This is a genomic window from Aurantivibrio plasticivorans (genome assembly GCF_055392955.1).
The window spans coordinates 980,418-1,038,088 of sequence record NZ_AP036020.1 but is presented as its reverse complement, the minus strand read 5'-3'; the positions used below and the strand labels follow the sequence as shown (position 1 = coordinate 1,038,088).

The window sequence follows — 57,671 nt, the reverse complement described above, 5'->3', positions numbered from 1 at the left end:
GTCGCTATTGTAGGAAATCCCCAACTCCCAACCTCGACTAGCAAATGCGTATGTTTTACGACTCACATAACCAAGATCTATAAACGTTGTATCGTTGTACAACGAAGCAGTAACGGCAAGTCCAGCATCCGCGCCATGTCCTTCCCAACTGTAGGCCTGACTCAATGGCACGATGAAACCCAACCCGACAAAACCATCGAAGTCATCGGCATAACCCGCTTTGAACGTTAAGGCGTAATAGTCACAGGCTCCTAACACAGTGACATCTTCTGGCTTATGTTCATCGGGATAACCCATTGGCTCACATCGCGCAAATAGGTTTGCGCAAAAAAACACTAGGATTAAGAAAAAGCTTATATTCGATAACCGAGAAATAACTAAAAGGCGTGAACGATACTGCCTTACATATATGGTTCGCGCTCTTCGAGAGTCTCGATGGGAAAATTTAAAGTGCACGGGACATCATCACCATATCAGCATTAGCTCTATAGCCACGCCTAAGGTAAAAATTAAACGCTGGCACCCGCTGAGATGTTAGTAGAACTGAATGACTATAACCATTGTTACCGGCTTGTTCTTCGATTGCCGACAACAGCGCTTTACCAACACCATCTGATTGACAGCGCTTAGAAACAAAAAGCTCGACTATTTCTAATTCACGTCTGCCTTTAAAGCTATTCGATCTCCCTGCAATTACCCCAACAATTTTTCCATTCACTTCGTACACATGACCTAAAAAACCTGGGGACTGAAAAATCATTGTCAGTCTATCGAGAGCCCAGTCAATCGTCCAGCGTTCGTTCCACGGTGGGCCAGCAAAGACATCGACATATAACCGCGAGGTGGCTTTTAGATCAGCACTAGTAAACATTCTTATCATGAACAACAATCCCGTAAAATATAGATGTGCGCTAGGGAGCGGTAACGTACATGCTAAGCTTCTTCAGCCTGATAACCTCGGTGATATAGTAAACAATGGTCAAACATCACCACTTAGACAGCCCTAATCTTCGGGCAAAGGTATAAACTCAGTTTCGTCACCGGGAACCTTAGGGAACTGGCCATTTTTCCAATTATTTTTAGCGCTTTTGATACGCTCCTGGTTACTAGATACAAAATTCCACCACAGATGACGCGGGGATAAAGGCTCACCACCGATGATAACTAGTTTCGTGTCTATCTCCGCAGTCACAGTTGCCGCTTGTCCCGGATGAAATATCGTCATGGAATACGCTTCCAATTCAGTGCCGTTGGTATTTAACCTCCCGTCGACGATATAAAGTCCGCGCTGCTCCGCAGATTCTGGAAGACTAAGACTCTGACCCTGCTTCAAATGCGCTTCAACGTACAGTGTTTCTGCAAAAGCTTTGACCGGTGACGTAACACCATAAGCCGAACCAATCAGAACCTTTACCGGCACTCCGTCAACAGTGGTTTCCGGTAGATCCGATGCGTTGTAGTGATGAAACTCTGGCTCCATTTCTTCGTCTGACTCTGGTAGCGCCAGCCACAACTGTAATCCCTCGATATGATGGTTAGCGCGTTTTACTTCGTCCCTCTGTCGTTCCGAATGCACAATGCCTTTTCCAGCAATCATCAAATTAATGTCCCCAGGACAAATAGCCAATGCGTTACCGAGCGAATCTCGATGAAACATTTCACCTTCAAACAAATAAGTAACGGTAGCAAGATTGATATGCGGATGAGGTCGAACATTAATACCCTCACCAGGTGGAAAGTCTGCCGGCCCCATATGATCAAAGAAGATCCACGGCCCAATCATTTTTCGCTTTGCGGCGGGCAACACCCGACGAACAGAAAACCCGCCGAGGTCTCGCTCCTTAGGCAGTATGCTCAGCTCGACAGCGTCACATTTCCCTGACTGTTCTAAACAGTTTGATTCATTACCACTTTCAATACTCATCGTTAATTATCTCTACCCTTCAATTTGTCCTACGACAGCACAAGGCTATCCGGAGAACACCATTGCCGTATATATTGCGACACTCTTTTATAATACAAAGCAGCTGAATGGATTCATTTACAAAACAAACACTTGTAACACTGTTCTCGAAAAGCGGCCCTTAGTCGACATGTGGAGTGAGGCCGAGCTCTTTTTGTTTTTTCTTTGTTAATCCTTTTGACACAATATGATAGGACTGCATCAAATAATACGTCAATTCCTCATCTATTTTCGTATGGTTATCATATTTCTGAATCCATTTCATACCGCGCGAGGCTAGATAAGGCGCAGGCCGGTAGCCCTCTTCATGCTCTAAAATGTTGTAATTTAACTCGGATACTTTAAAGCTATAAGCTGGCTTATTCGATTTTTCCCAGCCACCAATAGCAAACACTTTATCACCAATCTTCCAAACATCAGAACCGCCCCACTGAACAACATGTGTTGTTTGGGGTAGCGAGGCGCAAAACTGATTAAACTCATCATATGTCATGACAACCTTCTATGGCTTTCTCTTTTTCATTGACAGCAGAATAACGTAGCAAAATCCCAAACCCATAATATTTGTGGTTACTGGGTTAAAAGCAGCAATCAGATATTGGGGAGCCGAAAAACCGACATAAACGAGCAACATAGCCAGCACGAGCGCCGCCAAATAAACTGGAAAAACGGATTTTCTCAACACGATAATCGCCACACCCAGAACTAGTTCAGCACCCCCTGCCAGCGGAGAGATAAGGTCTGCGGAAACATCTAAACCACTCGCAGAGACCAGCTCGACTTCAATAGAGTTGAGCCACACTATTTTGGGGACTAACCCGTGGTAAATGAATAGAAAACCTAAAAACAAACGACTAACGACGTCAATCTGAGTGAAATCACTTTTTTGCATCAATAAAACGTCTCTGGTGATCTGCCAAAGGTAAATGACAATACGTGTATCGACCAAACAAACGATATCGATTGAGAGCAATACGATCATACAGCCAATTTCGTATCAATCTTGGAAACAACCTAAATACGCAGAGCGTTTTCCAGGGGTAACCTAAGGTTGCCATTATTTGAAAAAAGGCTTCGCTTTTCTGAAAGCACTCACTGCCCTCTACATAAAGCATTGTGTCATAGAAACATGTCGGCATTCCAAAATAGCGTAATATATCCTTCCCTTCATCAGACTGGACACTGCACAACTTAAAACACCTTTTATGATCATGATTAATAATAAACTGGCTCCATGCATTACATAACTTACAAACGCCGTCAAAGAGAATGACTTTATCCGAGCCCTCGATATGAGGAGGTAGCTTATCACTTTTCATAATGCGCTCTTTCACTCTACAGCAACATCAATGGAATACACGTTGAATACAATCTCACTTTTCTCAAGGTTTCACAATGCGTTGTGTCGTTTCAGATCAACTTATGTTTGGTCTATTTTATTGATTACAGCGAGCCGCCAGTTTGCATATACAAAAAAGCCCTTGGGTCTCTCCAAGGGCTTTAAATGACTCACTGTACTGGGAGCGATTTTAGCGAGTACGCTTTCCTGCGACTTTTCGCTTAAAGAAGCGGAATGCTTTTCTCGCGATTTTGTGGCCAATATCTTGGCCCGCAGGGATCGATGGATAAAAGTGTACACCCGCCCAGAAACGGCTATCCCCACAACGCTGCTCTAGATCAGTCCACGTTGGAAAGTAAAGTGTCATGTCGGTCGCTGGGGTTATCCCTGGTTCAACTCTAGACGACCCTGCTGGCGCAGGAACCCGGTAACCCAACTCATCGGACCCAAAATACAAACGACTCGTTTCCGCATGTGCGGCACAAAAGCTCGCCGTCGCCGATGGATATTCTGGGTGATCCGCAACGCCTAGATAGCTATCCCATTGATCCGCAGGTATATCTGTCACCGTACCTTCACCAGGACCGCCCCACGCGGTAACAGGTGAATCGCCGTATATGTGGGCTATCGCAGAGAAAGGACGGACTGCGTTGAATCGCTCCTTTTCTTTCCAAATGGCAATCGACGTATCAAACGCTGCCATATTGGTTAAGAAGTCATATTGCATAGTTTCGATCAGCCCCAAACCCTTGCTTTGTGCCGCGAACAGCGCAGAAAAACCCAAGCTAAAAATTTTGTTATCAAACAGCTCCGCAATCATTTTTTGCTCGTCTGTCATATTCGCAGACGCGTCAAGAACTGCATTTGCTTGAGCAACATAGGCACCGTAATTTTCGACCTGGCTTGCGCTTGGATATGGCGCTCGGAAACGGCGTGGGTTACGGTAACTATAAGGCGTTACATTGCGCAATTGCGGTGTTACAAACTGTTGCACACGAAAAATGCCAGTGCGATCGCTGACAATACGCGGCTGCCATTTCGAAGGATCCGTCAATTCATACGCCGTATTCGCTGGCTCGAAATCGGTATAATCCGCATAGGGCGTTTGATGATAAATTTTGTCGCCTTCATTTCCAAGCTGGTTCATGCCGTCATTTTCACGGGCAGCCACCAACTCCCAACCAGCGACATTGCCAATCCCAGCAGGTGTAGACAAGTCTGTGCTGGCATCGTCAGGATCTAAACCTTCATTGACTAGCAAAGCACGCCACTCACCCGAGCGAGCCGGGAACAAGCTATTTAGCACACGAAAGGATGCATACATAACCGCCGTATTGATATTGCGAGGAGTTGCCTCTTCCGCTGGTCTTCGTCCCAAATTCGAGTACACACCGACTGCAGTCGGATGATAAGGAGCAGACGCATCAAACCAGGCGTTTGTGATCATCGTGGTAAAACGCAGCACTAAAGTGGCATCACCACCAGTTGGTGACACCTCAAAAATAGCGCCCACTGCATTGGGTATCACAACTTCGGTTGCAGCATTCCCAGTATCTAAATCGATAGCCGATGCCTGTATCGAAGTGACAACTGCTGCTGCCCCCAACAAGATTTTGTTAAACACTTTCCTCATTGTCATCATATTCCTCTTCCTGTTTTGTAGAATCAAACGCCAACGTTTTTTAGTCAGCGGAGATGAAGTGTAACGCCTTGTCGCGCCACAAATCAGCAGGTGATGTGTAATTATTCGAAATAGAAGAGAAAGAATTAACTTCAAAGAGAATTAAGGCGACAATCAACGATGAAAATTAAAATATATGCGCTATGAACGGGGAAAAAGATGCGATAAAAATTGGAAAGTATCGGAAAACGTATCTTTAGTATAGAGTTTGACGCCGTACAACGTTGCGAATCCTGCCAGCAGTGCCGCTAAAAAACCCTGCCAAGCACCGGTCAAAACCATTAAAAAAGCTGCGAGTAAACACCCCAATGCATAGGTATAACCACTAAATAACAACTTCCTTCTTGGGACAGTAATGGCCGTCGTCAAAACCACAAAGACTGCGCATAGCGCCGCATCAGAAAGCATCAACCAACTTGGCCACGCCTCCCAGCCACTAGCGTAGCATTCGGCACCGTCTCGGAATTCGGGCGGACAAAACAGCGCCACCCTGGCCACTTCAACTTGAATGCCTGCAAATACAGCAAGCAACCAGCTAGTAAGCACAGCGGGAACGACCAAAATATAACGAGCAATATCGAGACGAGAATCTTCCCTATTTGTGTCACTCGATTGTGATTCAGCCATAGCATTAACCTACAAGTTCAAAGCACGGCTGATAATCTTCCTCTTTTAATTTCATCCGACCTTGTTTCACAAAACTTGTAAGCAGTTCATCCAGTGCGGACATTAACTCTGGGGCTGCATTAATTTTGTATGGGCCGCGTTCCTTTATCTGCTGTATGCCGTATGCTTTTACATTACCTGCAACAATACCTGAAAAAGCACAACGAAGTTGACCTGCAAGTTCATGACTTTGCAATTGTTTACTTAAATTGAGATTCGCCATGTTCTCGTGTGTCGGAACAAAAGGCTCTTGTAAATTTTTTGGAATAAACGTGTTCCAATTGTACGCATAAGACTCTTGAGTTTGTCGTCGGTAGCGTATTACGCGGTCAACACTCTGCCGTACTTTTTGCGCCACTAGTTCAGCGTCGCCTATAACGATGTCATAGTAGCGGGCAGCCTCATTACCCAAGGTCTCTCTAATAAAACGATCCAAGGTTTGAAAGTATTCTTCTCGGCCACTTGGCGCGGTAAATATTAGCGGTAAGGGAATGTGATTATTATTGGGATGCATTAATGCACCAAGGAGATAGAGCACTTCTTCCGCTGTGCCTGCACCACCGGGAAAAACCACAATAGAATGCGCAAGACGAACAAACGCCTCAAGGCGTTTTTCAATGTCGGGCAGTATGACTAACTCATTGACCGTAGGATTAGGAGACTCGGACGCAATTATGCCGGGCTCTGTAATGCCCACATAACGGCCATCTTTGATTTGTTGCTTTGAATGACCAATCAACGCGCCTTTCATTGGGCCCTTCATGGCACCGATGCCACAGCCCGTCGCAATATCAAATCCTCTCAAACCCAAATGATACCCCACCTCTTTTGAGTATTCATACTCGAGACGATCGATGCTGTGACCACCCCAACAAACAATCAAATTAGGCGTTCGATTCGCTTGAACAATACCGGCGTTGCGCAGGATTCTAAATACTGTGTCAGTCAACCCTTCACCACTGGAGAGGTCAAAGCGACGGTCCCTGTTGATTTTATGTTCTGTGTAAACAACATCGCGCAACACTGCAAATAAATGATCCTGTATCCCTCGAATCATTTTTCCATCTACAAAGGCAGAAGCAGGACAATTCACTAGCTCAAGCTTGATTCCGCGAGATTCAGGAATCACATTAACGGCAAAATCCGAATAGTCCGCTAATACCTGCTCAACATCGTCTTCCTCGCTGCCCGTATTGAGTACGGCGAGGGCACACAGTTTAAAGGTTTCAAAAATTGTATCGTTTGCTTCCATTACGCCCTGTACTTCGCGGTGTGACAATAAATCCAAGCTGCGGAGAGGGCGCACGGTTGCGCGGGAGATTTTCTTCATCGATGACTCTGTATTAGCGACGGCTTTTAGCGTGCTTTAAGGAAATTATTATCTAATCTTTGGCATTCAAGCATTAATACATTAACGTGAATACTTTTCGTTGGAACTCTACTGCAAGTGGATCGCCTTTTCCAAGACTTGCCAACACATCCATCATAGTCTTCTTAACCGCGCCATCGTCAAAGTTCAGGTCGCGCTGCAAAATAGAAAATAACAGTTCTAATGCTTCCCTATGATGGCCATCTTGACTGAACTGGATAGCCAACTGATAAGCGACAGATAGATTATCAGAGTCCTCATTAAGTTTAGCTTCTAATGCCGCAATTTCTGGACTTTTCGCAGCCTCTTGTTTTAGCTCGACCTGAGCCTTGACCTGATCATAGACGGCGTCTTGATCTACCATAGGGACCTCATCAACCAAGCGCCGCGCTTCCTCAACCCGATTAAGCTGTAGATAGGTTTGTGCCAACAGCAGAGCGATATCGCTGCGGGTAACGCCTTGCTGCTCTGCTTGCTGTAAAGCATCCCTCAGCAATGGCAGAGCGCCGCTAACATCTTCTTGAGTGAGCAGTTCTTGGGCTTGCGCGACGGCAGTATCCCAAGGCTTGGGCAGATGCTTATCAAGCATTTCTCGAATTGCTGTTTCTGGTTGCGCCCCCATGAAACCATCTAACGGTTGCCCGTCCCTCATGAGCACCACCGTTGGCAAACTGCGCACGCCAAATTGGCTCGCTATTGCAGCTTGCTCATCGGCGTTTACCTTGGCGAGCAAAAACTGTCCAGCATACTGACTCGCCAAATTTTCAAGAATCGGCATGAGCGATTTACAGGGGCCACACCAATCCGCCCAAAAATCCACCACAACAAGGCGGGCTTGCGACTCTTCAATTAAATAGCGCTGCGCGTTGGACTCATCGATATTGACTACGAATTCACTCATTGCTCTTTCCTACAGACTAAATACGTTTTGCAGTATACCTTTGGTCCACAGTGCTGCCCATTAGTTTTGCTGACAGAGTACGACGTCCGATTCGCGTGACCGCCGACTCGTAAGCACGTTATACTGCGCAACCGGATTAGTGTTTACTCTACTGAGAATTATGATTGAGCTCTGCGAGCCACCTCTCGATCTTGGCACCGCCTGCAAACTAACTGCTTGCCGCTACGACCGTGACGGTGATGTCACTCAACTAGCCAAGCAGACCCAAATCACACTACCTAAACGCTTAGCGAACGCGGTCAACAAGCGAAAAGTCGAATACCTCAGTGGGCGCTATTGCGTCGCAGAAAGCTTGAGCCAACTCACCAGCGATTTTTCTCCCTATGCACTTGCAAATTCAATTGATAACGCCGAAGATCGCTCACCGGTTTGGCCTGTCGGCTATGTCGGCGCGATCACACACTCCCACTCATTTGCCGCAGCGGCTGTCGCACAAAACAAATACACTCGCAGCGTTGGTATCGATAGTGAACAACTAATCAAAGAAAAAACGGCCGAGGCTATACATAGCCAGATAATAACGAATGACGAAACCTATTCGCCTGACATATCTCAAGGACTGAGCGAACGAGAGTATTTAACTGTGCTGTTTTCAGCCAAAGAAAGTATATATAAGTGTCTCCACCCACTGGTGAAACAATTTTTCGGATTTGATGCCGCGTCTGTGACTCTTGTACCGTGTAACGCGACAGACCAACAACATATTTTTCACTTCACCCTACTGAAACAATTAAATGACGAATTTTGCCTATCCTATAAAGGAGAAGGACACTGGAGGTTCCACGCAGGATTCGCGCACACTGCCGTTGTATTAAGCACTGACCTCTCATAATCAAGGCCCTATTTACGAATGCGAGTACTGATACATTGTCTAATTATTGTAGTGAGCTCTATTAGCTGTTGCTTTGCAGATAATGGAAGCGTAGGAAATGATCTACAGACCCGTTTTGAACGACTTGATTTTGAACAGGACTACGAGGGCCTGCGCTCGCTTGCAGAACAGCAGCTAACTTTTTCACCAAACAATCCCGAACTAGAACGATGGCTGGCCATTGCCTATTTTCGTAGTGGCGAAACAATGCGTGCTATTGAACTACTTTCGCAATCGCTGTCACGCGCACCTGACGTTATCGACAACCACTACGCGATAGGTGTTTTTGCGGTGCGTCGAGCAGGCGAGGTAGGAATTACCCATATCCGTAAATATTTATCCCTGGCCCAAACACATTTTAATCACTGTATCGAGTTAGCTCCCGACCATGCTCTCGCGCGATTCTATTTAATTCGCATCTACCAAAATGCCCCCGAACTCATGGGTGACGAGCGCGACCTTGTCAACACATTGCAAAATCAACTGCGCCCGCTGGACAATACGCTTTTTCAGATTTCTAAGGCATATGAGCACATCGAGGCAAAGGACTACACCCAAGCGTCACGACTTCTTGACCACCTCAGCCCGTTACAGAGTGGCGATACCGAAGCGCCCTACCGTTCTCTGATTGCATATACCAACGCTGAACTTGCTCTGAAACAAAAAGATACCGATAAAGTTGTAGTGAATGCCACTATATTCATCGACAACAATAGCCGCTGGAGTGATATGCCCGATGTCGATGGGCATATATTCATTGGTCAAGCGCACGCCTTAGCCGGGGATAAAAAAGCAGCTGCCGAGTCCTACCAGCAAGCCAAACACCTCGCTCAGAATAAGCGGTTAATTAACCGCATAGAGCGCTTAGAACGTAAACTCCAACCGCCGAAAATAAAAAAGTAGCCCACCCGACCGCATTCTGTTTAACAGCGGGCACACGTCCCCTAGCGGTTTATTGCCTCAGCCAATCCAGTTACAATGCGCGCCCATCTCATTCGAGACCGTCGAACGCGAAACATCTAAGGAGCAGCCCTCTTGTCTGACCACGCATTTAAACTTGGCCAACGTTGGATTAGCAATACAGAACCAGAATTAGGGCTGGGGATCGTCACTGACAACGAAAATCGACGGGTCACTATTCAGTTTCCTGCAGTAGGCGAACGTCGCACTTATGCGAACGACAATGCCCCGCTCACTCGCGTGCAATATCAAGTAGGCGATGAAATTAGCAATACCCAGCGCGAGTCAATGACTATCTCAGACATTGAAGAAGAGCAGGGATACATCGTTTATGCTGGCGTCGACACTGACGGCCAACCTGCCATCATTCCAGAATTAGAACTCAACAGCTTTGTTCAATTCCGACGGCCACAAGACCGGCTATTCGCAGGACAGATAGACAAACTCAATAAATATACGCTTCGTTATCAAACGCTAATGCAACAGCACGCGCTGAATAGCAATAGCAACGATGATACTCAAGGGGCTAATGCGACCGATGTAAAAGGAATACTCGGTGCTCGCGTGCAACTGCTCCCTCATCAATTACACATCGCTCACGAAGTCGCGCACCGGTATGCGCCACGCGTACTACTCGCCGATGAAGTTGGTTTGGGTAAAACCATTGAAGCAGGCTTAATTGCACACCACCAATTACAAACTGGCCGAGCAGAACGCGTATTGGTTGTTGTGCCCCCCTCATTGGTCCACCAGTGGCTGGTAGAAATGCTGCGCCGTTTTAACCTAGCCTTCACCGTACTAGACGAAACCCGCTGCGAAGCCCTTGAGACAAACGATGACAACCCGTTTGAAACCACACAACTAGCCATTTGTAGCATCGATTTTCTCGCCAACAACAGTGAACGCCACCAACAAGCGGTGGATGCGACGTGGGATTTATTGATTGTTGATGAAGCTCATCACCTAGAGTGGAGCGACGACCTGCAACAACCGGCTGCGCAAAACTACCGATGCGTAGAAGCACTTGCAAAGGTGTGCGACGGTTTATTATTGATTACCGCCACACCAGAACAACTCGGTGAATTAAGCCACTTTGCACGATTGCGCCTACTTGACCCTGATCGCTATTTTGATTTTGAGAAATACCAACAAGAAGAATTAGGCTATCGCCCCGCTAATGAACTAGTACAGCACCTGACTAAAGATAACGCTCGACAAGATTTCTTTAACGATAAAGATCAGGTAAAACAACTACATTCACTAGTGGGCAAAGAGCTTAGCCAAACGCTAGAAGCATCGATAGCTGATGATTCATCTTGGACAAAAGCCGTTAAGGACTGCACGCAATTTTTATTGGATCACCACGGGACTGGGAGGGTTTTATTTCGGAACACCCGAAATGCAGTCGAAGGCTTTCCAAAACGCACTCTAAACCCACACCCTATTCAACCACCCGCCGAACTAAAAAGTGACAGCACGGATGTAACAAGCTTACTGCAACCTGAGATTCTTCTAGGGAAAAACTGGCTTGAAACAGACACGCGCATTCCTTGGTTAGTCAATTGGTTAAAGCAACACCGCAGTGACAAAGTGTTACTCATTTGTCATAGCCTGGAAACCACACTAGAGCTAGAAGACTATTTACGTTTACGTAAAGGCATACGTGCTGCTGCCTTCCACGAGGAGCTTAGCTTAATCGAACGAGATCGCGCCGCCGCATACTTTGCCGATGAAATTGATGGTGCGCAATTATTGGTATGTTCTGAAATCGGCAGTGAAGGTAGAAACTTCCAATTTTCTCACCATTTAGTACTTTTTGATCTACCGTTCAACCCTGATTTATTAGAACAACGAATCGGACGTCTCGCACGAATCGGGCAAAAGCATACAGTGCAAATCCATGTACCTTTTTACCAGCAACCAGAAACCGGACCCATCGAAAAGCTATTGCAGTGGTATCACCAGGGACTCAATGCCATTGAAAAATCCTGCGCACCCGCGCAAATGATCTTCCAGCAATTCCATGAACGTCTTAGCCGCACACTGGTAAATGATAAGCAAGAGAATTGGGAAGAGTTATTAAGAGAAACACAAACCAAAACCGACGAAATACTCTCCGAACTTGCAGCGGGCCGAGATCGTCTATTGGAAATGAACTCCTGCAACACAGACAGCGCGCAACAAATTATCGACTCCATTGAATCCATTGATGGTAGCGAAGACTTAGCTGAGTATCTCTCATTGGTATTTGATGAATTTGGTGTTGAAGAAGACCACCACAGTGAAAACGCTATCGTTTTGCACCCTACCGAGCACATGCATAATCAAAGCTTCCCAGGCTTAACTGATGAAGGTTTAACAGCCACATACAATCGGAACCTCGCGTTAAGTCGCGAAGACATGGAGTTTCTCACTTGGGAGCATCCCATGGTGCAAGGCGCCATGGATATGATTTTGGGTGGCGAGCTAGGTAACACCGCACTCGGCACGATCAAATTGCCGCCGCTCAAGGCAGGAACATTATTACTGGAAGCTGTTTACTCTGTTCATTGTCCTGCGCCCAAATCCCTTCAACTGGATCGATATTTCGTTGACCATTCCTTGCGTCTTTTGCTCAACAATACCAGTGATTTATCGAAAGTGATTAGTTTTGAACAACTCAATAAAATTCATCAACCTGCACCCAATAAAAAAACGGCACAAAATATCGTAAAACATGCCAAAGCCGATCTTCAAGAATTGCTTCTTCGCTGCCAACAAACCGCAGACAAAAAGAAAATCGAATTGATAAGCAGTGCAACGGAACAGCTCGCGCGCTCACAAGGCAATGAATTATTGCGGCTTAAAACGCTGGCCGAAATCAATCCGAACATCCGCCAACAAGAAATTAGCCAATTAGAAGCCGTGATCGATGAGCAACATGCTCTCATTCAACAAACACAATACAGTCTGGAGATGCTGCGAGTCATTGTTTGCACCTAGCGGTTTGCCGCGGAAACAAACCCTTAATTCAGTTTACAAAACTTTCAAATTTACAGTTGACCCTTAAGCAGCCGTGGATTTGAATGCACGGTTATTAGAGCGAACCAGTTGCTGTAGTTTTGACAACACGCAAAAGGAAAGCGGTCACCTACTTTCGTTTTCCTTTCTATACTGAAAAGCGAGCTATTACCTATTTTAAAATGTCAGTTTTATAACGCGAGGCAATAATGCGATTTCTATCCAGCTGGAAAGCTACGACTCTCTCTCTTGGCCTGTTAGCCATCTATAGCGCCCACGGCTTAAGCGCCGAACTTAGTGGCGAAGACCTCTATCAGCAGCGCTGTGCAGCGTGCCACAACAACCCAGCCAATTCACGTGCGCCAGCGCTCGAGGCTGTGAAGCAAATGAGCCCACAAGCGCTTCGCTATACGCTGACACAAGGCATTATGCAGCAGCAGGCAGCATCATTAGATGCGGAGCAGTTGAACACACTGGTCGACCATCTCACTGCCGATCAGAGCGGCGGCGATGACTGGGTAGCTGGCATGATGTGCAGTAGTAGCAAGCGCGCTATCGACCTAGGCGCTAGCGTCAGTCTACCGATGGTAGGCGTCGACCATAGCAGTAGTCGCCATTTTTCAGCGGAGGAGCTGGGCCTAAGCAACGCAGATTTAGCGAACCTCGAACTGGCCTGGGCAATCGGTTTCCCTAAAACCCAAGGCTTGCGTTCATCCCCCGTCATCATTGGGTCAACAATGTTTTACACACCAGACCCAACCGGAAAGCTGTTGGCGATGGACACCGAAAGCGGCTGCGTAAAATGGTCTTTTGATTCCGGCGCCCCTTTGCGCTCATCAATTACCTATGGTCACGCAGGGAAAGACAAAACGCCGGCAGTATTTCTAGCAGGTCGTACCGGACAACTGCACGCGGTAGCCATAGAAACGGGTGAACTGTTATGGAAAGTTGATCCACGCCATAGTAAGCGCGCGGGAATCACCGGCTCACCAATCTTCTTTGAAGACAGAATTATCGTACCACTGTCTGCGTCTGGCGTCGGCTCTGCTGCGAACCCAAAGTATGAATGCTGTAAAGAACACGGCGCCGTTGCTGCAGTCAGCGCGGTTGATGGCACAGTGTTATGGACTTTTCATACCATGGAAGAGGCCAAATATACCGGCGAAGTGAATAAGCTAGGCGTGAAATTACGCGGGCCTTCAGGCGCACCTATTTGGTCTACACCAACCATTGATGCAAAACGTCGCCTTGTCTACGCCACTACCGGCCAGAATACATCGCTGCCCGCCACCGAAACGAGCGACGCCATCCTCGCCATCGATCTGGACTCAGGTGAGCTAAAATGGGGCTTCCAAGCGCTTGCCAACGATGTTTGGAATCTCGCCTGCCGAGAGCCCTGGGAAACATCTGGCCCTAACTGCCCGCATCCTGACACCAGCGTTTTAAAAGATTACGACTTTGGCGGCGCTGCGGTGCTAGCGAAGGACAATAAAGGGAATGACATCCTAGTTGCCGGCCAAAAATCTGGTGATGTTTGGGCGTTAAACCCTGATACCGGCAAAGTCATCTGGAATCAACGCTTTGGAACGGGCACTCCACTGGGTGGCGTCCACTGGGGTATCGCCGTCGACGATAAACGTGTCTACGCGCCTATTAATGATCCAATGCCAAAAACGGCCAATTTCACCCCTGAGCCAGGAATGAATGCATTGGATATTACAACAGGCGAAGTACTATGGCGCACCCCGGTGACCGCCGATTGCTCTCCAGAGCGCAAAGAGCGCTATGCGCTGTGTAATGTTAAGTTCGGCTTATCAGCAATCCCTCTCGCTATCGATTCATCCGTAGTAGCGGCAGCCATTGATGGCCGCGTCTACATCTTTAATGGCGAAAGCGGTGAAGTCGTTTGGCAGTTTGACACCTTACGAGAATTCGAAACCTTAAATGGTATTGAAGCTCACGGCGGCGGCGTTGATAGCCATTCCGTCTTCGCTGGCAATGGGATGCTGTTCATTGGGTCTGGGTACGGCGGCTTCCGCCAACCAACCGGTAATGTACTCCTTGCATTTAAACCGAAACGCTAAAAAAACATGAATAAAGCCCGCCTCTTGCGGGCTTTATTCATTCTGCTGCCCCTTGCACCCGCCTAGCAGTTGCGCCATGATGCGCCCCACACCAACGCCTTCAAACGGACTGCACTATGAACGCTATGCAAACTCTCCTCGATTTTTTAAACCGTCTTGAAGAAGCTGAACTTCCTTACACGCTGGAGCACAATAGTGAATCCACAATTCTCGTGCTAGTTGCCATTGAAGGTGAGCGCTGGGAAATTGAATTCTCTGCTGAGGGCGAGATGCAAGTTGAAGTGTTTTACAGTGGTGAAACCGCCGAGGGATCAGAAGCCGAAGAAACTATTGAGCGACTGTTTCTCGACTTTGATGAAGATGACGACGAGGATGAGGATGATGAAGACGCAGATGAAGAATGGGACGATGACCTCGACGATGATGATGACGAGCTAGACACAGAAGCAGAACAAGACCCGCGACACTAGAAGCCTCGACGGCCACGGCGCGTGCCGATACCCAGTGGGCCGCGCTCAACAGCAAATTGCAACCGTGCTCCGTCGCGCAGTACTTCAATTAGCACGGTTTCGCCCTTTTCCCCTTGAACACTTACACGATTTAGCTCGCGCAGATTAAACGTTCGCTGGCCATCAAAACCGATAATTCGATCCCCCGTTTGCAAGCCCGCCAGTGCTGCAGCTGAACCTTCAAACAATCTGGCAACCGGAACACTAGTGGCGCGGCCATTTGCCTCTAAATAACGCTCATAGTCTGCATCGCCCAATTCTCGGCGCAAGGCATTATTCGCTATCACATCAAATTCTTCAGGGCTCTCAAGGAAAGCCGCTCTCCGACGGCTCCACGATTCATGCAAATTTGCAATTTGTAACTCACGCTCCCGCACTAGTATTTGCTCAACTTGGTCTGCCGCAAAACCTGCTTCGGACAAGCGTTGCGCACGCTCCAGTTTTTGTCGCTCACTCTGACTCAACGAGTCAACGGCGCTTTCCTCATCGTCAGCAGCAAGCTCCGCTTCGTCACCATTCTCATCGCCTATCGAGTTAAGGGAGGCTCGCCTAGCTAGCGGTGCAGGTGGACGCTCTTTGATATCACGCAGCTCCCGTTCCAGCACAGCAACTCTTTCTTCTAGCACGGCGATGGCATCATCTCGCTTGTCGCGACCCGTGCGCGTCGTATCGACTTCCGCAAGCGTCCAAATATTCTCGTCATTCACCGCATCAAATGGATCGGGGCGAAAAACAACAAATACAGAAATTAAAAGACCTACCGAAATTCCAACAAGTGCTGTAATGACCGTGTGCTTCATACACAACCCATTCTGGTTAAAGAGATTTTAATAAACAAGCATAGACGTTTGATAAAAATCGCCTACAGAGGTTCCTCTTTTAAAAACCTTTACACCAACAAAAAAGGGCAGCCTCAAGAGACTGCCCTTAACATGGTGCCAGCACGAGGCCATGTAAAATTCATGGCAACGTGTTGCTCGTCTAGTCGCTAACCAACAAACGCCCTCGCATTCCTAAACATACGCACCCAAGGACCATCTTCACCCCATTCGTCAGGGTGCCATGAGTTATTCACCGAGCGAAACACTCGTTCAGGGTGAGGCATCATAATAGTTGCACGACCATCAAGCGACGTTAAACCGGTAATTCCAGCGGGAGAACCATTGGGGTTTAGCGGATAGTATTCGGTAGGCTGAATTGTGTTATCTACATAACGCAAAGCCACTAAACCACTGTTGTCACAGCGATTAAAATCCTCTGACGTCATGAATTCTGCACGCCCTTCGCCATGCGCCACTGCAACTGGCAGATGTGAGCCAGCCATACCATTCAGCAGAATTGACGGCGACTCTTGAATTTGCACCAAACTAAAACGTGCTTCGAATTGTTCAGATTCATTTTTTACAAAACGAGGCCAGTGATCAGTGCCAGGAATCAACTCTTTCAACGTTGACATCATTTGACAACCATTACACACACCCAAACTGAAGGTATCTTCCCGCTCGAAAAAGTCGCTAAATTGTTGACGTAACTGAGGATTGAATAAAATGGTTTTTGCCCATCCCTCGCCAGCGCCGAGCACGTCACCGTAGGAGAAACCACCGCACGCAACTAAGCCACTGCACTGATCCAAGTTTATTCGCCCCGCCAATAAATCACTCATGTGAACGTCAACCGCATCGAAACCAGCTCGATCAAAACATGCCGCCATTTCGACATGACTGTTAACACCTTGCTCACGCAAAATAGCAACTTTGGGCTTGATGGAGTTTGTCACATACGCTGCCGCAACATCCTCATCCATTCGATAAGTGAGTTTGACAGATAGACCTGGATCATCTTGTTTGATTAACGCAAACTCTTGCTCAGCGGCTTTGGGGTTATCGCGTAACGCTTGAATGCGATAGCTTGTTTCACTCCACAACGTTTCTAGGCTTGCGCGGTCATTAGAGTAAACAATGCGCCCCGCCTGCTTAAAGATCAACTGCTCCTTAGTTGTCACGACGCCTAAGGGATGCAACGCCGCAGCCAACCCAAAGTCTTTACAAAGTGCAACGAAACGATCGCTATTAGCTTCGTTAACCTGAACCACAACACCAAGCTCTTCGTTAAAAAGCGCACCGATGACATCGGCGGTTGCATCCCCTTGTGTGATCGCATCAAGGTTAATTTGGGCACCACAGCGCCCAGCAAAAATCATTTCCGCTAGCGTGGCAAACAAGCCGCCGTCTGAACGATCGTGATAAGCAAGCAACAAATCTTCCGCCAATGCTTGCTGCATCACGGTAAAAAATTGTTTCAGTAAATCAGCCGACACAACATCGGCGGCTTCATCACCCATTTCGTTGTAAACCTGGGTGAGAATACTTCCGCCTAATCGCTGCTGACCTTGCGCCAAATCGATAAACCACAGTTCGCTATCGCCATGATCTATGCGCAATTGAGGTGTTAAGGTTTTACGCACATCGGTCACTGGAGCAAAGGCAGATATAACCAGCGACAGCGGCGCAGTGACAGATTTATCCTCGCCATTTTCGGCTTGCCACGCAGTGCGCATGGACATGGAATCTTTCCCAACAGGAATGGTTAAGCCAAGCTCTGGGCACAACTCCATACCAATGGCTTCCACCGTACGAAATAATTTTTCATCTTCACCGGTGGAGCCTGCCGCGCACATCCAATTAGCGGATAATTTAATATCCGATAATTTTTCAATTTTGGTACAGGCAATATTGGTAATTGCTTCACCTATGGCCATTCGTCCGGATGCGGGCGCATTCAATAATGCTAAAGGCGTACGCTCACCCATGGACATGGCTTCGCCACAATATGAATCGTAACTAACAGTTGTCACCGCACAATCCGCAACCGGCACTTGCCAGGGCCCAACCATTTGGTCGCGTGCTACTTGGCCCGTAACAAAACGATCACCAATGGAAATCAAAAACTTTTTACTGGCAACGGTAGGGTTTTTTAATACACGTTCAACGACATCATCAATTTGCAAATCTTCAGCATCGAACGGTGTCGCTGCACCATAGACGGTAGTGGCTTCACGATGCATTTTTGGAGGCTTACCAAACAGCACAGGCATCGGTAAATCTATTGGTTTGTTGTCAAAGTGAGAGTCCTCAACAACAATTTGTTTTTCGCTAGTTGCCTCACCGACTACTGCGTAGGGGCAACGCTCGCGCTGACAAATAGCCTCAAAGCGCGGCAGGTCTTCTTTCTTGACCGCCATCACGTAGCGCTCTTGCGATTCGTTACACCAAATTTCCAACGGGCTCATGCTGGATTCGTCGTTGGGTACATTACGCAACTGAAACTTACCGCCACAGCCACCGTCTTTCGCCAACTCGGGAAACGCATTGGATAAACCGCCAGCACCCACATCATGGATAAAGGCAACGGGATTTTCTTCTCCCAACTGCCAGCACTGGTCAATTACTTCTTGGCAACGGCGTTCAATTTCAGGGTTTTGCCGCTGCACCGATGCAAAATCTAAATCTTCACTCGACGAACCCGATGTCATAGAGGATGCGGCACCACCACCCAAGCCAATCAGCATGGCTGGCCCGCCCAGTACAACTAATTGCGTACCAGGGTCAAATTCATGCTGATCAATATGTTCTTCTTTAATATTGCCGTAACCACCCGCCAACATAATTGGCTTGTGATATCCGCGGCGCTCTCCTGCAAAGTTTTGCTCAAACGTTCGGAAGTAGCCGCAAATATTAGGGCGACCGAATTCATTATTAAATGCAGCGCCGCCGATAGGCCCTTCGATCATAATATCGAGCGCAGAAACAATACGATTTGGCTTGCCGTAATCCACTTCCCAAGGTTGCTGGTACTCAGGAATTTGCAAGTTAGACACAGTAAACCCTGTTAACCCCACTTTCGGCTTTGAGCCGCGACCCACAGCTCCTTCATCACGAATTTCACCACCGGCGCCGGTACCCGCGCCAGGAAACGGTGCAATGGCTGTTGGATGGTTATGGGTTTCGACTTTCATCAGGAGATGAATTGGCTCTTGATGATAAGTGTAGGATTTTGTCACTGGGTCTGGGTAAAAACGGCCGGCCGTATGCCCGGTAATGACCGACGCATTATCAGCATAGGCCGATAACACATCGGCGGGATTCTTTTCGTAGGTATTTTTAATCATCTTGAACAGTGAGAGCGATTGCTCTTCACCATTCACCGTCCAGCTTGCATTAAAAATTTTATGGCGACAGTGTTCGGAGTTTGCTTGGGCAAACATCATTAACTCAACATCAGTCGGATCGCGTTGTAATTCTTGATAGCTTTCGAGCAAGTAATCAATTTCATCATCCGCGAGTGCCAACCCTAATTCTTGGTTCGCATTTTCGAGTGCACTTCGTCCTTCCGATAGCAACGGCACAGTCAGTAGCGGCTTGGGTAGGTCATGACGGAATAGCCCTGATGCTTGCTCAAGATCATCTAGCACTGTTTCTACCATGCGGTCATGAAGAATATCTTCACAATAGGTAATCGTTTCGCGTGATGAAAACACACTGTAGACAACCCCACGTTCGATCCGCTGCACTTTGCTCAACCCCACGTTTCGAGCGATATCAGTTGCTTTCGAAGACCAAGGTGAAATCGTCCCGAAACGAGGAACAACAACATAGGTAGTTTCACTTTGGCAAACGGCGGGTTTAGCCGTGCCCTCAATGCTAGGCCCGTAAGTTAATAACTTTTCAAGGATGTGCTGCTCGGCGTCATCAAGCGATTCACCGTCAACTAGCTCAACGAAGTGAACGAATTGTGTCGCCACCTGCAAAATCGCTGCATCGCGCGTTTGTAGGCTGTTGAGAAGCTTTTTACTTCGGAATTCGGAAAGAGCTGGGGCACCGAACAGGGTCAGCATAGAATCGATCACCTTCAAGAATCATTGGAGAGGGTTTTGCAGAGCGCGCATTGTACTGGATCATGTGCCATAAGACAGCCCAAGACTCGCTCTTGGAGATGTTATCAATCAAATATCAAGCACCCCCATTGAACATCCCGAAGCTAGTCTTATCGAGCGCTAAAGTTGCCACGTCAGCGAAATACGATGAAGCACTGATTTTCTGGGGTAAGGCTCTGTTCGCCCGTTTATTATAAGAAAAAAATCTAAGCGCGAAGCCCAATAAATCCAGGGGCTACAGCGCAGCCACCTGCGGCTATACCCAACATCATTCTGCGTTATAGCAGGATAAAAATCTCGACAAATAACAACATCATGAAAATTTATACTCAAAGCAGACCAAAATTAGACAGACAGACTTCGGCGAACACGAAAATGGCATCGCAATCATCACCTGGACTACTATAATCATGAAAGGAAAACAAGCTAGTCGATCACAGGTCGAATCTATAAAATTGCGCAAATTTTGAATTTAGAGTCGAAGTTTTAACCAGCTCATTGAGCCAGCCAACTAAACACAAGGTACTGTTTAAGTTAAGGCTCGATGACAAGATCCATGGAAGGCTAGAGTGAGGCAAAACACAATGGTAGTAAGCGGTGTATTAAAAAACGTTTCGCGGCTAGCGCTAGCCGCTGCGTTGTGCATCCCGCTAGTTAAGAGCCATGTGCCCACTACCCTCGACAACGTACTGAATAACAACGTTCTACATATCATTTCTCGAAACGGTCCCACTACCTTTTACGAAGGCCCTCACGGTATGGCTGGATTCGAGTACGTCATGGCGAAAGCTTTCGCTGAAGACCTTGGCGTAGAACTACAAATTCATAACGTCGACAATCTTGGCGAACTGATTGATAACGTTTCGTTAGCCAAGCAGCACCTGGGCGCGTCAGGCCTTACAATCACCGAAAGTCGGCAAACCCGCGTTAAATTCGCCGCGCCCTACCTAAACGTCACACAACAACTCATTTTCAATAGCCGCACTGAACAGCCTGAGTCTCTATCAGATATCGAAGGCAAACGTATTGTTGTCGTGGCTAACAGCTCTCATGCCGAAAACCTTCGAGAGCTAAAAGAGGACTTTCCAAACCTTGAATGGGAAGAAATTAGCGACGTAGAGATGATTGATTTGTTGGAGATGGTGCATAACGGCAAGGCTGATTACGCTGTCGTCGACTCCAACGCCTATCAGTTTAATCGCAATATTTTCCCGCGAGCAAAAGCCGCCTTTGATATTTCTGAGCCTCAACAGCTCGCCTGGATTTTCCCCAAACGAAACGATGCGACCCTCTATAACGCCGCGCAGGATTTCTTTGCAAAAATTGAAGATGACGGGCGTTTAGAGCAATACGTCACGCAGCATTTTGGTAAAAAAGACAAAGTAAATCGCGGTGGCGCTTTGCTGTTCGCCAACCGCATTGAAAACCGCTTGCCACGCTGGCGACCATTTCTAGAAGAAGCCGGTAAAGAACACAATTTAGATTGGCAACTACTCGCTGCCATTAGTTACCAAGAATCGCACTGGAATGCACGCGCAAGATCGCACACAGGCGTTCGAGGGTTGATGATGTTGACGCAAGCAACTGCCAAAGATATGGGCATATCTAATCGCGTCGATCCGCAACAAAGCATTAAGGGCGGCGCCAAATACTTTAAGAAAATTTTCGATCGTATCCCAGATCAAATTCAAGGCCGCGACCGCACCTGGATGGCACTAGCCGCCTATAACGTCGGAATGGGCCACTTAGAAGACGCTCGCATTCTTACCGAGCATTTTGGATTTAACCCCAACAAATGGGATGACGTCGCAAAGCATTTACCATTACTAGCGAAGCGCAAGTACTACAAATCCATGAAGCATGGTTACGCTCGCGGATGGGAGCCGGTCGCCTACGTAGAGAATATTCGCAACTATTACAACGTCCTAGCGTGGCACAGCCAAACGGAAGATCGACGTCTTGCCGCCGCTAAACGGGATGACAGTGAGTTCCAAGCTGTTAACGAAAAAGCGACGAGCCTAGACCGAGTATCCCTCGCGCTTTAGCCGTCACTCTCTTGTTGCGCGCGTTTAGCTTGCTTGCGCTGCTCACGACGATACTTGAAGAAATCCGACATTATTCCAGACGCTTGGTCCTCTAATACGCCATGGTCATAACGGACCAAATGGTTGCTACTCGGCGCATCGAGTACATGCAACTGACTGACCACTGCACCCGCTTTAGGCTCCAGCGCCCCAAAAACCACTCGCGCTATGCGACTGTGTACCAATGCTCCCGCGCACATAGCACATGGCTCTATAGTCACATAGAGCGTGGCACCAGGTAAGCGGTAATTACCCAACTTTTTGGCCGCATCGCGCAGCACAACGATTTCCGCATGGGCACTCGGGTCGCAGCTACTGATCGGACGATTCCAGCCCTCAGCCAATAGCTTTCCGTCCGCACTCACAAGCACTGCACCCACTGGCACCTCTCCCTGTTCCCTGGCGCACTTTGCCATAATCAGCGCACGCTCCATCCAGCGCCTATCAATTTGCGCCTGATCATCGATTAATTCGCTCAATACTGTACCCGCTCCAATGCTCTCAATTTAGAAACCTGGTGTAGCACTAAAGCTACTTAACTTGCACCATACCAGCCAACACCCTATGATTCTCCCCCATTAAAATCTGCATCAACAATTCAATTAGACCCAAATAGAGTAGACTCAGAGGAACACATGCCGAACGTTATATACCTAACGCCAGACGGCGGCCAGTATGAAGTTGACGTCCCCGAAGGTAATACTGTCATGGAAGGTGCCGTGGACAATATGATTGATGGTATTTTGGCAGAGTGTGGAGGGTCATGCACTTGCGCAACCTGCCATGTCTATGTGGATGCTGCATGGAAAGACAAAATTGATGAACCCGGTGAGTTTGAAAAAGACCTTCTTGAGATGGTTCTAGAACCTGCCGATAACAGCCGCTTGTCGTGCCAGATTAAAGTGACTAGTGAACTAGACGGTTTAACCGTCCGCATACCCACGGCACAAATCTAACGGCTAGCGTGGGGCTAGCGCATTGAAATCTGCCAATTCGCCCCCATTTTCAGACGTTACACATTCCAATACACCGAATGAAGTCGCGCCTGACGTAACATCGTTATCATGCCAATGGGCTACCTCCCTGCGGCGTTTCTGACGCACACCCAAGCGGCAGAGAACCAAACACCATGGGAAACATTATCTCGTCCAAGCAGCCCAACCATCGACGCGGATAAATTTCTCAATACAACATCCAACTTTGGAGAATCTCGTGAAGCAAGCCACTCAATTCTACATCAACGGCGAATGGGTAGATCCAGTAGAGCCGAAACAAATTGACGTCATTAACCCCGCGACCGAGCAGCCAGTTGCAACCATTTCTATGGCAAGCAAAGCTGATGTCGATAAGGCTGTCGCCGCGGCTAAAACAGCGTTCGAAACCTTTTCGCAAACCACACGTGAAGAACGTGTCGCGCTACTCGAAAAGCTCGTGGGTGCTTACCAAGCGAAATACGCCGAGATGGCTGAAGCTATTACCTTAGAAATGGGTGCTCCTAAGGCGCTGTCTGAAAAAGCGCAGGCGGGTACAGGACTAGGCCACATTACTACTGCGCTAGAAATTCTTAAAACCTACGAGTTCGAAGAAGACCTCGGCACTTCACGTGTATTTAAAGAGCCGATCGGCGTATGCGGTTTTATCACCCCATGGAACTGGCCGATCAACCAAATCATGTGTAAGGTCGCGCCCGCACTTGCCACCGGCTGCACCATCGTATTAAAACCAAGCCAGGTTGCGCCATTAGATGCTTACGTCCTAGCCGAAATGATCGACGCAGCGGGCTACCCGCCCGGCGTTTTCAACCTCGTCAACGGCGCGGGTACCGCAGTAGGCGAATGGCTATCCACTCACGAAGATGTCGACATGATCTCGCTCACCGGTTCAACCGGCGCTGGTGCTGCAGTGGCTAAATTTGCCGCCGACACCATTAAGCGTGTTTCTCTGGAACTTGGCGGCAAGTCCGCGAACATCGTCCTTGACGATGCAGACCTAAAGCGTGCAGTTAAAGTCGGCGTAGTCGGTTGTATGAATAACACCGGACAATCTTGTAATGCGCCAACGCGAATGCTGGTTCCAGCCGACAAGCATGACGAAATCGTCGAAATGGCAAAGGCCGTTTGCGAAAGCTTAAAAGTGGGTGCGCCCGACGCCCCCGATACAGTTATTGGCCCGCAAGCGAACAGTCGCCAATGGGGAACCGTACAGAAGCTTATTCAACAAGCTATCGATGATGGCAATGAGTTGGTTTGCGGCGGCGTTGGCAAACCAGACGGATTGGACGTGGGCTTCTATACCAAACCTACCATTTTCGCGAACGTGAAAAATTCTGACATGATCGCGCAAGAAGAAGTCTTCGGCCCAGTACTTGTCATCATTCCTTATCAAGACGAAGAAGAAGCGATTAAGATTGCTAACGATAGTATCTACGGCCTATCCGGTTATGTTCAATCTGGTGACGTGGATCGCGCTCGCAAAGTCGCATCACGCATGCGTACTGGTATGGTCCACCTCAACGGCGCACCTGGTGACTTAAAAGCACCGTTCGGTGGTTACCGTCAATCCGGTAATGGTCGTGAGTGGGGAGCCCACGGATTTGATGAATTCTTAGAGCTAAAAGCGGTGATGGGTTACACACCCCGTAGCTAAATTTAGCATTCATTGATAAAAAACAAAAAGCCCGGTCATGGCAACATGACCGGGCTTTTTATTATCGGTACACCGCCTACCAATACGCTGGATCATTCAAAGGCTTAATACAGCTCACTCTTCCCTGCATCCGTTTTATTGGTTCACCTTTCAATGACTGCACCATCCAACCCTCTGGCTGGCTTAGTTTACAAGGCGCCTGTATGACGGATTCTGAGAGCTGTTTGAAACCAAACTTGCCATAGTAGTGTGGGTCGCCATAGGTAAAAACCAAATCTACAGCACGTCGTTTTAAATCATCCAAGCCATAGCGGATAAGCTGTTGGCCAATCCCTTGTCGTTGCGACTGGGTTTGCACTGCTATAGGCGATAAGATAAACGCTTCCTGACCGCTCGGCACCCACATCCGACTAAGGAATATGCCCCCTACTGTTGCTCGGCCAGACTGAGCAATAAAACCGATAAGGTCTTCAGCGGGTGTTGTGGCGATCATTTCCTCTACCAAAAGACCAATCAATCGACCCTCAGATTCCCCTTCAGAATCGGAAAACACATTCAAATAGAGCGATATGACCTCAGATTTTTGCGCAAGCCTATAGCTTGTTAACTCAATCATTCACTTAACCGTATCGACGCGTCAATTATTTTTACTTGAGGCCCAATAATATTTATAGGAGCAATGTGTACCCGACCATCATCTGCTTCGCTATGCGGAGCGATCGTCATGAAATAACCTAAAAAATAATGACTCATAAAGTTTTCGGTTTTTTCCTTAGCGCTACCAACATGAAATATAAACCACACTCTCTCACATCATGACACACAAAAAAGCCCCGCAGATGCGAGGCTTTTTATCTATTCAAAAAGCGTCTCTAGTTTTGAGAATACTTAGGCGTACCTTCTTCCAGATTGGTGTAGGTGTAGTAGCCGATAAACATCTCATCCCAACTTTGCGCTCCGCCTTTAACAACGGTGGCAGGATCAGGATTACCTGGGTTGAACTCAGAGTTGTCAAACACGGCATCGTTTACGACACGGGTACCTGCGGGTAAGAAAATTGGCTTTTCCAGACGGTATGTTGGCTGCCATGCAAAGTTATAATTAGGCACGTTCAACAATACTTCGCGGCGACCATCAGGGTAAATCGCTGAGAAACGGAACGCTTTGCCACGATAGTGCATGTGCGGCCGCATTGCATAAAGCATGGTGTCATGATCAAACACATAGTGATTATTCATCGCATGCTCAGGCTCATTTGGACGCAATGTTAAATTTGGCCCACCCAATGAAACAGACTTAGTCAGGTATTTATACTCTGGCTTTTTGTCATGAAACCACAACCCTACCTTAGTACTATCAACCACTTCTTTACCAAAGGTGGTGTAGTGCATTTGCATACTCAACTCAAAACCTTTGGGAATAAATACGCCAGTATTTTCAGGGAAGACAGTGACATCGGTTTTGCCTGGAGCATAACCTTCTAGAAAATCACGGACGTCTTCTTCATTAAGGACGCGATTATCACCACCAGGTGAAGTGATGTAAGCCAACAAGTGATGAAGTACACGTTTATCGCCAGGGATAAATTGTACAGCACGTACGTATTTGTCTTCTTCGAAATCCAACTTAATCACGTTATTGAAGTAATCCAACACGCCAGTGGCAGGTACGGTAAACGAAGGCACTTCAATAATTAAATCTGGCTCTTCATCTAATTGCCAACCTTGTTCAATCGCAGCCACTGTGGTGAGCGGATCAACTTTACTATCACCGCGCTTAGCGCCTGCATCGATCCAATGCACAAGTGTTTGAGTTTCTTCTTTGGTGAGATAGTTCGCATTGGTGAAGTGATTGTAAGTAGGATCAACCTGCGCGGGAGGCATACGCTTAGTCATCACAACTTCACGAATCATCGGCGCAAAGCCACGAACCATTGGATAGCTATCCATTGCAAATGGACCGATTCCACCCTGAACATGACAGTGCACACAATTTTTTTCCAAAATTGGAGCAACATCCTCGGCATAATCCGGAGCGGCTTTTGCGTGCATTGCTTTGACAGGAAACTCTAAGTCACATGCAGCCTCAACCGGTAACTCTTTCGTCGCCATTTGGGTATGCTTACCATCTAGCACGGCTTGAATAGCATCCGCTAAATGTGTTGTGCCAGGTGTTTTTGCGCGGCGATTGGGAGGGCTATCCAATGGGCCGCGATAGACCAAGGCGTTAGACTTGGGATCCAATACTAGAATCTCACCGGCCTGTTTTACGCCAAGTGTCTCCGTTGCGAGCTGCGTATCATCTATCATGATAGGGAAATCGATATCATAGATGGATGCAAGCTTCTGAACAGATTGCAAACTGTCTTTGCCTGATGCGTTCATCATCAGGAATTTCACACCCATTGGCTCGAATGTCGTGCGTAGAAGTTTGTACTTGGGCAAGTTATCAATATTTGCCTGGCAACTATTGTCTTGAGAAATAACAACGACTGCTTTGTGGTAACCGAGTCGAGACAACTGATGTTGATCACCGACGTGGTCAATCAAACCAAAGTCGCCAACCTTTGTCGGCGCTGCCGTTGCACCAGCCGCTAGTGCGAAAGTAGCGAGCGGGACAAGCCCTTTTGCTACTCGACTGAAGAGTGCCTTACGTTTCATAACAAACCTCCACCATACGAAGTTTTTACGCTTCTGAATTTGTAATTATAGTTCCACTTCTGGTAAACGCCGCATCGACTGTTACTGCAAAGCCAGGCCCAAGCCTTAAAAGCTTCAGCGTGGCATGGTGAGCGACAGCAAAATGCTCGGAAATGCAATAAAGACTAGAACTGAACGGCGCTAATTATTTTTATTTATATCCAAGGGTAATACCTAGTAGCCATCCCCAAGAGATAAAGACCCTAAGCTAAAAAGGATTATAAGGCCCGCATACCAATTCGCAAATGCTTCTTAAGTAAACGATTGTAAGGCCCGCCACGCGCCCCGTGATAGTTAGCCATACCGACAATATAAATTTTTGCATACATTCAGGTATTCTCGCTTTACGTTTTATGATGAAGCATTCCGCTTGGCTTAAAGACATACCTTTTATTTTCAAGTAGAGTGCCGCAACGCAATGTAGAACTACCGCGCATAATAATAACCTTTTTATTCTCTGGAGCTTTTTATGACGTTCTTACGGATTAAAACCGTGGCAGCTACCGCCCTCATGACTACCGCGTTGGGCTTATGCACCACAACGGCTTATGCACAACTCGACAACCCGAATATCATTCCCAACCGATTCAATACTGTTCCTGGTGTCTGGGCAAAACTTCCTGATGGCCGTAAATGGGGCGCGACCAGTACAGTCTATTACGCAGGTAATGGAAAGCTTTGGGCAGCAGAGCGGTGTGGCGCAAATGGCAATTGCTTAGAAACCCCGGATATCGACCCTATTTTTCTGATCGATGCGAAGACTGGTAACGTTGAGAAGGCATTTGGCCGCAATTTAATCGTCTGGCCACACGGCATCCATGTCGATAAAGAAGGTAATGTTTGGATTGCCGACGCACGCGGCGATGAAGCGCGAAAAAAAGGCCACCAAGTTCATAAATTTAGCCCTGACGGCGAACTGCTAATGAGCTTAGGGAAAGCCGGTGTCGCCGGTAATGACAAATACACCTTCGACCAACCCTGCGATGTTGCAGTCGCCGATAATGGCGATATTTTTATAGCCGACGGCCACTCAGCAGACGGCAACAACCGAATCGTTAAGTACGACAAAAACGGCAAATACCTGATGGAGTTCGGTGGTACTGGTGCTGAAGATGGTGAACTGAGAGTTCCTCATGCATTGGCAATAGACTCGAAAGGCCGCCTTTTTGTCGCTGACCGTAGCAATAGCCGCTTACAAATCTTTGAGCAAGACGGCACTCACGTCGATACCTGGACCCAATTCGGCCGCCCTAGCGGACTGTATATCGACTCAAAGGACATGCTGTATTCTGCGGATTCTGAGTCAAATACCGGCCCTCGGCGAAACCCCGGCTGGTATCGAGGTATTCGTATCGGTAGTGCAGTTGATGGATTCGTAACCGAATTTATCCCCGATCCTGACAATGGCCTAGTACGCGGTACCAATGTGGCTGAAGGCGTAACAGCCGATGACGAAGGCAATGTCTATGGAGCGGAAGTTCGCCAACGAGCGCTACGTAAATACGTACCGAAAAAATAGCGCTACATCATCCCAAGCTAGGCTCTCGAGAGAGAGCTTAGCTTTTTTCAAACGCTGCAAACGATTTTACAGTGCTAACTTAAGGTGAATCCTCAATCGAAGCATCATTTAACCAACCAGCTTTGAGATACCATAGCCGCATAAACCAAAACAGTGTTGCGCCAACAATCACCAAGATAAGCCACTCGATAAACTGCCCTAACAAAACCCAATCCATGGAAGGCCATGTTACTGAATACTGTAACAATTGAGAAAAACGCTCAGTGAGCCAGTGCCACGCCTCATGAACCACGAATGCTGAAAGCAGCAACACCCCATAACGCTGAAAGCCCTGGAAACGCAGTAAGCACCGCATGACAACCACTACAATCGCCAGTGCAACCAGCTGACCCAACTCCACTCCGAGATTGAACGCAACCAGGGAAGAAATGAGATGCTCTCCCGCAAACTGCAATCGCTCAGACAAAAGAAATGAAAAACCGAACCCGTGAACTAAACCAAATACATAAGTTAATATCACACGGTGACGCAGCGACACTCCAATAATATTTTCAATAGCAACATAAATGATTGACGCAGCGATCAGTACCTCAATCAATGGCGCGAACCAGCCACTATCTATTCGAACACCCAAAGCAGCGCCAACTAACGTCACAGAGTGCGCGAGCGTGAATGCCGTTACCAACGGGACTAAGCGGATATAACGCCTTACAGGAAGAACCAAACACAACAAAAACAGCAAGTGATCAATCCCGAAGATAATGTGTTCAAAACCCATCACCGTGAATTTCGACAATGCAAATAAAACACCTGGATTAAGCGCTATTTCGCCTACATCACCTACAAAGCTAAACACTTGCTCATCTCCTTCACGAGGAAGGAAATACACTACCGATAATGTCGTCTCACCAAGGCGATAGAGATTGGATTCAAAATAAAATCGCTCACTCTCTTCAGGAATATCGTAGATCAACCAGACATCAAGTAGCGCTTGATTCCAATAGAGGTTAGTTTGGTTATCGAGTGTCGGCGCATTAAAGTGTTCGATAGCGCTATCATAGTGACTAAAAGCGATGTCTGAAGGGAGAGATATTCTTGTTGCATGTATTTGCGGCCTCGCTAGCGATTCATCACCAGCTTTGAGATGAATCTCATCCACAAAATACGTCGCCACTGCGGCATCTAAGCTTGACTGCAATTGATCAAAATCTAAATAACCTGGACCGCGCTTGGGAAAATCAATTTCACGCAATGCATCGGTAGGTACTCGAATCAGCACATCGAGTGTTGACGCATTTTGTTTCGCGAAGAGCTTTAACTCAACGCGCGCGGGTGCGTCATGAGCCAACGAAGAACCACTGTAGACCGCACACGAGAAAGCAACAAAAATCAACACAAGGAATAATGGTCGACTTATTACGTAAACCAATGTAAATCGCAACTCAAGCTCCCTATTTTTCTATGAAATAGTTGGCGTATTTTACGTTTCCCAACAAGCGATCGAGTATACTGGCCGACCTTAGGTGAGTATACTCTTAGCCGCAATTTACTTTCCTGCTCGAAAAAACCTGGTCGACTGGAGGATATAATAATGACAATCCCAGGATATTTTAATAAAACACGACGACCCATTCTTTTAGGTGCTGCTGCTCTCGCAAGCATCATCGCCTTGGGGGCTCTTAACGCGAAAATTGATCATGTCACCGCTGCCGAGGGTGGCGCACGTATGGCACCTGCTTTCGAAGTGGATCCCTTTTGGCCAAAGCCGTTGCCTAATCACTGGATACTGGGCCGCACAATCGGCGTCGCTGTCGACAGCCGGGACCACGTGTACATAGTCCATCGCGATCAAAATAATATGTTTGGAGAGCGTACAGAAATCGGTCTAAAAACGGGTGTTAGTGAGTGTTGTACACCTGCCCCGCCCGTTTTGGAATTTGACCCTGAAGGCAATCTCGTCAATGCCTGGGGCGGCCCAGGTGAAGGGTACTCTTGGCCAGCGTCAAACCACGGTATTGAGATCGCGCCGAATGGCGATGTGTGGATTGGAGGAAATGGTAGCGGGGACTCTCACGTGCTCGTTTTCAGCCGAGACGGAAAGTTTTTGAAAGAAATTGGGAAAGCAGGTGAAAGCCGCGACAGCAATAGCACCGAACACTTCTCCATGGTCGCTGAAATTGCTATCGATGCAAAAAGCAACGAAGCTTATATCGCCGACGGTTATGGCAACAAACGTGTGGCCGTGGTTGACGCCTCATCCGGCGACTTTAAACGGTACTGGGGTGCTTACGGTAATAAACCAGAAGATGTACGCATCCGATACAATCCAGATGAACCGTTACCGCAACAATTTATTGGCCCAGTCCATTGCGCAGAACCATCGAAGGACGGTTTAGTGTATGTGTGTGACCGTGGCGCAAACCGCATCCAAGTTTTCAAAACGGACGGGACCTTCGTCAAAGAAAAGCAAATCGCTCCGAAGACCTTGGCTCAAGGCGCGATTTGGGATATCGCTTTTTCACAAGACCCTGAGCAAAAGTTCATTTTTGTCGCGGATGGTCAAAACATGCGGGTTTATGTGGTAGAACGTCAGAGCCTTGAAGTGCTCACCAGCTTTGGTGATGGCGGACGACAACCTGGCCAGTTTTACGCGGTACATAGTATTGTCAGCGACTCGAAAGGCAACCTTTATACAACCGAAACCTACGAAGGCAAACGGGTACAGAAGTTTAACTATAAAGGCTTGAAAAAAATCTCTGCCGAAAACCAAGGGGTGGTCTGGCCGAGTAAATAATGAGTTACGGTTAAGCGCCGCATAGACACCGACGCCAAAAAAAAACCGCTGCACTTTCAAAAAGTAGAGACTGTAGCTAAAACTGTGTAACTGCTTATTATTGACCCTAACGAGGAGATAGTAAGCAATGAACCCTAAAGATCTTGAAGCTTTCGCAAAGGAAGCGGCCAAAGCCATTAAAACTGAATCTGACCTTGATGCATTTAGGCAGATGTTAACTAAGGTGACGGTCGAAGCCGCACTGAATGCCGAGCTCGATGAGCACCTTGGTTACGACAAACACGCTCAGTCAACAAACGCCAATAACCGCAATGGTAAATCGCGTAAAACCGTCAAGACAGAGGCGGGTCAGTTTGAATTAGAAACGCCTCGTGACCGTGACGGCAGTTTTGAACCCCAGCTTGTACAAAAGGGGCAAACACGATTTACGTCCATGGATGACAAGATCTTAAGCCTCTACGCCAAAGGCATGACCACGCGCGAGATCGTTGCCACCTTCAAAGAAATGTATGGTGCTGATGTTTCGCCGACATTGATATCCCGTGTCACCGATGCTGTTATTGAGCGCGTTGTTGAATGGCAATCTCGGCCGCTTGATCCTGTTTACCCTATTGTCTACCTAGACTGTATCGTCCTTAAAATCAGGCAGGATAAGCAGGTGATCAACAAGTCGGTTTACCTAGCTCTCGGTGTGACCATGGAAGGCCATAAAGAACTGCTAGGCATGTGGATCTCAGAAAATGAAGGCGCTAAATTCTGGCTAAACGTCTTAACCGAGCTACAAAATCGCGGCCTGCAAGATATTCTGATTGCGTGTGTTGACGGCTTAAAAGGCTTTCCAGATGCGATCAACAGCGCCTACCCCAACACACGTATTCAGCTATGCATTGTGCACATGGTGAGAAACTCCGTGAGGTATGTTCCTTGGAAGGACTACAAGGCCGTTACAGCGGATTTAAAACGGATTTACCAATCCGCCACTGAGGATGAAGCGCTACTCGCGCTGGATCAGTTCTCGGAGCGTTGGGATGCAAAATATCCGCAAATATCACGCAGCTGGCGAAGCCACTGGCACAACCTGAACACGCTGTTTAGCTATCCGCCAGAAATACGCAAAGCAATTTATACCACCAACGCCATCGAGTCTCTCAATAGCGTGATTCGCAAAGCGATTAAAAAACGAAAATTATTTCCAACAGACGACTCGGCTAAAAAAGTCGTCTTTTTGGCAATTATGGACGCTTCGAAAAAATGGACGATGCCGATTAGAAATTGGAAGGCCGCACTAAATCACTTTATGATTGAATTTGACGAGCGATTAAGTGACTATGTTTAACCAGCAGTTACACAGAATTATTTACAGTCTCAAAAAGTACAGCGGTTTTTTATGGCTGTGACACCATAACAAGAACTAATTTTGAATAATGATTTCGCTCATAGAACCATCTTGATGATTAAGTGGTGTATCCCCGGCAGGAAATTTCAACATATATAAAACATAAGCCATGATGTTGGTGTACTCTTCCAAACTTAAGCCACCAACATTGTCTTCGGGCATTGTTGCGCTAACCGTTTCATATAAATCTCCAAGAGGCTGCCCCTCCCAAGCTAGAAACTTATCTCCATAGTCATCCTTGTTGTGACACGCGATACAGTGCTTCTTGTACAGCTTCTGCCCTTGTGCCGCCTGATCTTTAATGTAAACACCATCCTGAGTTGTGCTCTCTGCCATTGCGCTACCAACGAAAAGAGTACCGAGCAACACGGCGACAACGCTAAAGCATCCTGTAATTTTTTTCATTTACGATTCTCCAAACAACAAAACGGGCAGCCTTTGCCACCCGCTTCTTCAAACTACTTATTATTTAATGACTTAAATCTGCTGACTCTTCTTTGGGCAGCGCCATCGCTGTTAATTTGCTACCCGTTTGCAAGATAACGTACTGATGTCCGTCATGGGTGTAGGTCATCATACCGTAGCGACTCTTGCCCGGTACAGGAACCTTGCCAATCTTTGAGCCTGTTTTCTTGTTAATTGCGAACAAGTGCGGCGAGCCATCCGCCGCTTCACCCGCATAGAATAGAAGGTTCTTTGTCACAGTCATCGGTGCCACTCGGCCAGTGCCCGTTTCACCGACATCAATGCCCTTAAGCTTACGATGATTTTTAATCTTGTCCGGTGTCTCACCCACTGGCACCCACCATAAATGCTCGCCAGTATTCATATCAATAGCACTAATGCGGCTGTAGGGTGGCTTATACAATGGCAAACCGTCTGGCCCACGCACGCCTTGACCACGTAATACCGCGTAATCAGCAATGGTTGTTCCCGTTGGCTCCTTAATCAGTTTATCGCGCTCAGCACCTGGAGCAATTAGACGTGAAGAGCAGCCTTTGCGAGACGTGACATACAATATACCTGACTCAGGATCAGCCGCTGCTGGGCCATCAATATTGACCCCACCAACATCACCGGGACACCACAGCGATCCCTTTTTACCCATGTCATTGTCGCGATGTAGCGGCGGGTTGAACAAGGGGCCAATTTCATATTCCGAGACGGCCTCGATCGCCTTCGCTCGTAGTTCCGGCGTAAAATCAATCAAGTCATCATGCGTCAAACCTTGCATATCATAAGGCGCAGGCTTGGTAGGGAACGGTTGAGTCTCCGATAGTTTTTCACCGGGAACTTTAGAGGCAGGAACCGGCTTTTCTTCAATAGGCCAAAGGGGTTCACCCGTAACGCGATTGAAGGCGTAAACAAACGCCTGTTTCGTCACCTGGGCAACCACAGGAACCGTCTCGCCGTTTTGCTCAACGTCAAGCAGCACCGGTGCGGTTGGGAGATCATAGTTCCAGATATCATGGTGCACGATTTGATAGTGCCAAACGCGCTTGCCAGTTTTAACATCTAATGCAAGCAAGCTGGTGCTAAATAGATTATCACCCGGTCTGAAACCACCGTAGAAGTCCAAGGTTGCGCCATTGGTTGGAATAAAAACCAAACCATTTTCCTCATCCGCCGACAAAGGCGCCCAAGAAGAAATATCGCCAGTCCACTTCCATGCATCGTTCTCCCAGGTTTCATGACCAAACTCACCGGGTTTTGGCAACACATTAAACTTCCACAGGAATTTTCCTGTTTTTGCATCGTAGGCAAGAATATCACCGGGGATATTCTCGACGCGTGATTGGTTGTAACCCTGTTCGGCTGAATTGCCAACAATGACCACACCATTGACCACAATCGGTGGCGATGAGGACGTAATGTAGCCTTTATCTAAAGGAAGCCCTTCATACGGGTCGTATTCGTGCCCCAAGTCTTTGAGAAGATCTACTACACCTGTTTCCGGGAACCCATCGATCGGCACTCTTTCTCCAAATCCCTCTAGTGGTTCGCCGGTTTCTGCATCCAACGCCGTTAAGAAAAACCCAGGACTAATGATGTAAATTACACCACGACCATCTACCTCCGCATAAGCTACACCTTTACCGTAATCTTTGCGCATGGAATATTCCCAGCGTCTGGTAGACGGCTCACGATAAGACCAGATTGTTTCCCCAGAGGCTGGGTCGATAGCGACAACGTGTCGACGTGGACCAGCAACGGTATAGAGCTTACCGTTAATGTAACTTGGCGTAGCACGGCCACTTCGTGCTTCAAAACTAGCGCCGTCCCAAACCCAAGCTTCCTCGACCTGCTCAAAGTTGTCGGCGTTAATTTGTTCGGCTTCAGAGTAACGCGTGTGCGAAGCTGGCCCACCAAGGTGAACCCATTCAACACTTTTACCCTGCGGCGCATGAGAGATTAGTTGTGGCTCAGATGCACAGCTAGCAAGCAAAGAAGCTCCTCCGCCTACACATGCCATCGATATCCCCATTACAGCGATAGACAGGCGTCGTTTTACACCAATCGTCATGAAAAGCTCCTCGTGAGATTTTTTGATTTTAACGGAGCAACCCAACAGTGATTATTATGATTAACTTGCTGGAGTTGAGTCCCGGTCACAGTCTGTTTCTATTTTGTACGTATTTTTTATATGCGAATTAAGCGCATTAAACAGCCTTGGGCAATGATCGCCAAGTCTAGCCGGTTCGAGATTTGCTGTATAGTATGCGACCTTTGCCAAGCAACGATAAGTTGTTGATCCAAACAAAACTAAACGAAAATCTGCCCGGTACCGCACCCGACAATAAGGCCTAGATCACATGCTGTGTAAACTTTTGTTATCCACCACTTTATTGGCTACGACTCTTTTCGCAACACAAATCACTCTATCAGACACGGCCAACTCTCAGACCGAGCAAGTTGCCGCCACGTCACGAGTCAATCATGGACTCGACTTTAGCCAAATCAAAGATGGGCCACTATTTATTCAACTGTTCACTGACAACCGACCTTGCCTCTCTGATGACCAATGCAATGAGAGCAGCCTAATCAATTTAGACAACCAAACGGAATTGGCGTTGAACAACAACCTAGCCACGCTTGCACAGCAGGTGTTAACGCACAGTTTTGAAGACGGCCAAGCAGCACTTGCAGATAGCGACCAAAACTCTCTCGCTCTTACCGGTAGTGTAGTCAAAGCAGTTATCGACAATAACGCGGTGATACTGCAGCTTGAATTCTCACTTCGTAAAGACCAACGTACGGTTTGGCAAAGTAGTTATCGCGGCAAATCGAATCTCAACAAAACTCAAACTACTGGCGACGCAATTAACCACGCGATCAATAAAGCAATCGAAGAACTAATGTATGATGACTATTTTGTAATGGAATTGATCGATTAATCTATGTCGAAGAATCACAACACAGTATTCGGTTTAGTGCTCGCTGGAGGCATGAGTGAACGCATGCAATCTCTCGCCGCAAGTCAACAACCCATTGATAAATGCTTATTAGAATGGCAAAACAATCCGCTTATTGCACATGTGATTCACCAGGCGTCTGCTCAAGTTGCTGAAGTTATTGTGAGCAGTAATTCTAGTGATAAAAAATACAGGCAGTTAAACACCACTTTGCTCGCCGATGATGGCGACATAAAACAATGCGGTCCCTTAGCGGGGATACTCACAGCTCTTCGCTGGGCTAAAAAGCAACAACTACCCTACCACTGGCTGGCGACATTTCCTGGCGACACACCAACGTTGCCAAGCGACATCGTTAGTCGCCTAATTGCAGCGCAGGATAACGACAACAGGATCAAAGTTATCAGCCTACAAACGGGAGAAAGAAGACAACCACTTTTCTCTTTATGGTCGCGCGATTGCCTTCAACCACTCAACGATTACTTGAGCAAAGACAAAAGAAAAGTCATGCAGTTTATTGAGGAACTACCACATCACTATGTCGTAGTGAATGAAAAGGAGTACACACTCAACAATATTAACACGCCAGAAGATTGGGAAACACTGAACAGCGACACACCACCTTTCTAGCTAACTGCTTTGCCAACGTCTCTTCTATCTTCGGCACTCAAACACTCCGCGTCCTCAAGGACACGACATATAACGTGTTAGCGTTTTATTTCCGATCAGCAGGGTGGTTCACCCCATCATAAGTCGGAATACCATCTATTGTTAACGGATTAATGCCTTCTAAACAGGCCACATTAAATCCGTACTGCGTGGGGTTTGATCGACGCTGATGATGTGTATAGATACCGCAGTTACCGCAAAAAAAGTGCTTCGCTGTTTTAGTGTTAAACTGATATAACTTAAGTACCTCTTCGCCCTTCAATATTTTTATACCTGACAAAGGCACCGACGCCGCAACCGCCCCTCTTCGCCGACATAAAGAACAATCACAACGCCGTACATCAACCAACCCATCAGGCAAATCCAGTTCAATCTCTACTGCACCACAATGACAAGTCGCTTTGTGTTTTGGTTGAACCTCTATTCCATCAACTACTTTCAAGTTAATCGGCATATTTGGACTCCTTTATGTACGGGTATTAAATATTCCATACTTGATAAGGTTTTAATTTTTGGCTATCAAGCTTTGGCGTATAGAAACATAGGTCCAGGGATAAGGGCAAACTCTATTTTTTTTGGTAATTCCTCCTTCAACTATCTCCCACCAACTTTCTGAAACAGAAAGGCCAGCAACCGCTGGCCTTTTCTTCATTTGATATTTTGCTAGTGAATATAATTAACCAGCGAAGATCAACACCATTCGAATACCACCGGGCTCAAATATCATTCCATGAATTGCTCCGCTATCACCTAACGGTTCTGGAGAAAAGTCAACCGTGACACCAGGATAGTTCGATGCTTTGTCAAACAAGGAATTTAGTTCAGCTTGGCTATCGACTTTCAACGCAAAGTGATGAAGGCCAATACGCGTTCGACGGTTAAACTCAAGAGCACCCTGTTCGGTTTGCCAAAGCGTGATGAATGCATTGCCATTGCTGACAAATTTTGCGGGGTAATCAGGCACTTCGTTAACAACTTCAAAACCAAGTACGTTGGTAAAAAATTCTGTGGTCTTTTCTAGGTCGGCAACAGCTAAACCGAGATGGTGAATACTTAAGTTACTCATAGAAACTCCTGCAAATAAAAGGTAAAACGGTGTGGGTTAGGGTTGTAAAACAAAATTAGGAATATGTTTTGAGCAGTTCCAATCAAAGGCTTCCACTCGAATAATGAACGCTCGCTCGACTTGGCTTGGGTTATTGGGATCAATCAGAGCATTCATTGCATCCAAATCGTTGTTGTTGACTTCAGTCGCTCGACCCAACATTTTCAATCGACGTTTATGCTGGTAATCCATAAAGAAGCAAGAAACCCGGTTGTTAGCGCGAAGCTGTCCTGTCGTGATGTATTGCCGATTACCAGTAAAATCGGCGAAACCAATGTGTCTTTCATCGATCACCTTTATGAAGCCTTTATATCCTCCACGATGCTGAATGTAGGGCCACCCATCTGGGCTTACCGATGCGATGTAAAAACTTTCCCTATCCGAAAGGAAATTCGCTTCGCGGTCGCTCAGGCTGCAATTAAAGTCTTCTTTGCGTGACCATTTTTCAAAGACGTCGCGACCGTTCTCTGCAACCTGAACTGATTTCACCGGGTCAGTAAATAAGATGTCTGCGAATCGGTGTCCCATAGTGATTTTCCTCTGCGATCAATGTGCTCATTTTCTCAGCATTCATTTGCATTAAGAATACTCATCTTGCAGAATTGACTATTCCTATATATGGAATAATAGAATGGACGTATTGCACGCAATGACGGTATTTGTGGCCGTTGCTGAAGAGGAAGGCTTTGCTTCCGCGGGACGCAAGCTCAACATGTCACCACCCGCTGTAACCCGGTCGATTGCGGCGCTAGAGAAGTATTTAGGTACACCTTTACTAATTCGTACGACTCGCCGCGTGCGGCTCACAGCGACCGGGCAACAGTATCTTCACGATGCGAAACGGATACTCGCTGACGTAAAACTAAGCCAGGAGTCAGCGGCAGGCGCGCACGGCAGGCCGACGGGACATCTATCTGTCACGGCCCCTGCCATGTTTGGCCGACTGTACATAACCCCCGTGATCACCGAGTTTCTAGAACGGAATCCTGATGTATCAGTCACCTCTGTACTGGTGGATCGGGTAACCAATCTAATCGACGAAGGCATCGATGTCGGTATCCGTATCGGAGAACTGCCAGACTCTAGTTTGCGCTCTATACGGTTGGGCTCTGTAAGGATAAAAACCTATGCATCACCGAGCTACCTGGCGCAATTCGGCACACCGCAAACGCCGGAGGAATTAGTCAATCACAGACTCATTGCCTCCACAGCGGGGTCGAGATCACCAACGTGGAAATTTTACGGCGACGACAATAATGAAAAGGGGTTTTCACTGAAACTCTCACCCAGCTACTCAAGCAACACCAATGACTCGGTCATTGCAGCCACAGCGCAAGGTTTTGGCATTACTCGCGTGCTGTCTTATCAGGCTGCGGCGGAAGTCGAGGCAGGAAAACTAGTGGCGATTCTTGAAGAATTTGATGGTCCACCAATGCCAATTAGCGTAGTCCACCCACAGGGACGAAATGTGCCCGCTAAGGTGCGAGTATTTATGGATTTAGCGATTGAGCTATTGGGCAAACAGCTATTTTAGTAACGAAAAATTCGTAGCCTGCATTAAGCAGAATGCATAAGTTCAGGCGGTAAGTACAAAAAGACCAGCGTACCCTGGCCTTTAGACAAGCTCGAAAAAATTTACTGTCTACTCGAGCGCCAGGGGATTACCGCGCCCAACAAACACCCCAGTAGACCGACAAAGGCCGCCGGTGATAAGTGGTAGATCAAGGCGTGCATTGGTACATACATACAGGCAAGTTGCATAATCAAGGCCGGAATGACAGTCGAAACAAATCCGATAATTGCGCCAGACAACCAGCCGTTTAAGACGTAGCCACGCCTCAGTAACGCCCCACCCAATACGGCGAGCGGGAAACTGTAGATAAGTACTTCTTCCAAACAATGATCACGCTTACCCACCATGCTCGGCTCTAATGCTGGATCAAATACACCCCATGCAACCATGCCAACCCACAGGATCCCGGCCAACAACGTTGTGGTTACGAGTAGCGGGCTGACACTGCCTGGGACTGCCGTGCGAAACGCCAATACAATAAAACCAAGCGCCATCAACAAACCGCTGGCCATTTCAATACCGTAGCGGAGTGTCAGCAAATCACTCAAAAATCCGGCACGCAATGGGGCCACCCACGCAGTGACACCAATGACCGCCAAAGCGGCCAAAATACCCCAGCTCCATGCATAACGAGCCGCGGGATAAACACGTATACCGTGGTCCTTTGCTATATCGCCGGCAAGTTGATCAATCAAATTGCCTCGCGAAGAATTATTTGTCATATCTGCCATAATCTTACTTCATCTATATCAAGCGGCTGTATCAGCGACATCACTAGCTCGCTACCGATAACTGCTTTTTCAAGGCTCCAATGGCACGATGAACACGAACTTTCATCGCGGCTTCGGAAATATTTGCCTTGTCAGCGGCTTCGCGCATGCTAAGGCCTACCACTTTGGTCAGTACCAGCGCCTCCCGGAAAGAGGGCGATAAACCACCAAAGATTTCATCGTGAAGAGTATGCTCGTCAGCTTGGTCTTCACCGGAAAACTGTTCAAAACGAATATTGGATTGTTCGTCGTCGACTGACGTCGTATCGGGGCTACGAGAGCGTTTACGCAATAAATCAATCGCCCGGTGGCGGATGATGGTGAAAAGCCAGGGCCTGAAAGGTCGATTAACATCGTAGGTATGGCGTCCTTGATGAATTGCCATCAAACACTCTTGTACACAGTCCTCCAAAAAGTCGATACCGCCGAAGTTAACCCTCAGATAAGCTTCGACGACACCTCCAAGCTCCGACAGCAGTTCGCGATAACTGCCGTCATTACCCTGCTGGGACTCGGCCATTAAACGAGACCAGCGAGCCTCATCCTCAGCGTATCGCTCTAAGGTGCGGGTATTTTTCGCACTGGCCTGGTTCGCCGCCTCGACGGTTTCAGGATGATCGGCGTCAGCCCGTCTCTTTAACAAATCTGCCATACTCGCTAGCGCTCTATTGCCGGGATCAACCACCCTTTCCAGCACTTTGTCAGAGAGTGCTTGAACTGAAGTTAAAGCGCTGGGGCGCGCCTCGTCGAGGGAGGGATCTACATCAAATGCTGTAGCCGAGTATTGCAACATAATTTCTCGCTAGTTCCTAGAGAGTCGATAACCAAACAATGGTATTTATTCGCAGGCAAAGCACAGTTTGCTTGCAGATTCCTGATACGCCATCCTCCACTAGATGGTTACAGAAATCTTTCACAAAATAGTAACAATCGCGACACACAGCGACTCATGCTAAACTGCCCAACCGAGCACTAGCGCCCCTTTTCATTTCGGGAACCTAGCCCCCCTCTTTGGTGATCCGGTTTTTTTGATTTATGTTTCTGTCTTTCTTTGAATCCCTCCAGTTTGCACTTGGTATCACCGCGCCTATTTTTTTATTGGTCATTCTTGGTATTAGCCTGCGCCGGCTGGGCTGGATAGATGAGGCATTTATTAATAAAGCATCGTCACTCGTTTTCTCTGTCGGGCTGCCCACCGTGCTGTTCATTAATATCGTGCAGGCGCCGTTAGCCCAGCTAGTCAGTTTTAAATTAATCGGTGTTGGTTTATCAGGAACACTACTGGTTTTTTTCTTGTTTTGGCTAGTAGCGCCGATGTTCGTCAACCACAAAAAAGAAGTCGGCGTCTTTGTTCAAGGTGGATATCGCGGCAACATGGGAATTATCGGCCTGGCGTTTTGTTTAAGTGCTTATGGTGACGACGGCGTCGTCACCATTTCAATCTATATGGCAATTCTCACAATTCTGTATAACATTCTTGCCGTGTTTATTCTCACCAAAACCCTGAGTGATAGCTTTGATCAACAAGCGCTGACCAAGGCTATTTTTAGAAATATTGTTAAAAACCCATTGATCATTGCTATTTGTTTGGCGCTATTGCTGTCAGCCGTTAACGCGCAACTACCTTATACCTTAATGCAAACCGGCGCTTACATTAGTGATATGACCTTGCCACTAGCCCTATTGTGTATCGGTGGCAGTATCAGCCTGAAAGAACTAAGAGCGTCGAGCGGTGTCTCTTTGGCCGCCAGCATGAGCAAACTAATTGTGGCACCAGCCATCATTCTCGCTATCGCCATGCCGTTTAATTTTGCGCCGATGGAATTAGGGGTGTTATTTCTTATGTCCGCCGCGCCTACCGCAACCGCATCCTACATCATGGTCCAGGCGATGAACGGCAACGGCACCCTAGCAGCCAACATTGTTGTTTTAACTACCCTCCTATCAATCGTGACCGTGAGCACTGGCATAGTGCTGTTGCGCAGCGCGAGCCTTATCTAACTCAGAGCCGACTCACCCAGCCTCCAAGTTCTAATCTTCATAATTTCCGTAGTTTCTCAGGCGCATTTTGGACAGGCCGTAAAGCCTAGCTATGCTTAAAGGTAGCCCTTTCAGAAGGTGCATATTCCTGACTGTAAAAATGGAGACACGGGAAATGAAGTGGTTCATGAACCTAACCCTGGCTAAAAAGCTGGCCCTTTTGTTATCGCTTAGTGGATTAATCCCAATGGCACTAGTTGCTGTTATGGCTTATCGCACAGCAGAACAAGACCTACAGCAACAGGCCTTTAATCAGCTGCAATCAATACGAGACATAAAGGCAAGTGCAATCGAACGCTATTTTGCTAGCGTCGATCAGCAGGTCTTATCGATGGCAAGAGACCCTTTTATCGTCGAAGCGATGCAAGTATTAACGCCCGCATTTGCACAAGCACGCAGTGGGTCTTTGACCCCATTGAGTGAGATGCGCCGCTCGCTCGCTGAGTATTACAACCAGGATTTCGCGTCGCAGTATCGAGAAAAAAATAGCAGCTCACCAAACGTAAGTGCCATGTTGGACGGTTTGGATGAACAAGCTGTAGTCATGCAATACCATTACATCAGTAACAACTCCAACCCGTTGGGCAACAAACATTTACTGGATTCTGCCGCAGCAACCTCGGGGCTCGAATACCACCCGTTACACGCGAAGTATCATCCGTTTGTACGTGACTTCTTGGAGCGATTTGGTTATTACGATATTTTCCTGATCGACTCTGTCACAGGCGATATTGTGTATTCGGTTTTTAAGGAACTGGATTATGCAACTTCTTTATATGATGGCCCTTATGCCAACACCAATTTTGCTAGTGCATTCCAAGCCGCCAACACACTCGCCCAAGGCGAAACTATTCTCGTCGATTACCAGCCTTACCTACCTTCTTACGAAGCACCTGCATCGTTTATTGCCACCCCTATTTTTTCCTCCCAGGGTCGGGAAGGTGTTTTGATATTTCAGATGCCTTTGGAACCCGTTAACGCCATCATGACGCAGCGCACAGGAATGGGAGAAACAGGCGAAACCTATTTGGTAGGCTCGGACCTACTGATGCGTTCAGATTCTTACCTCGACCCAACCAACCACTCGGTTTCCGGATCATTTAGCAACCCTGAGAAGGGGAAAGTCGACACGGCAGCAACGAAAGCTGCTCTCGCGGGAACAACAGGCAAGGAAATTGTACTCGATTACAACGGCAACCCTGTTTTATCTGCTTATGCACCGATAAAATTTGGAACATTCCAATGGTCAATCCTCGCTGAAATTGACGAGGCTGAGGCCTTCGCTTCCATATACGGCCTGAAAAACACCATGCTACTCGCCGGTGCCATCGTGCTAGGGCTAATTGTCGTTGCGGCACTCTTAATTGCAAAACAACTGGCGTTGCCAATTTTGAACCTTGGCCGTGTTATTCAAGATGTGCAACGAACGGGTAACTTCGACATAAATCTAGACAATCCGTATAGCGATGAAGTGGGAGAGACTAGCCGTGCATTTTCAGCCCTTCTAAATGATGTATCAAATAACTTTAGAGAAGTGACAAATGTCTTAAGTGGTATAAATGAAGGTGACTTTTCACGCTCAGTCGGAGGCGATTATGTTGGTGAACTCGCCACCTTAAAAAGCGGTATAAACAATACAGTTAGTCAACTTGCTGAGAGTACAATAGCGCAGAAACGCGCCGCTGAAGAAGCCGAACGTTCTGCAGAAAAAGCACAATCTATTGCTGCCGAAGCGCAAACCCAAGCGACCGAAGCGTTGCGAATTAAGCAAGCACTTGATGTGAGTAATACGTCCATCATGATTACCGATAATGAATTCAATATCATTTACCTAAATGAATCTTCCGGTAAATTAATGGGTGGCCTAGAACCTCAAATAAAGCAGTCTCTACCACGCTTTGATGCAAGTTCATTGATAGGCACTAACATAGATGTGTTCCATCAGAACCCACGTCACAATCGCGAGGTGCTTCGAGGTTTAACACAAAGCCATACGAGTCGCATTGAAATAAGCGGGCTAACACTACAGATATCAGCAACCGCTATTCGCAATGAAAACAATGAGTTTTCAGGTGCCGTGGTTGAATGGCAAGACTTAACCGCACAGTTGGCAGCCCAAGAGGAAGAACGCATCAAATCCGAAGAAAATGAACGCGTAAAACAGGCACTCGATTGTGTTTCAACGAATACCATGATTGCGGATGCCAACAATGAAATCATTTATTTAAATCATGCCATCGTTGACATGATGAAAAATGCAGAAAGTGATTTACGAACGGCGCTGCCTAATTTCGATGCGGGCAAACTCATGGGCCAATCGATGGATAATTTCCACCGCGATCCCAACCACCAACGTAGCTTAATCAACTCTTTAAAAGGCACTCATCAAAGTGAGGTGAGCGTTGGAGGCCGAACCTTTAGCCTAACCGCCAATCCTATTTTGAATGAAGGTCAACGCATTGGTACCGTTGTTGAGTGGTTGGACCGCACCGACGAAGTCGAGATTGAGCGTGAAGTAGATAAAGTCATCGCGGCGGCGGGGACTGGCGACTTTAATCACCGAATTGATGCACAAGGGAAAGAAGGTTTCTTCAAAACCCTCAGCGACGGTATCAATTCGCTCGTGAGCACCACACAGGCTGGTCTTGACGATGTAATCCGCGTCCTCAGCGCCATGGCTAGTGGAGACTTAACTCAGCGAATCGAAAAAGACTATCAGGGATCATTCGCGCAATTAAAACAAGATACCAACCAAACATGCGATACGCTCGCCGAGGTAGTAGAAAAAATCAAACTCTCGGCGGACACTGTTTTAAACGGTGCAGAGGAAATCGCCAAAGGCAATACCGACTTAAGTCAACGCACTGAAGAGCAAGCGTCATCCCTGGAAGAAACAGCCTCTAGCATGCAAGAAATGACAGAGAGCGTACAGCAAAATTCAGAGAACGCGGAGCACGCCAACAGTATCGCTAGGGAAGCACAAGATCGAGCACGCCAAGGTGGCGAAGTGGTCAGTAATGCTGTGGTATCAATGGAAGAAATAAATACTTCAAGTAAAAAAGTTGTCGACATTATTGGCGTCATCGACGAGATTGCCTTCCAAACCAATTTACTTGCACTTAACGCTGCGGTCGAAGCAGCACGTGCTGGCGAGCAAGGAAGAGGCTTCTCTGTGGTTGCAGGCGAAGTGCGTAACCTTGCTCAACGCTCTGCCGATGCGGCAAAAGAAATTAAAACACTGATCGAAGAAAGTGTAGATAAAGTCAGCGCTGGCACAAAATTGGTAAATGAGTCAGGGGACACTCTCAGCAACATTGTGGAGTCGGTTGAAAAAGCTAGTCAAATGATTCAGCAAATAGCCAACGCGACGCAGGAGCAAACCTCTGGCATTTTACAGGTTAATACTGCCGTCACTCAGATGGATGAAATGACCCAACAAAATGCCGCTCTAGTGGAAGAAGCGACTGCAGCCGGTGAAAACATGGCAGAGCAAGCTAGAGCCATGACGTCTGCGGTAGGTTTTTTCCGAACACGTTAATCGACCACTCGACATAAAAAAACCGAGCTGTTTTGCAGCTCGGTTTTTTTATGTCGTACCCGTTGAGTTCTTTATTCAGTTAAGCAACCCATAAACACCGATTGAATATGATCGCTTTCGAGCTTCACCGTTCAGTGATTTAACTCGAACTGACTCCCCCAACCCTAAATTTTTTGAAAGATAGCGTGTATCACTGGTACCTTCATCAAAGCTAACCCCAACAGCTTGAGGGAAGAAATAGCCAAGCACATCGCCCTTTTCCAAGCCAACGGTTACCGGAAAATCATATCGATTTAGACCAGGGCTTGTTACATTAATCAGCTTACTTTCCCAAATCACCACCAGATCATCATTAACTGGTCGAAGTATTTTGACTTGAAATGGCACCGCTGTTGAGAAATAACCAGACACACCGGTTAAAGCACCGCCACGCGGTACAGGGTGAGCCAAGTCTACGAGCATTAACGACTCATCTTGTACGGTGGAACGTTCGACTAATTCACCACCAACATAATCAAGCAAATCACCTTGCACTAAAAATACTTTGAGCGCGTCAATCTGTTGCTGCACAAATTTTCTCACTTGCCCCCGTAATTGCGAAGACTCTTGAGTGCGTGAAGACTTCTCAGTATCTAACACACCAAGCACGCGATTCAGCTCATCAATATCGGCTTGTTTGACACGCGAATCAGTTTCTAATTCAGCAATACGGGTATTGGCTTCAGCGAGCTGGTTTTGAAGCGCTTGGTTTTGATTCATCAACTCTTGGGTTTGCGGTGGAGTTTGGCAGGCAGATAGCGTTAACACAGCCCCTACCATCGTCATTGCTTTCCACATAAAGCGCCTCTCTTATTTATTCGTTTGAAACTTGATTTTCAACCTTAAACATCATCGTACTCATTAACGCTTGATCCAAGGTTAAGTCGATAGTGTAAGCGCCGGCTGAAAATCCCTCGACCGCTCTATCTATCGTAAAAAACTTAACCCCAGACTTACCACTAACAATAACGGGAACTTGGGCAATTTGCACACTACGAGACCCATCGTATAAAACAGCCTGTAGAACGGTTGTTGGATTTACAAAATTTTCAAACTCAAATCCAATATGCAATGTGCGCTCTACTGCAACGACCTCAGGTTGAGCACCCACAACGTCGGTGAATGCTTCGCCAGATATCAAGAGTGTGGATATTTTTGGCTGTCTGGCAATAAAGTCTTGTTGAATCGCAGTTTCTAAACTCGCCTCCAACGCAAAAAGTCGCTCACTGTTTTTGTAAAGGTCACGGGCAGCTAGTAACGTATTACGTGCCGTATCAAATTCAGTCGCATTTATGGCTTGCTCTATGCGTTGCGAAAGCTGCATCTCGACGGAACGTAGCCCTTGCTGTGCACGCGCATTGTCTGCATCGCGAGATAAAACTTGGCGATACACATCATGAGCGCTTTCACCTCTCGGAGCAATTAGCGCCCCTTGCTCGAGCTGCTCATCGGCTTTTGCGAGTAAGCCTTCTAATTCTCGCTGTTCTTTACGCGCATCGGCGGCTTGTTGCTGCAGTCGATTAAGCGCGGTATGTTCTGCATCAATAGCCAGCCCTTTTTCTACGTAATCGAGTGCCGCCAACCAATTTTCGTCGTCCATCTCTGCTTGCGCAAATTCCCTATAACGATCAACAATGTTTGATTTACCCAATAACGCATTAGGATTGTTGGGATCAAGGACCAATGCTTCATCGTATTTTGCTAGCGCATTGTTGTTTTTTGGCGACGTCAGTTGATTTGCTTCTAAAAGTTTATTCCCCTCAGCCACTCGCTGCTCGGCCTGCGTCACACCTTCAAGTTGCTCTTTTAGCGTCAGCAATTTCGCGTCATCCGCAGAATCATCAAATGTAGCTTCAAGCGAGTCGATGTAGCGTTGTGCATCAGCGACGTCTCGGTTGCCTAAGGCATCCCGAATACGGCGGTAGTGGAATTCACGCAGTTCTTTTAAGCCCCACTCAGCTTTTTTATCCTCAGGTGAGCTGGACAACACATCACGGTATAGCTGAGCCAGTTGTGGCGCAACATCGAGGTTTTCATCAAGCTCTTCGCGCAAGCTTCTTGCGTCGACTGTTTCTTCCAACGCATTATTAGCTGGCTCGACTCCCGCCTCTGCAACCGACTGCTGATCGGGTGCCACAGCACTCGTTTCCAGCAGGTTGTCGGTAGAGGCTGAAAGCGTGCCATCGGAAGGACTTGTCGGGCGCGGGGCAGCTTCTGTTTGCTCAGGTGACACGGTTGCTTGTTCAGAAAACGCTGCTGCGTTTTCAGATGCCAAGGACGTTTCAGCAACAGAGGGAGTGGAAATGGAACGAGAATTTTTCGCAGGTAATTCGAGGCCCAGCGCGATATAGATTTCATCCCGCCACACCAAGCTTTGCTTTACGCCCTCTGCCACCCACTGATTCACCGGAGGCGGTAATTGATGCTGAAAATGAACGGCACCGGCCGTTATCGCCACCAGAACCAATATCACTGCTAGCCACCACTTGGCAGAAGAACTCTTTTCGTCGCTGTATTGGCGACGATCTTCGGCATCAATCGAAACAACTTCTTCCTGCTGGGTACGACTCGCCGACGTTGCGGTTTTCCCAGTTTTCGAGTGCCGGCCTTCCGCGCTGCCATTGACGCGAGTCCGACGCTTGACGGCTGCAGTGCCAACTGGCGTTTTTTGGCTGACACGATTGGCAACCTGGTGATTATTGAGCACCTTGGCCTTATCAACATTGGCGGCGGCTGTCGTGTGAGTGTTGACTGCAGTTGCCGCAACCGTGGTTTTGTCAGGGTTGTTTTTGGGTACGCTTGTGTGAGAAACAGCTTTCGCTTTGCCACTCAGCGCAGAGGAGCCGGTTGGAATACTGCCGCTGACAATGGTTGGCGATTCGGTGTCATGGGTATCAACACTCACAGTCACAGCACGGTCGGCCAGCTTTTCAATTGTTGTGAGGTCTTCTTCTGTTATCTGCGAAAGCGCATCGGCGAGTTCTTGACCCGTTTGATAACGCGCCTCAGGTTCCTTGGCTAGCACTTTGTCTATGATGGGCTGCATCAACAGGAGGTTTTTGGGAAGGCGCGGAATATCGTCTGATACATGCTTGATACCCACAGCCACGGCAGAATCCGCATCAAAAGGCACATGACCAGTGAGCATCAAAAACAACACGACGCCCAAACTGTAAATATCACTTCGTGGATCGACTGGTTTACCTTTCGCTTGCTCTGGACTCATGTAATGGGGCGTGCCAATCGCAGTGCCCGTCTGAGTCATGCCCGATGTTGCATCGGACATGGTGGCGATCCCAAAGTCCATTAATACCGCGTGGCCATCCTCCTCGTGCAGCATAATGTTTTCGGGTTTGACGTCCCGGTGAACGTAACCTTTGCGCCCAGCGTAATCCAACGCTTTGGCCACATCTTTCACAGCATGGATACGTCGAGACAAGCTTAGGGATTTACGCTGCTGCTTGAGGTCTGTGCCAGGCACATATTGCATGGACAGAAAATGGAAGTTTTCGTGAACACCCACATCGTAAACCGTCACAATATTTGGGTGAACGAGCTGGCTTACTATTTTCGCCTCGCTAAGAAAGCGCGCGGTGAACTTTGCATCTTCAGCCAGGGACGCGTTCATGACCTTGAGAGCGACTTCGCGCTCAAAGCTTTCTTGAATCGCCAGAAAGACGGTGGCCATGCCACCTTTACCAAGCGTTCTAACGATTTTATAACCTGGTATATCCATTTCTTATCTCGAACCCAAAGCTGCTTGTGCCAGAAAAGATCCCCAAAATCCAACGAAACTGGCTCAATCACCTATTCTAGCGAAATTCAATCTCAGCGGGGTACAAGTCGGATGATCAACCCCATAGTGCCGACATAAGGGCCGATATGAGGGGCACTCCAAATGAGCAAACTACATCAACAATGCGCTCGAAATTTAGCTATTTTGGGCTTAAGTATAGACACTTTGCGTTACAACACCCTATCAAATAGAGCACTCGACCTTAGCGGCGCCTTCGCACCCACCACATGTAGATGCCCGTAAGACCTAGAATGACGAATAGAATCGCCATTGCATCCATCCACAACACTCCCCACGTTCCCGCAATACGCCCACTGTGGATATCTAAAATAAATCTTTCCCAGCTAATACTATTGCCGGTGTAACGAGAAATGAGGTGATTGGCGTCTGAGACATCAAGGGCCGCTGCAATCGACGGCTGGTACTGACCAACACTAGCTGGCTGCCAGTCCAACGCATCGATATCTAACGAATAAAGGTCCCCTTCTTGAATACTCATACACAGGGTGGAGCCACAGCGACCTATATTCTCGATGGGGGCAGGTAAACCCATGTATTCACCGGCGCGTTCGACGATTTGCCCGTCCTCCGTTGCCAGCAATAGCTCCTCACGACACGCAATCACAATTAGCTCGTCGGTCGCAGCCACCCCCACCAAGCGACCATCGCAGCGACCTAGTACGCGCTCGCTCAACAGCACCACATCGTCACTCAATTGAATGATTTGAACCTTTCCGCCACCAGAACGAGATACATGAAAAGCCGTTACGACCTCAACATCGAGCCCATAGACACTACGCTGCATGCTGGCGGGGAGAGGATAATCAGAAAGAGAAAAGCGCTCGGTGTGATTGAGCAAAATACCAGTGATCGAAAGCCAAACAACAAAGAGTGCGGCGAGAATTCCTATGCGCCTATGCCAGCGCCAGAGTATAAATCGTATTCGAGGTGGTTTAATCGGCATTCGCGCTTATCAGTGTGGCTACTTGCTGGTCAAAAAAGAGCGCCAGTTTAGCGACTTTTTTTGCAGCCCGCACGGATAAGGTGGCTCCGGTAATACCATCGATGTCACCGGACAGTTGATAAGAATCACTTTCCTGGCCTCGTAGAGACAAACCAAGGAACTGACGGGTAAAGAAATCGTGGCGGATCTCCCAGCCTCGGCTCTCTCGAAACACCAACACTTGCAGGTCGGCGATTTGATCATTGTCGACCACCACACCCATGGTGATGGGTCGATCTTTTCCTATTTCATCAAGTACCCAGGCAGTGCGGTCGTTCAACCGCCAGTAGCGGACTCGTAGCTTGGCGTATGAGTGCCCGAGTATTTTCTTTGCCTCTGCTTTTAGGTCGGCATCTAGCCATAGCGTCTCACGCTGAATTGGAGGCGATACCCCGTCCCCCTTTATTGGCTCGCCGGGAAACGCCAGAGCGAGGAATTCCGACAAGGATAAATAGGCTGACTCACCGGCGCGCAACCCAGGTGCAAGCAGCAACGACCCCACAAGCAACAGCGTGGTGAGCGCTTGGTGTATTTTCATCTTGCCAGCAACATTCATATCGAGGGTTATCAGAACCTTTAAATAGCGACGCTTTTAGGATTTTTAAAACGGCAAAGCCAAGGCCAAAGCCCTGGCTTTACTGACTGTATAGAGCAAGCGAGTACTTACTTAGAACGCCCAGCCGACACCCAGGTTGAAGCCATTAAACTCGTTGCTTCCATTTTCAGCATCTGGGCCTTCCATCAACTGGTAGTCAGCTTTGAAGACGACCTCAGGGGTCAGCCAATAGTTGATACCGATGTCGGTTTGAATATATTCACTATCAGCCGAGTCTCCCGCCGCCGTATCCCAAACACTATAGCGCGCAAAGACACCAATATCGCTAGTCACTTTAAAGCTTGGCTCTACGTACCAGCCTTTTTGCTTATCGGCACCTGCACCATTAACGAGTAACTCTACATCGTCATCCAAATCCCACTGAGCATAGAGCGCGCGAATACTGAAAGGCCCAGTGTTATAGATAGCGTGAGCTTCTAGTAATGTGGCTGAAATACCTTCGGCTACCTCTGAGCCAGAAACAAACTCCGCGCCTTGCATGACATCATTTTGATATTGCAAGGTTGCACTTAATTCTAGACCAGCAACACCCGTGTACTTAATGCGACCGGTCCCCGCTAAATCACTCGCAGGCGCTTCGGACACTTTTTTACGCCCAGAGCGAGTACCACGGTATTCAGTACCATTGAATGATTCCAAGCCTGAGTGCAGGCCAATATCATAGCTCAGACCTGGCGCACCAAATTCACCGCTAAGACCAAGACCGGCTTCCCACCAAGTACTTGGGATGATGTTTTTCTCGACGTTGTTGCGCTCTACACCATAAAACGTATTAGGCTCATGCGTTTCGTTTAGAATCCCCACTGGTACCAAAAACACACCAGCTTTGGCGCGTTGCGATTCAGCCAAGTCCCACTCAATGAACGCTTGTTCTATTTCAACTTCACCATTTTTTCCTTCACCTGCGAGGGCATGCTCGATCTCAACTTCCGAGAAAAAGCGAACCGAATCTGAAAAGGCATAGTTAAAGAATAAAACGAAGCGATGGATATCCACCTCTTCCTTACGCTCGCGCGCCGCGCCTTCACCACGGTTTTGTAGATTGTTGTAATGAACTTCGCCATAACCACCGATCGACAACTTGCTATCACCGGCTGAACCAGCAGCAGTTTCCACTGCGTCGGCTGTTGCATCGATCTTTTTGTCGGTTTCTTTTACGTCACCTTTGAGGTCATCTATTTCCGCTTGCTGCTTTTGGATGATTTCCCAAAGCTCTTCAACGCTCGGTGCATCTTGTGCAAGCACGGGCATTGAGACCGCCCCTACTAACAAACCAGACAAGGCAGATCGTGTAAATTTCATAGTTCCCCCACGTAAAAGTGTACGCATAGTTGATCAATCAGAAGTCGCGCATCGTAATCTGAATGATAACGATTATCAACCGTAAGAGTAAAAAGTTATTATTTGTATGACCTGGCTCAATATGCGCACCGCAACACCAGGTTTGTCACGTCAACTCTAAGACTTAGGTGAATCAATAAAGCAGGGAGGGAAAAGAATAGAACGGTTTGAATTTAAGGAAGGTGTATCGAGAGCAGCACATAGTGTCCGCTCTCGATGGATAATACTGACGTTTACTCAGCGCTTTCTTCTGCGCCCACAGCGTCATCGATCAAAGGCTTCAGCTCACCTTTCTCATGCATTTCTGTGACGATATCGCAACCGCCGACAAGCTCTCCATTCACCCACAACTGAGGGAAAGTCGGCCAATTGGCGTATTTAGGTAGGTTCGCTCGAATTTCGGGATTGCTCAACACATCAACGTAAGCAAAGCGCTGACCACAACCCATGACCAGTTGCGACGTACGTTGCGAAAACCCGCACTGAGGCGCGTTGGGGGAACCTTTCATATAAAGAATGACTTTGTTCTCTGAAATCTGTTGTTTAATGGTGTCCATGATATCCATGCGACAAATCTACCTCTGATGACGTTAATTGGGTTAGTGGCTGTATCGGGTGACGAGAATCAATAGATCCGGTTCGCCTTAGCCAGCATTAGCTTTGCGGGAGTCGGCTATTCTACCGCAAGCACCGACAAGCAGCCAGAGAGCGCCCGTCTTTGGCCGTTTTCCTACGTTTAGGTTCCCTGCCCCCAACCTCCCCCGCCTGGCGTGGCAATGGTGAGCTTATCGCCAGCATTCACTTCCATCGCGCATTTAGCTGCCACGGGAACGCCATTGAGGAGATTCTCTCCGGCGCGAGCTTCGCCACCACCAGCCACCCCCCAAGGCCGAATAGTGCGACGCTCCGTTAGCAGCGATACACTGGCAGGTGCAAGAAACTGATATTCACGCACCAGGCCATTACCGCCTGCATGCTTACCTTCACCCGCTGACGCATCGCGGAGTTGATAGCGCTCGACCCGCAATGGGTAGTGCAACTCAACACTCTCAATGGGGGTGTTGAGTGTATTGGTCATATGGGATTGCACACCAGACAAGCCGGGAGCAATAGCGCTGCCCCCCATTCCACCGCCGATTGTTTCGTAGTAATCCCAACGAGGCCACTGTCCCGTGCCATGCGCCCCCATAGCGACGTTATTCATCGTGCCCTGACTAGCTGCCGGAATTTTATCGGGAATAGCTTGAGCCAAGGCTCCAAGCACGACATCGACCAATCGACTGGATGTCTCTACATTCCCTGCGGCAACGGCATGCGGGCGCTCAGCATTGATCAGCGAACCTTTTTGAGCGGAAATATGAATAGGTTTGAAAGTCCCCGCGCAGGCGGGTGTGCTTTCACTCATCAGGCAACGAAACACATAAAAAACCGCTGCCGCAGTCACTGGTAACGGGCAATTAATATTCCCTTCTACCTGCGCAGCGGTACCTTTAAAATCTAGGCTGGCAGTACCCTCTGCGATTGATAGCTGCACAGAAATGGGAATGCGAGTTTGGCCCAAGCCATCATCATCCATGTAATCTGTAAAACTGTATTGGCCGTCAGGAATTTCGCTTATCGCCGCTCTCGCTAACTGCTCACCATAAGCATTCAATCCAACGAGATGCTGCTGATAGCGTTCTGCTCCAGATTCTTCAATAAGTGCTTGAAGCCGCTCCTGTCCTAGGCGGTTGGCGCTGAGCTGCGCAGTAAAATCACCACGCGCCTGACGATTATCCTCATCCCCGACCAATTGATTCATAACATGATCGACTAGTATGTGCTCGCGCTGTATATGCGTCGGCGGAATGACGACACCCTCCTCCTCCAACCGACTAGAAATCGGCATAGAACCGGGGCTAGAGGCCCCAATATTGGCGTGATGCGCCCGGTTCGCCACAAACCCTAGCAACTGACTATTCACAAATACCGGCGCTATTACCGTGACGTCAGGAAGATGCGTTCCGCCTAAATAGGGGTCATTTACGACAACCTGGTCGCCAGGCAGCCACTCTACTTGCGATACAATATCTGCCATCGCATAAGCCATGCTACCAAGATGCACCGGGATGTGAGCCGCTTGCGCGCAAAGCTTGCCACTTTCATCAAACACCGCGCAGGAAAAATCCAGCCGATCTTTAATATTCGGTGAAAACGCCGTGCGTCGAAGCAATGCGCCCATTTCATCGCACACAGCCGCTATTCGGCTTGCAAATAAACTTAAAGCAATGGGGTTCATTATATTCCTACGTGATCGCCTAAGTGACAGCTCGAGATTTTATCTAACAATAGATCAACCAAACACCTGGGCCAATTCGACTATCTTGGGTTGTACTATTTTGCCACAGTGATGGCCAGACAATCATAGTCAGACGAGACTGTGAGCGGGTATTTGCCAACCATTAAATTTACTTATACTATTCGCCTTTGCTGTGTTTTTAGCCAACGGCTAACGCAGTGCAAAATTACCGAAAACAGGCAGCTCCTTCGCTGCCTGTTTTCTTTTTGGGCAACCGGATCTCGCACACTCGCCAAGACCCGCCCAAAAACCTGGTGGTAACAACGTGAGGAAATGATCATGCAAGTCCCAGAATTAATGAATGCCTATGCTCGCATCGACACTCTGTTTGTGCGTGGTGAAGGCACTCGCCTTTGGGACACCGAAGGTAAAGAATACCTTGATGCATTAGCCGGCATTGCCGTCTGCGGACTCGGCCACGCGCACCCAAAAGTATCTAAAGCCATTTGCGATCAAGCGCATACCATTACGCACACATCAAATCTGTTCCACAACGAACCACAGCAACGCCTCGCAAAAGCGTTGTGCGCACTCTCAGGAATGGACAACGTATTCTTTAGCAACTCCGGCGCTGAAGCCAACGAAGCCGCTTTAAAGATCGCGAGGAAGTACGGTAACGACAAAGGCATTAATAACCCAACCGTCATTACCTTTGAAAAAAGTTTCCACGGCCGCACGATGGCCACCATATCGGCGACGGCAAATAGCAAAGTTAAGGACGGCTTTTATCCACTACTGGACGGCTTCGTCCATGCACCATACGACGACATCGACGCACTTAAGGCCATTGCCGAAAACAACAAAGACATCGTGGCTGTCTTCGTCGAGCCCGTTCAAGGAGAAGGCGGCGTCAATGTACCCGCTGATAATTACCTCAGTGAATTGCGCGCACTATGCTATGCGAATGATTGGTTATTGATGCTCGATGAAATCCAAACAGGTATTGGCAGAACGGGCAAATTTCTAGCCTACCAACACACCTCGATCCAACCGGATGTCATCACCCTCGCTAAAGGACTTGGAAACGGGTTTCCTGTTGGCGCCTGTCTTGCGCACGGCAAAGCTGCGCTCGTCATTCAGCCCGGCAACCACGGCTCGACCTTCGGCGGGAATCCTTTGGCGAGCCATACAGCGAAAACCGTTCTCGATATAATCATCGAAGAAAACTTGGTGGAAAACGCGAACCGTATCGGCAAGAAAATTATCAGCGAATTGCAGGCAGCCCTAAACGACGTTGAAGGCATCGTTGATATCCGCGGAAAAGGGTTAATGATAGGCATTGAGCTAAACAAGCCCTGTGGCGAACTAGTCCAAGCAGCGCTAAATGAAGGGGTTGTACTTAACGTTACGGCGGGGAACGTCATTCGTTTACTACCTCCACTGATTTTTAACGACAGCGACGCCGACACCCTGATCCAAACCGTAACCTCACTAGTGAAAGACTTCTCATAACGCGAAGCGATTATTGATTATGGCTACTCGACATTTTTTGACACTACGCGACCTCTCTACCGACGAGCTGCGAGCGCTTATCCAGCGCGCGATCGAACTAAAAGCGCTTCAAAAGCAAAATGCCTGCCCTCAGGTGATGGAGCACAAAGTCATGGGGATGATTTTCGAGAAATCGTCCACCCGCACGCGCGTGTCATTTGAGTCCGGCGTTGCCCAAATGGGCGGCCATGCCATTTTCTTATCACCACGCGACACGCAACTTGGTCGAGGCGAGCCGATTGAAGACTCAGCCCGCGTACTCTCTCGCATGGTCGATATTGTGATGATTAGAACTTTTGGTCACGAGATTATCGAACGTTTTGCGCAGTATTCCAACGTACCGGTTATTAACGCGCTGACCGACGAATATCACCCCTGCCAGCTGCTGGCTGATGTACAAACATTCGTCGAACATCGCGGCGACCCACAAGGAAAAGTCGTTGCCTGGGTTGGCGATGGAAACAA

The 57,671-nt window shown here is 47.8% G+C and carries 48 protein-coding genes (2 of these 48 cut by a window edge); 18 read left to right on the top strand and 30 right to left on the bottom strand.

All coding sequences use genetic code 11. The annotated features are described in order from the left end of the window. The 10 genes from ACZ5NB_RS04555 to trxA all read right to left on the bottom strand — a co-directional run. Nucleotides 1–297: the 5' portion of a hypothetical protein gene (locus tag ACZ5NB_RS04555; protein WP_460231807.1), read on the bottom strand. 117 nt of this gene lie to the left of the window's left edge; the window shows 297 of its 414 coding nt (coding positions 1–297); the start codon lies at nt 295–297; the stop codon falls past the left edge of the window. A gap of 148 nt (nt 298–445) precedes the next feature. Then, complete coding sequence (locus tag ACZ5NB_RS04550; RefSeq protein ID WP_460231806.1) at nt 446–880, bottom strand: GNAT family N-acetyltransferase; 435 nt, start codon at nt 878–880, stop codon at nt 446–448. Between the two features lie 123 nt (nt 881–1,003). Continuing rightward, entirely contained in the window at nt 1,004–1,924 is a 921-nt protein-coding gene (locus ACZ5NB_RS04545) for a pirin family protein (protein ID WP_460231805.1), read from the bottom strand. Nucleotides 1,925–2,084: 160 nt separating this feature from the next. After that, the gene (locus ACZ5NB_RS04540; protein ID WP_460231804.1) at nt 2,085–2,456 is read right to left on the bottom strand and encodes an MmcQ/YjbR family DNA-binding protein; all 372 of its coding nucleotides are present in this window, start codon (nt 2,454–2,456) and stop codon (nt 2,085–2,087) included. A gap of 9 nt (nt 2,457–2,465) precedes the next feature. Beyond that, nucleotides 2,466–2,945 carry a DoxX-like family protein gene (locus tag ACZ5NB_RS04535; RefSeq protein WP_460231803.1) on the bottom strand — a complete coding sequence of 160 codons (480 nt, stop codon included), beginning with the start codon at nt 2,943–2,945 and terminating at the stop codon, nt 2,466–2,468. Next, nucleotides 2,842–3,282, bottom strand: a complete 441-nt coding sequence (locus ACZ5NB_RS04530; protein ID WP_460231802.1) for a thiol-disulfide oxidoreductase DCC family protein — start codon at nt 3,280–3,282, stop codon at nt 2,842–2,844. Before ACZ5NB_RS04530 ends, ACZ5NB_RS04535 begins: the two co-directional genes overlap by 104 nt. A 210-nt stretch (nt 3,283–3,492) precedes the next feature. Then, nucleotides 3,493–4,944, bottom strand: a complete 1,452-nt coding sequence (locus tag ACZ5NB_RS04525; protein ID WP_460231801.1) for a vanadium-dependent haloperoxidase — start codon at nt 4,942–4,944, stop codon at nt 3,493–3,495. A 180-nt stretch (nt 4,945–5,124) separates the two neighbouring features. After that, a complete protein-coding gene (locus ACZ5NB_RS04520; RefSeq protein WP_460231800.1) occupies nt 5,125–5,610 on the bottom strand; it encodes a hypothetical protein in 486 nt (161 codons plus the stop codon). A gap of 4 nt (nt 5,611–5,614) precedes the next feature. Further along, complete coding sequence (gene ppnN / locus ACZ5NB_RS04515; protein ID WP_460231799.1) at nt 5,615–6,979, bottom strand: nucleotide 5'-monophosphate nucleosidase PpnN; 1,365 nt, start codon at nt 6,977–6,979, stop codon at nt 5,615–5,617. Nucleotides 6,980–7,052: 73 nt separating this feature from the next. After that, entirely contained in the window at nt 7,053–7,919 is an 867-nt protein-coding gene (gene trxA / locus ACZ5NB_RS04510; protein ID WP_460231798.1) for a thioredoxin, read from the bottom strand. Nucleotides 7,920–8,079: 160 nt separating this feature from the next. Between trxA and ACZ5NB_RS04505 the strand changes: the two genes are divergently transcribed. From ACZ5NB_RS04505 to ACZ5NB_RS04485, 5 genes are all read left to right on the top strand, one after another. Next, nucleotides 8,080–8,811, top strand: coding sequence for a 4'-phosphopantetheinyl transferase family protein (locus ACZ5NB_RS04505; protein ID WP_460231797.1), 732 nt, complete (start codon nt 8,080–8,082; stop codon nt 8,809–8,811). A gap of 51 nt (nt 8,812–8,862) precedes the next feature. Continuing rightward, nucleotides 8,863–9,753 (top strand): tetratricopeptide repeat protein, encoded by an 891-nt coding sequence (locus tag ACZ5NB_RS04500; RefSeq protein WP_460231796.1) that lies wholly within the window; start codon nt 8,863–8,865, stop codon nt 9,751–9,753. Between the two features lie 132 nt (nt 9,754–9,885). After that, the gene (gene rapA, locus ACZ5NB_RS04495; RefSeq protein ID WP_460231795.1) at nt 9,886–12,792 is read left to right on the top strand and encodes an RNA polymerase-associated protein RapA; all 2,907 of its coding nucleotides are present in this window, start codon (nt 9,886–9,888) and stop codon (nt 12,790–12,792) included. A 227-nt stretch (nt 12,793–13,019) separates the two neighbouring features. Next, entirely contained in the window at nt 13,020–14,894 is a 1,875-nt protein-coding gene (locus tag ACZ5NB_RS04490) for an outer membrane protein assembly factor BamB family protein (RefSeq protein WP_460231794.1), read from the top strand. Nucleotides 14,895–15,010: 116 nt separating this feature from the next. Next, the gene (locus ACZ5NB_RS04485; protein WP_460231793.1) at nt 15,011–15,364 is read left to right on the top strand and encodes a hypothetical protein; all 354 of its coding nucleotides are present in this window, start codon (nt 15,011–15,013) and stop codon (nt 15,362–15,364) included. Here ACZ5NB_RS04485 and ACZ5NB_RS04480 read toward each other — a convergent pair. Both ACZ5NB_RS04480 and purL read right to left on the bottom strand, forming a co-directional pair. After that, on the bottom strand, nt 15,361–16,203 hold the full coding sequence (locus ACZ5NB_RS04480; RefSeq protein WP_460231792.1) for a PDZ domain-containing protein: 843 nt from the start codon (nt 16,201–16,203) through the stop codon (nt 15,361–15,363). The two genes, ACZ5NB_RS04485 and ACZ5NB_RS04480, sit on opposite strands and share 4 nt — an antisense overlap. Nucleotides 16,204–16,391: 188 nt before the next feature. Then, nucleotides 16,392–20,297 carry a phosphoribosylformylglycinamidine synthase gene (gene purL, locus ACZ5NB_RS04475; protein WP_460231791.1) on the bottom strand — a complete coding sequence of 1,302 codons (3,906 nt, stop codon included), beginning with the start codon at nt 20,295–20,297 and terminating at the stop codon, nt 16,392–16,394. A 623-nt stretch (nt 20,298–20,920) separates the two neighbouring features. Between purL and mltF the strand changes: the two genes are divergently transcribed. Next, nucleotides 20,921–22,381 (top strand): membrane-bound lytic murein transglycosylase MltF, encoded by a 1,461-nt coding sequence (gene mltF / locus ACZ5NB_RS04470; RefSeq protein ID WP_464107852.1) that lies wholly within the window; start codon nt 20,921–20,923, stop codon nt 22,379–22,381. Here the strand turns inward: mltF and tadA are convergent. Next, entirely contained in the window at nt 22,378–22,899 is a 522-nt protein-coding gene (gene tadA, locus ACZ5NB_RS04465; protein WP_460231789.1) for a tRNA adenosine(34) deaminase TadA, read from the bottom strand. The genes mltF and tadA overlap by 4 nt on opposite strands. Nucleotides 22,900–23,055: 156 nt before the next feature. On the opposite strand from tadA, the gene ACZ5NB_RS04460 reads away from it, so the two are divergent. After that, a complete protein-coding gene (locus ACZ5NB_RS04460; protein WP_460231788.1) occupies nt 23,056–23,376 on the top strand; it encodes a 2Fe-2S iron-sulfur cluster-binding protein in 321 nt (106 codons plus the stop codon). A gap of 256 nt (nt 23,377–23,632) precedes the next feature. Beyond that, entirely contained in the window at nt 23,633–25,066 is a 1,434-nt protein-coding gene (locus tag ACZ5NB_RS04455; protein WP_460231787.1) for an aldehyde dehydrogenase family protein, read from the top strand. A 76-nt stretch (nt 25,067–25,142) separates the two neighbouring features. On the opposite strand, the gene ACZ5NB_RS04450 is transcribed toward ACZ5NB_RS04455, so the two are convergent. Both ACZ5NB_RS04450 and ACZ5NB_RS04445 read right to left on the bottom strand, forming a co-directional pair. Further along, complete coding sequence (locus tag ACZ5NB_RS04450; RefSeq protein ID WP_460231786.1) at nt 25,143–25,682, bottom strand: GNAT family N-acetyltransferase; 540 nt, start codon at nt 25,680–25,682, stop codon at nt 25,143–25,145. Nucleotides 25,683–25,938: 256 nt separating this feature from the next. Next, a complete protein-coding gene (locus tag ACZ5NB_RS04445; RefSeq protein WP_460231785.1) occupies nt 25,939–27,726 on the bottom strand; it encodes a thioredoxin domain-containing protein in 1,788 nt (595 codons plus the stop codon). Between the two features lie 508 nt (nt 27,727–28,234). Here ACZ5NB_RS04445 and ACZ5NB_RS04440 point away from each other — a divergent pair. Next, entirely contained in the window at nt 28,235–29,284 is a 1,050-nt protein-coding gene (locus ACZ5NB_RS04440) for a peptidyl-alpha-hydroxyglycine alpha-amidating lyase family protein (protein WP_460231784.1), read from the top strand. A gap of 79 nt (nt 29,285–29,363) precedes the next feature. On the opposite strand, the gene ACZ5NB_RS04435 is transcribed toward ACZ5NB_RS04440, so the two are convergent. After that, complete coding sequence (locus ACZ5NB_RS04435) at nt 29,364–30,725, bottom strand: HupE/UreJ family protein (protein ID WP_460231783.1); 1,362 nt, start codon at nt 30,723–30,725, stop codon at nt 29,364–29,366. A gap of 150 nt (nt 30,726–30,875) precedes the next feature. Here ACZ5NB_RS04435 and ACZ5NB_RS04430 point away from each other — a divergent pair, with 150 nt between their 5' ends. Both ACZ5NB_RS04430 and ACZ5NB_RS04425 read left to right on the top strand, forming a co-directional pair. Next, complete coding sequence (locus ACZ5NB_RS04430) at nt 30,876–32,078, top strand: NHL repeat-containing protein (protein WP_460231782.1); 1,203 nt, start codon at nt 30,876–30,878, stop codon at nt 32,076–32,078. A 127-nt stretch (nt 32,079–32,205) separates the two neighbouring features. Continuing rightward, a complete protein-coding gene (locus ACZ5NB_RS04425) occupies nt 32,206–33,414 on the top strand; it encodes an IS256 family transposase (protein ID WP_460233227.1) in 1,209 nt (402 codons plus the stop codon). A 75-nt stretch (nt 33,415–33,489) separates the two neighbouring features. Here the strand turns inward: ACZ5NB_RS04425 and ACZ5NB_RS04420 are convergent, their stop codons facing one another. Beyond that, entirely contained in the window at nt 33,490–33,879 is a 390-nt protein-coding gene (locus ACZ5NB_RS04420; RefSeq protein ID WP_460231781.1) for a c-type cytochrome, read from the bottom strand. 64 nt (nt 33,880–33,943) lie between these two features. Then, complete coding sequence (locus ACZ5NB_RS04415; protein ID WP_460231780.1) at nt 33,944–35,998, bottom strand: outer membrane protein assembly factor BamB family protein; 2,055 nt, start codon at nt 35,996–35,998, stop codon at nt 33,944–33,946. A 289-nt stretch (nt 35,999–36,287) separates the two neighbouring features. On the opposite strand from ACZ5NB_RS04415, the gene ACZ5NB_RS04410 reads away from it, so the two are divergent. Both ACZ5NB_RS04410 and mobA read left to right on the top strand, forming a co-directional pair. Further along, the gene (locus ACZ5NB_RS04410; protein WP_460231779.1) at nt 36,288–36,869 is read left to right on the top strand and encodes a hypothetical protein; all 582 of its coding nucleotides are present in this window, start codon (nt 36,288–36,290) and stop codon (nt 36,867–36,869) included. 3 nt (nt 36,870–36,872) lie between these two features. Continuing rightward, nucleotides 36,873–37,517: a molybdenum cofactor guanylyltransferase MobA gene (mobA, locus tag ACZ5NB_RS04405; protein WP_460231778.1), complete on the top strand. Its 645-nt coding sequence runs from the start codon at nt 36,873–36,875 to the stop codon at nt 37,515–37,517. Nucleotides 37,518–37,602: 85 nt separating this feature from the next. On the opposite strand, the gene ACZ5NB_RS04400 is transcribed toward mobA, so the two are convergent. The 3 genes from ACZ5NB_RS04400 to ACZ5NB_RS04390 all read right to left on the bottom strand — a co-directional run bounded on the left by ACZ5NB_RS04400 (nt 37,603) and on the right by ACZ5NB_RS04390 (nt 39,189). Next, nucleotides 37,603–38,010, bottom strand: a complete 408-nt coding sequence (locus ACZ5NB_RS04400) for a GFA family protein (protein WP_460231777.1) — start codon at nt 38,008–38,010, stop codon at nt 37,603–37,605. 222 nt (nt 38,011–38,232) lie between these two features. Next, nucleotides 38,233–38,622 carry a VOC family protein gene (locus tag ACZ5NB_RS04395; RefSeq protein ID WP_464107851.1) on the bottom strand — a complete coding sequence of 130 codons (390 nt, stop codon included), beginning with the start codon at nt 38,620–38,622 and terminating at the stop codon, nt 38,233–38,235. 36 nt (nt 38,623–38,658) lie between these two features. Continuing rightward, entirely contained in the window at nt 38,659–39,189 is a 531-nt protein-coding gene (locus ACZ5NB_RS04390) for a pyridoxamine 5'-phosphate oxidase family protein (protein ID WP_460231775.1), read from the bottom strand. A gap of 103 nt (nt 39,190–39,292) precedes the next feature. Here ACZ5NB_RS04390 and ACZ5NB_RS04385 point away from each other — a divergent pair, with 103 nt between their 5' ends. Further along, nucleotides 39,293–40,195 carry a LysR family transcriptional regulator gene (locus ACZ5NB_RS04385; protein ID WP_460231774.1) on the top strand — a complete coding sequence of 301 codons (903 nt, stop codon included), beginning with the start codon at nt 39,293–39,295 and terminating at the stop codon, nt 40,193–40,195. A gap of 101 nt (nt 40,196–40,296) precedes the next feature. Here ACZ5NB_RS04385 and ACZ5NB_RS04380 read toward each other — a convergent pair whose 3' ends face one another. Then, nucleotides 40,297–40,965, bottom strand: coding sequence for an NrsF family protein (locus ACZ5NB_RS04380; protein ID WP_464107850.1), 669 nt, complete (start codon nt 40,963–40,965; stop codon nt 40,297–40,299). Nucleotides 40,966–41,008: 43 nt separating this feature from the next. Then, on the bottom strand, nt 41,009–41,797 hold the full coding sequence (locus ACZ5NB_RS04375; RefSeq protein WP_460231772.1) for a sigma-70 family RNA polymerase sigma factor: 789 nt from the start codon (nt 41,795–41,797) through the stop codon (nt 41,009–41,011). Between the two features lie 242 nt (nt 41,798–42,039). On the opposite strand from ACZ5NB_RS04375, the gene ACZ5NB_RS04370 reads away from it, so the two are divergent. After that, nucleotides 42,040–43,005: an AEC family transporter gene (locus ACZ5NB_RS04370; RefSeq protein WP_460231771.1), complete on the top strand. Its 966-nt coding sequence runs from the start codon at nt 42,040–42,042 to the stop codon at nt 43,003–43,005. A 154-nt stretch (nt 43,006–43,159) separates the two neighbouring features. Next, a complete protein-coding gene (locus ACZ5NB_RS04365) occupies nt 43,160–46,582 on the top strand; it encodes a methyl-accepting chemotaxis protein (RefSeq protein ID WP_460231770.1) in 3,423 nt (1,140 codons plus the stop codon). Between the two features lie 75 nt (nt 46,583–46,657). Here ACZ5NB_RS04365 and ACZ5NB_RS04360 read toward each other — a convergent pair whose 3' ends face one another. The 7 genes from ACZ5NB_RS04360 to ACZ5NB_RS04330 form a co-directional block, all read right to left on the bottom strand. Then, the gene (locus ACZ5NB_RS04360) at nt 46,658–47,419 is read right to left on the bottom strand and encodes a hypothetical protein (RefSeq protein ID WP_460231769.1); all 762 of its coding nucleotides are present in this window, start codon (nt 47,417–47,419) and stop codon (nt 46,658–46,660) included. Between the two features lie 16 nt (nt 47,420–47,435). Beyond that, nucleotides 47,436–50,357, bottom strand: a complete 2,922-nt coding sequence (locus ACZ5NB_RS04355; protein WP_460231768.1) for a protein kinase domain-containing protein — start codon at nt 50,355–50,357, stop codon at nt 47,436–47,438. A gap of 262 nt (nt 50,358–50,619) precedes the next feature. Then, entirely contained in the window at nt 50,620–51,381 is a 762-nt protein-coding gene (locus tag ACZ5NB_RS04350; RefSeq protein ID WP_460231767.1) for a PepSY domain-containing protein, read from the bottom strand. Then, complete coding sequence (locus ACZ5NB_RS04345; protein WP_460231766.1) at nt 51,371–51,958, bottom strand: FMN-binding protein; 588 nt, start codon at nt 51,956–51,958, stop codon at nt 51,371–51,373. Before ACZ5NB_RS04345 ends, ACZ5NB_RS04350 begins: the two co-directional genes overlap by 11 nt. 129 nt (nt 51,959–52,087) lie before the next feature. Further along, complete coding sequence (locus ACZ5NB_RS04340) at nt 52,088–53,338, bottom strand: porin (protein WP_460231765.1); 1,251 nt, start codon at nt 53,336–53,338, stop codon at nt 52,088–52,090. A 272-nt stretch (nt 53,339–53,610) separates the two neighbouring features. Next, nucleotides 53,611–53,943, bottom strand: coding sequence for a Grx4 family monothiol glutaredoxin (grxD, locus tag ACZ5NB_RS04335; protein ID WP_460231764.1), 333 nt, complete (start codon nt 53,941–53,943; stop codon nt 53,611–53,613). Nucleotides 53,944–54,113: 170 nt separating this feature from the next. After that, a complete protein-coding gene (locus ACZ5NB_RS04330; RefSeq protein WP_460231763.1) occupies nt 54,114–55,655 on the bottom strand; it encodes a hydantoinase B/oxoprolinase family protein in 1,542 nt (513 codons plus the stop codon). Between the two features lie 339 nt (nt 55,656–55,994). Here ACZ5NB_RS04330 and ACZ5NB_RS04325 point away from each other — a divergent pair, with 339 nt between their 5' ends. Further along, nucleotides 55,995–57,167, top strand: coding sequence for an aspartate aminotransferase family protein (locus ACZ5NB_RS04325; protein WP_460231762.1), 1,173 nt, complete (start codon nt 55,995–55,997; stop codon nt 57,165–57,167). A 19-nt stretch (nt 57,168–57,186) separates the two neighbouring features. Further along, nucleotides 57,187–57,671, top strand: partial view of an ornithine carbamoyltransferase gene (gene argF / locus ACZ5NB_RS04320; RefSeq protein ID WP_460231761.1) — the 5' portion only. The gene runs 430 nt beyond the window's last position; 485 of the gene's 915 nt are visible here — the first part of the coding sequence; the start codon lies at nt 57,187–57,189; its stop codon lies off the right edge, out of view.

What these genes read in the sequence shown, in the direction of transcription:
- mobA (WP_460231778.1), top strand. Translation starts at nt 36,873, where the DNA reads ATGTCGAAGAATCACAACACAGTATTCGGTTTAGTGCTCGCTGGAGGC.
- ACZ5NB_RS04370 (WP_460231771.1), top strand. Translation starts at nt 42,040, where the DNA reads ATGTTTCTGTCTTTCTTTGAATCCCTCCAGTTTGCACTTGGTATCACC.
- ACZ5NB_RS04365 (WP_460231770.1), top strand. Translation starts at nt 43,160, where the DNA reads ATGAAGTGGTTCATGAACCTAACCCTGGCTAAAAAGCTGGCCCTTTTG.
- ACZ5NB_RS04390 (WP_460231775.1), bottom strand. Translation starts at nt 39,189, where the DNA reads ATGGGACACCGATTCGCAGACATCTTATTTACTGACCCGGTGAAATCA.
- ACZ5NB_RS04485 (WP_460231793.1), top strand. Translation starts at nt 15,011, where the DNA reads ATGAACGCTATGCAAACTCTCCTCGATTTTTTAAACCGTCTTGAAGAA.
- ACZ5NB_RS04440 (WP_460231784.1), top strand. Translation starts at nt 28,235, where the DNA reads ATGACGTTCTTACGGATTAAAACCGTGGCAGCTACCGCCCTCATGACT.
- ppnN (WP_460231799.1), bottom strand. Translation starts at nt 6,979, where the DNA reads ATGAAGAAAATCTCCCGCGCAACCGTGCGCCCTCTCCGCAGCTTGGAT.
- grxD (WP_460231764.1), bottom strand. Translation starts at nt 53,943, where the DNA reads ATGGATATCATGGACACCATTAAACAACAGATTTCAGAGAACAAAGTC.
- ACZ5NB_RS04400 (WP_460231777.1), bottom strand. Translation starts at nt 38,010, where the DNA reads ATGCCGATTAACTTGAAAGTAGTTGATGGAATAGAGGTTCAACCAAAA.
- ACZ5NB_RS04525 (WP_460231801.1), bottom strand. Translation starts at nt 4,944, where the DNA reads ATGATGACAATGAGGAAAGTGTTTAACAAAATCTTGTTGGGGGCAGCA.
- trxA (WP_460231798.1), bottom strand. Translation starts at nt 7,919, where the DNA reads ATGAGTGAATTCGTAGTCAATATCGATGAGTCCAACGCGCAGCGCTAT.
- ACZ5NB_RS04415 (WP_460231780.1), bottom strand. Translation starts at nt 35,998, where the DNA reads ATGACGATTGGTGTAAAACGACGCCTGTCTATCGCTGTAATGGGGATA.
- ACZ5NB_RS04410 (WP_460231779.1), top strand. Translation starts at nt 36,288, where the DNA reads ATGCTGTGTAAACTTTTGTTATCCACCACTTTATTGGCTACGACTCTT.
- ACZ5NB_RS04535 (WP_460231803.1), bottom strand. Translation starts at nt 2,945, where the DNA reads ATGATCGTATTGCTCTCAATCGATATCGTTTGTTTGGTCGATACACGT.
- ACZ5NB_RS04550 (WP_460231806.1), bottom strand. Translation starts at nt 880, where the DNA reads ATGATAAGAATGTTTACTAGTGCTGATCTAAAAGCCACCTCGCGGTTA.
- ACZ5NB_RS04530 (WP_460231802.1), bottom strand. Translation starts at nt 3,282, where the DNA reads ATGAAAAGTGATAAGCTACCTCCTCATATCGAGGGCTCGGATAAAGTC.
- ACZ5NB_RS04345 (WP_460231766.1), bottom strand. Translation starts at nt 51,958, where the DNA reads ATGAAAATACACCAAGCGCTCACCACGCTGTTGCTTGTGGGGTCGTTG.
- ACZ5NB_RS04460 (WP_460231788.1), top strand. Translation starts at nt 23,056, where the DNA reads ATGCCGAACGTTATATACCTAACGCCAGACGGCGGCCAGTATGAAGTT.
- ACZ5NB_RS04430 (WP_460231782.1), top strand. Translation starts at nt 30,876, where the DNA reads ATGACAATCCCAGGATATTTTAATAAAACACGACGACCCATTCTTTTA.
- ACZ5NB_RS04330 (WP_460231763.1), bottom strand. Translation starts at nt 55,655, where the DNA reads ATGAACCCCATTGCTTTAAGTTTATTTGCAAGCCGAATAGCGGCTGTG.
- ACZ5NB_RS04350 (WP_460231767.1), bottom strand. Translation starts at nt 51,381, where the DNA reads ATGCCGATTAAACCACCTCGAATACGATTTATACTCTGGCGCTGGCAT.
- ACZ5NB_RS04450 (WP_460231786.1), bottom strand. Translation starts at nt 25,682, where the DNA reads ATGATTGAGTTAACAAGCTATAGGCTTGCGCAAAAATCTGAGGTCATA.
- ACZ5NB_RS04385 (WP_460231774.1), top strand. Translation starts at nt 39,293, where the DNA reads ATGGACGTATTGCACGCAATGACGGTATTTGTGGCCGTTGCTGAAGAG.
- ACZ5NB_RS04395 (WP_464107851.1), bottom strand. Translation starts at nt 38,622, where the DNA reads ATGAGTAACTTAAGTATTCACCATCTCGGTTTAGCTGTTGCCGACCTA.
- ACZ5NB_RS04545 (WP_460231805.1), bottom strand. Translation starts at nt 1,924, where the DNA reads ATGAGTATTGAAAGTGGTAATGAATCAAACTGTTTAGAACAGTCAGGG.
- ACZ5NB_RS04425 (WP_460233227.1), top strand. Translation starts at nt 32,206, where the DNA reads ATGAACCCTAAAGATCTTGAAGCTTTCGCAAAGGAAGCGGCCAAAGCC.
- ACZ5NB_RS04480 (WP_460231792.1), bottom strand. Translation starts at nt 16,203, where the DNA reads ATGAAGCACACGGTCATTACAGCACTTGTTGGAATTTCGGTAGGTCTT.
- ACZ5NB_RS04360 (WP_460231769.1), bottom strand. Translation starts at nt 47,419, where the DNA reads ATGTGGAAAGCAATGACGATGGTAGGGGCTGTGTTAACGCTATCTGCC.
- ACZ5NB_RS04340 (WP_460231765.1), bottom strand. Translation starts at nt 53,338, where the DNA reads ATGAAATTTACACGATCTGCCTTGTCTGGTTTGTTAGTAGGGGCGGTC.
- ACZ5NB_RS04420 (WP_460231781.1), bottom strand. Translation starts at nt 33,879, where the DNA reads ATGAAAAAAATTACAGGATGCTTTAGCGTTGTCGCCGTGTTGCTCGGT.
- ACZ5NB_RS04355 (WP_460231768.1), bottom strand. Translation starts at nt 50,357, where the DNA reads ATGGATATACCAGGTTATAAAATCGTTAGAACGCTTGGTAAAGGTGGC.
- ACZ5NB_RS04380 (WP_464107850.1), bottom strand. Translation starts at nt 40,965, where the DNA reads ATGGCAGATATGACAAATAATTCTTCGCGAGGCAATTTGATTGATCAA.
- ACZ5NB_RS04490 (WP_460231794.1), top strand. Translation starts at nt 13,020, where the DNA reads ATGCGATTTCTATCCAGCTGGAAAGCTACGACTCTCTCTCTTGGCCTG.
- purL (WP_460231791.1), bottom strand. Translation starts at nt 20,297, where the DNA reads ATGCTGACCCTGTTCGGTGCCCCAGCTCTTTCCGAATTCCGAAGTAAA.
- ACZ5NB_RS04375 (WP_460231772.1), bottom strand. Translation starts at nt 41,797, where the DNA reads ATGTTGCAATACTCGGCTACAGCATTTGATGTAGATCCCTCCCTCGAC.
- ACZ5NB_RS04325 (WP_460231762.1), top strand. Translation starts at nt 55,995, where the DNA reads ATGCAAGTCCCAGAATTAATGAATGCCTATGCTCGCATCGACACTCTG.
- ACZ5NB_RS04445 (WP_460231785.1), bottom strand. Translation starts at nt 27,726, where the DNA reads ATGAAACGTAAGGCACTCTTCAGTCGAGTAGCAAAAGGGCTTGTCCCG.
- ACZ5NB_RS04505 (WP_460231797.1), top strand. Translation starts at nt 8,080, where the DNA reads ATGATTGAGCTCTGCGAGCCACCTCTCGATCTTGGCACCGCCTGCAAA.
- mltF (WP_464107852.1), top strand. Translation starts at nt 20,921, where the DNA reads ATGGTAGTAAGCGGTGTATTAAAAAACGTTTCGCGGCTAGCGCTAGCC.
- ACZ5NB_RS04520 (WP_460231800.1), bottom strand. Translation starts at nt 5,610, where the DNA reads ATGGCTGAATCACAATCGAGTGACACAAATAGGGAAGATTCTCGTCTC.
- ACZ5NB_RS04540 (WP_460231804.1), bottom strand. Translation starts at nt 2,456, where the DNA reads ATGACATATGATGAGTTTAATCAGTTTTGCGCCTCGCTACCCCAAACA.